Source organism: Streptomyces macrosporus, assembly GCF_039533145.1.
Classification (GTDB): domain Bacteria; phylum Actinomycetota; class Actinomycetes; order Streptomycetales; family Streptomycetaceae; genus Streptomyces; species Streptomyces macrosporus.
Window position 1 is genome coordinate 115,344 of the sequence record NZ_BAAASZ010000026.1, and the last position, 55,903, is coordinate 171,246.

55 protein-coding genes and 2 pseudogenes (2 of these 57 only partly in view) are annotated in these 55,903 nt (G+C 73.5%); 34 read left to right on the top strand and 23 right to left on the bottom strand.

Translation table 11 applies throughout. The features are described from left to right. Positions 1-785, bottom strand: partial view of a VOC family protein gene (locus ABD335_RS17535; RefSeq protein WP_344323946.1) — the 5' portion only. It extends 31 nt beyond the left edge of the window; 785 of the gene's 816 nt are visible here — the first part of the coding sequence; it begins with the start codon at positions 783-785; its stop codon lies off the left edge, out of view. Between the two features lie 180 nt (positions 786-965). Between ABD335_RS17535 and ABD335_RS17540 the strand changes: the two genes are divergently transcribed. Continuing rightward, complete coding sequence (locus ABD335_RS17540) at positions 966-1,799, top strand: sulfurtransferase (RefSeq protein WP_344323948.1); 834 nt, start codon at positions 966-968, stop codon at positions 1,797-1,799. A 59-nt stretch (positions 1,800-1,858) separates the two neighbouring features. Here the strand turns inward: ABD335_RS17540 and sepH are convergent, their stop codons facing one another. Beyond that, a complete protein-coding gene (gene sepH / locus ABD335_RS17545) occupies positions 1,859-2,920 on the bottom strand; it encodes a septation protein SepH (protein ID WP_344323950.1) in 1,062 nt (353 codons plus the stop codon). Positions 2,921-3,396: 476 nt separating this feature from the next. Further along, the gene (locus ABD335_RS17550) at positions 3,397-4,731 is read right to left on the bottom strand and encodes a D-arabinono-1,4-lactone oxidase (RefSeq protein ID WP_344323952.1); all 1,335 of its coding nucleotides are present in this window, start codon (positions 4,729-4,731) and stop codon (positions 3,397-3,399) included. Between the two features lie 155 nt (positions 4,732-4,886). Here ABD335_RS17550 and ABD335_RS17555 point away from each other — a divergent pair, with 155 nt between their 5' ends. Together ABD335_RS17555 and ABD335_RS17560 are read left to right on the top strand one after the other, a co-directional pair. Further along, entirely contained in the window at positions 4,887-5,999 is a 1,113-nt protein-coding gene (locus ABD335_RS17555) for a ferrochelatase (RefSeq protein ID WP_344323954.1), read from the top strand. An 83-nt stretch (positions 6,000-6,082) separates the two neighbouring features. Beyond that, positions 6,083-6,886, top strand: coding sequence for an inositol monophosphatase family protein (locus ABD335_RS17560; protein WP_344323956.1), 804 nt, complete (start codon positions 6,083-6,085; stop codon positions 6,884-6,886). A gap of 75 nt (positions 6,887-6,961) precedes the next feature. Here the strand turns inward: ABD335_RS17560 and ABD335_RS17565 are convergent, their stop codons facing one another. After that, entirely contained in the window at positions 6,962-7,141 is a 180-nt protein-coding gene (locus ABD335_RS17565; RefSeq protein WP_031508807.1) for a hypothetical protein, read from the bottom strand. Between the two features lie 359 nt (positions 7,142-7,500). Here ABD335_RS17565 and ABD335_RS17570 point away from each other — a divergent pair, with 359 nt between their 5' ends. From ABD335_RS17570 to ABD335_RS17585, 4 genes are all read left to right on the top strand, one after another. After that, positions 7,501-8,154 carry a response regulator transcription factor gene (locus tag ABD335_RS17570; RefSeq protein WP_344323959.1) on the top strand — a complete coding sequence of 218 codons (654 nt, stop codon included), beginning with the start codon at positions 7,501-7,503 and terminating at the stop codon, positions 8,152-8,154. Between the two features lie 7 nt (positions 8,155-8,161). Further along, entirely contained in the window at positions 8,162-9,439 is a 1,278-nt protein-coding gene (locus tag ABD335_RS17575; protein ID WP_344323961.1) for a sensor histidine kinase, read from the top strand. 416 nt (positions 9,440-9,855) lie between these two features. Beyond that, positions 9,856-10,155, top strand: coding sequence for a DUF4193 domain-containing protein (locus tag ABD335_RS17580; RefSeq protein ID WP_324923248.1), 300 nt, complete (start codon positions 9,856-9,858; stop codon positions 10,153-10,155). 16 nt (positions 10,156-10,171) lie between these two features. Then, on the top strand, positions 10,172-10,987 hold the full coding sequence (locus tag ABD335_RS17585; protein ID WP_344323965.1) for a hypothetical protein: 816 nt from the start codon (positions 10,172-10,174) through the stop codon (positions 10,985-10,987). Positions 10,988-11,095: 108 nt separating this feature from the next. Here ABD335_RS17585 and ABD335_RS17590 read toward each other — a convergent pair whose 3' ends face one another. After that, positions 11,096-11,551: a DUF3093 domain-containing protein gene (locus ABD335_RS17590; RefSeq protein WP_344323967.1), complete on the bottom strand. Its 456-nt coding sequence runs from the start codon at positions 11,549-11,551 to the stop codon at positions 11,096-11,098. A 58-nt stretch (positions 11,552-11,609) separates the two neighbouring features. On the opposite strand from ABD335_RS17590, the gene ABD335_RS17595 reads away from it, so the two are divergent. The 8 genes from ABD335_RS17595 (at position 11,610) to ABD335_RS17630 (ending at position 16,579) form a co-directional block, all read left to right on the top strand. Beyond that, a complete protein-coding gene (locus ABD335_RS17595) occupies positions 11,610-12,194 on the top strand; it encodes a PaaI family thioesterase (protein ID WP_344323969.1) in 585 nt (194 codons plus the stop codon). Then, a complete protein-coding gene (dut, locus tag ABD335_RS17600; protein ID WP_344323971.1) occupies positions 12,191-12,718 on the top strand; it encodes a dUTP diphosphatase in 528 nt (175 codons plus the stop codon). Before ABD335_RS17595 ends, dut begins: the two co-directional genes overlap by 4 nt. Before the next feature lies 1 nt (position 12,719). Next, positions 12,720-13,493, top strand: coding sequence for a DUF3710 domain-containing protein (locus tag ABD335_RS17605; RefSeq protein ID WP_344323973.1), 774 nt, complete (start codon positions 12,720-12,722; stop codon positions 13,491-13,493). A 174-nt stretch (positions 13,494-13,667) separates the two neighbouring features. After that, positions 13,668-13,868: a hypothetical protein gene (locus ABD335_RS17610; protein ID WP_344323975.1), complete on the top strand. Its 201-nt coding sequence runs from the start codon at positions 13,668-13,670 to the stop codon at positions 13,866-13,868. A 49-nt stretch (positions 13,869-13,917) separates the two neighbouring features. After that, entirely contained in the window at positions 13,918-14,517 is a 600-nt protein-coding gene (locus ABD335_RS17615) for a hypothetical protein (RefSeq protein WP_344323977.1), read from the top strand. Further along, positions 14,499-15,317, top strand: coding sequence for an ABC transporter ATP-binding protein (locus tag ABD335_RS17620; RefSeq protein WP_425583675.1), 819 nt, complete (start codon positions 14,499-14,501; stop codon positions 15,315-15,317). The genes ABD335_RS17615 and ABD335_RS17620 overlap by 19 nt, the downstream gene beginning before the upstream one ends. Before the next feature lie 89 nt (positions 15,318-15,406). Beyond that, positions 15,407-15,817, top strand: coding sequence for an OB-fold nucleic acid binding domain-containing protein (locus ABD335_RS17625; RefSeq protein WP_344323981.1), 411 nt, complete (start codon positions 15,407-15,409; stop codon positions 15,815-15,817). A gap of 3 nt (positions 15,818-15,820) precedes the next feature. Next, positions 15,821-16,579, top strand: a complete 759-nt coding sequence (locus ABD335_RS17630; protein WP_344323983.1) for a DUF3159 domain-containing protein — start codon at positions 15,821-15,823, stop codon at positions 16,577-16,579. Positions 16,580-16,638: 59 nt separating this feature from the next. On the opposite strand, the gene ABD335_RS17635 is transcribed toward ABD335_RS17630, so the two are convergent. The 3 genes from ABD335_RS17635 to ABD335_RS17645 all read right to left on the bottom strand — a co-directional run bounded on the left by ABD335_RS17635 (position 16,639) and on the right by ABD335_RS17645 (position 20,280). After that, positions 16,639-17,355: a potassium channel family protein gene (locus ABD335_RS17635; protein ID WP_344323985.1), complete on the bottom strand. Its 717-nt coding sequence runs from the start codon at positions 17,353-17,355 to the stop codon at positions 16,639-16,641. Further along, entirely contained in the window at positions 17,352-18,020 is a 669-nt protein-coding gene (locus tag ABD335_RS17640; protein WP_344323987.1) for a potassium channel family protein, read from the bottom strand. The genes ABD335_RS17635 and ABD335_RS17640 overlap by 4 nt, the downstream gene beginning before the upstream one ends. A 109-nt stretch (positions 18,021-18,129) precedes the next feature. After that, positions 18,130-20,280 (bottom strand): MMPL family transporter, encoded by a 2,151-nt coding sequence (locus ABD335_RS17645; protein ID WP_344323988.1) that lies wholly within the window; start codon positions 20,278-20,280, stop codon positions 18,130-18,132. Positions 20,281-20,433: 153 nt separating this feature from the next. On the opposite strand from ABD335_RS17645, the pseudogene ABD335_RS17650 reads away from it, so the two are divergent. Next, positions 20,434-20,820: pseudogene (locus ABD335_RS17650) on the top strand (MarR family winged helix-turn-helix transcriptional regulator); the annotation flags it as partial. On the opposite strand, the gene ABD335_RS17655 reads toward ABD335_RS17650, so the two are convergent. Beyond that, positions 20,759-22,528 (bottom strand): SDR family oxidoreductase, encoded by a 1,770-nt coding sequence (locus ABD335_RS17655; protein WP_344323990.1) that lies wholly within the window; start codon positions 22,526-22,528, stop codon positions 20,759-20,761. The pseudogene ABD335_RS17650 and the gene ABD335_RS17655 sit on opposite strands and share 62 nt — an antisense overlap. 121 nt (positions 22,529-22,649) lie before the next feature. Here ABD335_RS17655 and ABD335_RS17660 point away from each other — a divergent pair, with 121 nt between their 5' ends. The 3 genes from ABD335_RS17660 to ABD335_RS17670 all read left to right on the top strand — a co-directional run bounded on the left by ABD335_RS17660 (position 22,650) and on the right by ABD335_RS17670 (position 27,602). After that, positions 22,650-24,692, top strand: a complete 2,043-nt coding sequence (locus ABD335_RS17660; RefSeq protein WP_344323992.1) for an APC family permease — start codon at positions 22,650-22,652, stop codon at positions 24,690-24,692. Between the two features lie 79 nt (positions 24,693-24,771). After that, the gene (locus tag ABD335_RS17665) at positions 24,772-26,202 is read left to right on the top strand and encodes a class I SAM-dependent RNA methyltransferase (protein WP_344323993.1); all 1,431 of its coding nucleotides are present in this window, start codon (positions 24,772-24,774) and stop codon (positions 26,200-26,202) included. A gap of 329 nt (positions 26,203-26,531) precedes the next feature. Beyond that, the gene (locus ABD335_RS17670) at positions 26,532-27,602 is read left to right on the top strand and encodes a glycoside hydrolase family 43 protein (RefSeq protein ID WP_344323996.1); all 1,071 of its coding nucleotides are present in this window, start codon (positions 26,532-26,534) and stop codon (positions 27,600-27,602) included. Positions 27,603-27,666: 64 nt separating this feature from the next. Here the strand turns inward: ABD335_RS17670 and ABD335_RS17675 are convergent, their stop codons facing one another. Further along, positions 27,667-27,936, bottom strand: a complete 270-nt coding sequence (locus ABD335_RS17675) for a DUF4357 domain-containing protein (RefSeq protein WP_344323998.1) — start codon at positions 27,934-27,936, stop codon at positions 27,667-27,669. 433 nt (positions 27,937-28,369) lie between these two features. Here ABD335_RS17675 and ABD335_RS17680 point away from each other — a divergent pair, with 433 nt between their 5' ends. The 6 genes from ABD335_RS17680 (at position 28,370) to ABD335_RS17705 (ending at position 33,596) form a co-directional block, all read left to right on the top strand. After that, a complete protein-coding gene (locus ABD335_RS17680) occupies positions 28,370-30,085 on the top strand; it encodes a YwqJ-related putative deaminase (RefSeq protein WP_344324000.1) in 1,716 nt (571 codons plus the stop codon). Positions 30,086-30,101: 16 nt separating this feature from the next. Then, a complete protein-coding gene (locus ABD335_RS17685) occupies positions 30,102-30,575 on the top strand; it encodes an SUKH-3 domain-containing protein (protein WP_344324002.1) in 474 nt (157 codons plus the stop codon). Continuing rightward, positions 30,568-30,957, top strand: coding sequence for a YwqJ-related putative deaminase (locus ABD335_RS17690; protein WP_344324004.1), 390 nt, complete (start codon positions 30,568-30,570; stop codon positions 30,955-30,957). The genes ABD335_RS17685 and ABD335_RS17690 overlap by 8 nt, the downstream gene beginning before the upstream one ends. Next, positions 30,954-31,904: an SUKH-3 domain-containing protein gene (locus ABD335_RS17695; protein ID WP_344324006.1), complete on the top strand. Its 951-nt coding sequence runs from the start codon at positions 30,954-30,956 to the stop codon at positions 31,902-31,904. Before ABD335_RS17690 ends, ABD335_RS17695 begins: the two co-directional genes overlap by 4 nt. A gap of 128 nt (positions 31,905-32,032) precedes the next feature. Then, on the top strand, positions 32,033-32,335 hold the full coding sequence (locus ABD335_RS17700) for a DUF6881 domain-containing protein (RefSeq protein ID WP_344324009.1): 303 nt from the start codon (positions 32,033-32,035) through the stop codon (positions 32,333-32,335). Between the two features lie 157 nt (positions 32,336-32,492). Further along, entirely contained in the window at positions 32,493-33,596 is a 1,104-nt protein-coding gene (locus tag ABD335_RS17705) for a hypothetical protein (protein WP_344324011.1), read from the top strand. Positions 33,597-33,622: 26 nt separating this feature from the next. Here ABD335_RS17705 and ABD335_RS17710 read toward each other — a convergent pair whose 3' ends face one another. Next, positions 33,623-34,066 (bottom strand): ATP-binding protein, encoded by a 444-nt coding sequence (locus ABD335_RS17710; protein WP_344324014.1) that lies wholly within the window; start codon positions 34,064-34,066, stop codon positions 33,623-33,625. A gap of 156 nt (positions 34,067-34,222) precedes the next feature. Between ABD335_RS17710 and ABD335_RS17715 the strand changes: the two genes are divergently transcribed. Further along, positions 34,223-34,846, top strand: a complete 624-nt coding sequence (locus ABD335_RS17715) for an NUDIX hydrolase (RefSeq protein ID WP_344324016.1) — start codon at positions 34,223-34,225, stop codon at positions 34,844-34,846. A gap of 37 nt (positions 34,847-34,883) precedes the next feature. Here the strand turns inward: ABD335_RS17715 and ABD335_RS17720 are convergent, their stop codons facing one another. Further along, positions 34,884-35,405, bottom strand: coding sequence for a hypothetical protein (locus ABD335_RS17720; protein ID WP_344324019.1), 522 nt, complete (start codon positions 35,403-35,405; stop codon positions 34,884-34,886). Positions 35,406-35,599: 194 nt separating this feature from the next. Between ABD335_RS17720 and ABD335_RS17725 the strand changes: the two genes are divergently transcribed. Both ABD335_RS17725 and ABD335_RS17730 read left to right on the top strand, forming a co-directional pair. After that, positions 35,600-36,457: a helix-turn-helix domain-containing protein gene (locus ABD335_RS17725; RefSeq protein ID WP_344324021.1), complete on the top strand. Its 858-nt coding sequence runs from the start codon at positions 35,600-35,602 to the stop codon at positions 36,455-36,457. Further along, positions 36,454-36,639 (top strand): DUF397 domain-containing protein, encoded by a 186-nt coding sequence (locus ABD335_RS17730; RefSeq protein WP_344324023.1) that lies wholly within the window; start codon positions 36,454-36,456, stop codon positions 36,637-36,639. Before ABD335_RS17725 ends, ABD335_RS17730 begins: the two co-directional genes overlap by 4 nt. Before the next feature lie 128 nt (positions 36,640-36,767). Here ABD335_RS17730 and ABD335_RS30830 read toward each other — a convergent pair. The 3 genes and pseudogenes from ABD335_RS30830 to ABD335_RS17740 all read right to left on the bottom strand — a co-directional run. Next, positions 36,768-37,019 (bottom strand): annotated as a pseudogene (locus ABD335_RS30830) (transposase domain-containing protein); the annotation flags it as partial. Positions 37,020-37,029: 10 nt separating this feature from the next. Then, entirely contained in the window at positions 37,030-38,337 is a 1,308-nt protein-coding gene (locus ABD335_RS17735; RefSeq protein WP_344324025.1) for a ScoMcrA-related endonuclease, read from the bottom strand. A 366-nt stretch (positions 38,338-38,703) separates the two neighbouring features. Further along, positions 38,704-39,030 (bottom strand): hypothetical protein, encoded by a 327-nt coding sequence (locus ABD335_RS17740; RefSeq protein ID WP_344324026.1) that lies wholly within the window; start codon positions 39,028-39,030, stop codon positions 38,704-38,706. A gap of 369 nt (positions 39,031-39,399) precedes the next feature. Here ABD335_RS17740 and ABD335_RS17745 point away from each other — a divergent pair, with 369 nt between their 5' ends. The 3 genes from ABD335_RS17745 to ABD335_RS17755 all read left to right on the top strand — a co-directional run bounded on the left by ABD335_RS17745 (position 39,400) and on the right by ABD335_RS17755 (position 43,813). Further along, a complete protein-coding gene (locus tag ABD335_RS17745; protein WP_344324028.1) occupies positions 39,400-41,589 on the top strand; it encodes an outer membrane protein assembly factor BamB family protein in 2,190 nt (729 codons plus the stop codon). Beyond that, positions 41,576-42,955 (top strand): serine/threonine-protein kinase, encoded by a 1,380-nt coding sequence (locus ABD335_RS17750; RefSeq protein ID WP_344324029.1) that lies wholly within the window; start codon positions 41,576-41,578, stop codon positions 42,953-42,955. Before ABD335_RS17745 ends, ABD335_RS17750 begins: the two co-directional genes overlap by 14 nt. Before the next feature lie 66 nt (positions 42,956-43,021). Continuing rightward, positions 43,022-43,813 carry an FHA domain-containing protein gene (locus ABD335_RS17755; RefSeq protein WP_344324030.1) on the top strand — a complete coding sequence of 264 codons (792 nt, stop codon included), beginning with the start codon at positions 43,022-43,024 and terminating at the stop codon, positions 43,811-43,813. A 40-nt stretch (positions 43,814-43,853) separates the two neighbouring features. Here ABD335_RS17755 and ABD335_RS17760 read toward each other — a convergent pair whose 3' ends face one another. From ABD335_RS17760 to ABD335_RS17775, 4 genes are all read right to left on the bottom strand, one after another. Beyond that, positions 43,854-44,705, bottom strand: a complete 852-nt coding sequence (locus ABD335_RS17760) for a DUF7192 family protein (RefSeq protein WP_344324031.1) — start codon at positions 44,703-44,705, stop codon at positions 43,854-43,856. Continuing rightward, positions 44,702-45,799 (bottom strand): AAA family ATPase, encoded by a 1,098-nt coding sequence (locus tag ABD335_RS17765; RefSeq protein ID WP_344324032.1) that lies wholly within the window; start codon positions 45,797-45,799, stop codon positions 44,702-44,704. Before ABD335_RS17765 ends, ABD335_RS17760 begins: the two co-directional genes overlap by 4 nt. 356 nt (positions 45,800-46,155) lie before the next feature. Further along, positions 46,156-47,274, bottom strand: coding sequence for a hypothetical protein (locus ABD335_RS17770; protein ID WP_344324034.1), 1,119 nt, complete (start codon positions 47,272-47,274; stop codon positions 46,156-46,158). A gap of 16 nt (positions 47,275-47,290) precedes the next feature. Next, positions 47,291-48,262 carry a hypothetical protein gene (locus ABD335_RS17775; RefSeq protein ID WP_344324037.1) on the bottom strand — a complete coding sequence of 324 codons (972 nt, stop codon included), beginning with the start codon at positions 48,260-48,262 and terminating at the stop codon, positions 47,291-47,293. Between the two features lie 317 nt (positions 48,263-48,579). On the opposite strand from ABD335_RS17775, the gene ABD335_RS17780 reads away from it, so the two are divergent. Together ABD335_RS17780 and ABD335_RS17785 are read left to right on the top strand one after the other, a co-directional pair. Next, positions 48,580-48,837, top strand: coding sequence for an acyl carrier protein (locus ABD335_RS17780; protein ID WP_344324038.1), 258 nt, complete (start codon positions 48,580-48,582; stop codon positions 48,835-48,837). Then, positions 48,834-50,057, top strand: a complete 1,224-nt coding sequence (locus ABD335_RS17785) for a beta-ketoacyl-[acyl-carrier-protein] synthase family protein (RefSeq protein WP_344324040.1) — start codon at positions 48,834-48,836, stop codon at positions 50,055-50,057. Before ABD335_RS17780 ends, ABD335_RS17785 begins: the two co-directional genes overlap by 4 nt. Before the next feature lie 273 nt (positions 50,058-50,330). Here ABD335_RS17785 and ABD335_RS17790 read toward each other — a convergent pair whose 3' ends face one another. The 3 genes from ABD335_RS17790 to ABD335_RS17800 are packed head-to-tail and all read right to left on the bottom strand — an operon-like array spanning position 50,331 to position 53,793. Continuing rightward, the gene (locus ABD335_RS17790) at positions 50,331-51,338 is read right to left on the bottom strand and encodes an NAD-dependent epimerase/dehydratase family protein (RefSeq protein WP_344324042.1); all 1,008 of its coding nucleotides are present in this window, start codon (positions 51,336-51,338) and stop codon (positions 50,331-50,333) included. Further along, positions 51,335-52,570 carry a GNAT family N-acetyltransferase gene (locus tag ABD335_RS17795; RefSeq protein ID WP_344324044.1) on the bottom strand — a complete coding sequence of 412 codons (1,236 nt, stop codon included), beginning with the start codon at positions 52,568-52,570 and terminating at the stop codon, positions 51,335-51,337. The genes ABD335_RS17790 and ABD335_RS17795 overlap by 4 nt, the downstream gene beginning before the upstream one ends. Continuing rightward, positions 52,567-53,793, bottom strand: coding sequence for an aminotransferase class I/II-fold pyridoxal phosphate-dependent enzyme (locus ABD335_RS17800; protein WP_344324046.1), 1,227 nt, complete (start codon positions 53,791-53,793; stop codon positions 52,567-52,569). The genes ABD335_RS17795 and ABD335_RS17800 overlap by 4 nt, the downstream gene beginning before the upstream one ends. 461 nt (positions 53,794-54,254) lie before the next feature. On the opposite strand from ABD335_RS17800, the gene ABD335_RS17805 reads away from it, so the two are divergent. Next, entirely contained in the window at positions 54,255-55,568 is a 1,314-nt protein-coding gene (locus tag ABD335_RS17805) for a wax ester/triacylglycerol synthase domain-containing protein (RefSeq protein WP_344324048.1), read from the top strand. On the opposite strand, the gene ABD335_RS17810 is transcribed toward ABD335_RS17805, so the two are convergent. Further along, positions 55,549-55,903: the 3' portion of a cytochrome P450 gene (locus tag ABD335_RS17810; protein WP_344324050.1), read on the bottom strand. Its footprint extends 1,001 nt past the window's final position; the window shows 355 of its 1,356 coding nt (coding positions 1,002-1,356); the start codon falls outside the window, past its right edge — the gene reads right to left on this strand; it ends in the stop codon at positions 55,549-55,551. The genes ABD335_RS17805 and ABD335_RS17810 overlap by 20 nt on opposite strands.

Genomic DNA, 55,903 nt, shown 5'->3' on the forward strand with positions numbered 1-55,903 from the left:
GCGCCCTCGCGGTCGGCGAGTCGCGCCAGCCGCCCGTGGGGCGAGTCCTGCGGGGGAGTCAGCACCCGTCCGCCCAGCTCGGTCACCCGACGCGCCACCGTGTCGGTGTCCTCCACCTCGACGTACATCAGCCAGTGCGAGCCGCGGTCGCGCGGCATCGAGGCCCCCATGCCGTTGATGCCCCCGACGACCCGATCGCCCGCCGTCACGGTGAGGTAGCCGAACTCCCCTCCCGCGCCCGCCGCTCGACCGGGCGCCGACGCGTCCTCCTCGACGGGCTCGGTCTCCAGGCCGAAGACCGTCCGGTAGAACTTCTCGACGTCCGACGTCCGACGGGTGATCAGCTCGTTCCACACCACCGTGCCCGGACCGCCGCTCATGTGCGCCGCGGGACGCGTGTTCGTCTGCCGGATCCCGAAGGAGGCTCCGGCCGGGTCCGCCGCGATCGCCACGCGCATGGTCCCGTCCATGTCCAACGGCCCGACCCCGACCGTTCCGCCGCACATGCGGACCAGATCCGCCGCCGCGTCGGTGTCGTCGGCGGCCAGGTAGGGCAGCCAGGCGGCCTGGCACTGCCGGCCGGGCGGCATCTGACCGATGCACGCGACCTCGTGCCCGCCGAGCACGGCACGGGCGTGCGGACCGGTCCCTCCCGGCCCCGGACCCGGCCGGTACTCCCAGCCGAACAACTCGTGGTAGAACTCCTGGCTCGCGGCCGGGTCCTCGGCCAGCAGGCTCACCCAGCAGGGGGTTCCCGGAGCGCACCGGGTCGCAGCCTCGGTCATCTGTTCACTTCTCTCCTCGTGACCGTCGTCGATGCGGTCGTTCGGTGACGTTCCGCGCACTGTCGGTACCCATGGTCTCATCCGCCGTCCCCGTCCGTTCCGTGCGGTCCGGGCACCGGCGGGGGGCCACGCCGTGCGGAGAGCGGGACGCGGAGGGCACGGCCGCGCGAAGATACGGCCATGGCAGTCATCGTCTCCCCTACCCAACTCGCGCGGGAACTCACCGATCCGTCCACCCGACCGGTGCTGCTCGACGTCCGCTGGGACCTGGGCGGCCCGCCCGGCCGCCCCGCGTACGAGGCGGGCCACCTGCCCGGCGCCGTCTACGTCGACCTCGACACCGAGCTGGCCGGAGAAGCAGAGGAGGGGAGGGGCCGCCACCCGCTCCCCGACCCCGAGGTCTTCGGCGCGGCGATGCGCCGGGCCGGGGTGTCCCACGACCGCCCGGTGGTGACCTACGACAGCGGCCACGGCTGGGCCGCGGCCCGCGCCTGGTGGCTGTTGCGCTGGGCCGGCCACGAGGACGTGCGGGTGCTGGACGGCGGCCTGGCGGCCTGGGACGGCCCGCTGACCCGCGAGGTCCCCGACCCGCCCGAGGGCGACTTCGTCCCCCGACCGGGGTCGGTGCCGGTGCTCGACGCGGACGGCGCGGCGGCCCTGGCCCGCACCGGCGTGCTGCTCGACGCCCGCGCGGCCGAGCGCTACCGGGGCGAGGTGGAACCGATCGACAAGGTCGCCGGCCACATCCCCGGGGCGCTCTCGGCCCCGACCGTCGAGAACACCGTCGAAGGGGGCGCCTTCCGACCTCCCGCCGAACTGGCCGCCCGTTTCGCCGGGTTGGGCATCGACGCGGACACCGAGGTCGGCGTCTACTGCGGCTCGGGCGTCTCCGCGGCCCACGAGGTCCTCGCGCTGGCCGTCGCGGGCATCGACGCGGCGCTGTACGTGGGCTCCTGGTCGCAGTGGAGCGCCGACCCCTCCCGTCCGGTGGCGACGGGCCCCCAGCCGGGCTGAGACGCGTCGGGGCCCCGCGGGCGGCCGCACGGCCGGCCCGCGGGGCCCCGACGCGGTGCTCACTCCTTCTTCTTGCGGCGCGTGCCGAAGACGATCTCGTCCCAACTGGGCACCGCCGCACGACGGCCCGGACGGACGCCGTCCGCCTCGGCCTGGCGGTCGGTGCTGCCCGTGAGGCGGTCGCGGTGGCCCGACACCGAGCGCGGCATGAGGACGTCGGCGTACGCGCTTCCCGCGCTCGCGGCGGGGGCCGGGGGCTCCACCGCCTCCGCCTCCTCGTCCGGCTCGTCGGGCCTGCCGCCGGGGGAGACCCCCTGCTCCGGCACGACCAGATCGCCCCGGAAGCTGGGCACCGCCTCCAGGAGGCTGGTCAGCGAGTCCCGCTCGCCCCTGCCGTCCTGGCCCACGGCCTCCGGCGGCTCGGACGAGGAGATCTCGGAGCGGTCCGTCCGGTCGAAGCGGTCGCGCGGCAGCCGGGCGATGCGCGGCACGAACGGGAAACTGGGCTCGGGCGTGTCGTCGCTCTCCCCGATGAGGGCCCGCGCCTCGTCGTCCACGGCCTGCACCAACCGGCGCGGCGGGTCGTACGTCCAACTCGCCGAGTGCGGCTCGCCGGCCACCCGGTAGACGAGCAGCACCTCCCAGGTGCCGTCGTCCCGGCGCCAGGAGTCCCACTGCACCGTCTCCTTCTCGGCGCCGCGCCGCGCCAGGCGCTCGGAGACGATCTCGCCGAGCTGCGGACCGGTGCTCTCGCCGGGACGGCGCACGGGGGTCTTGCGGGCCCGCTCGGCCATGAACGCGCGCTCGGCCAACACCGGCCCCTCGAACCGCCGTACGCGGTCGACGGGGATGCCGGCGAGCTGGGCGACCTCCTCGGCCGAGGCCCCGGCCCTTATCCGGGCCTGGATGTCGCGGGGGCGGAGGTGGCTCTCGACCTCGATCTCGATCTGCCCCAGCCGGGCACGGTCGTTGCGGACGGCGGCGCGCAGCCGCTCGTCGATCGGAAGGGTGTACTCCGTGTTGTCGGCAGCCTTGAGCACCAGCCGTGTGCCGTCGTTGCTGACGGCCACGACACGCAGTTCGGGCATGGGAACCTCCCGGGTGGTGCCTGCCGACGTCACGTGCGTCGCTGCTCCCGCTAGACGAGTGTGGCGTGCCCGGGTGCAGCCTGCCACAACCTTGCCGACTTGCCCGGCGTGTCGGGTCCGCGCCCGGGTCCGCCGATGTGGCACGGTTGCCTGTTGGCCACGCACAGTGACCGAGGGGGTCACTCTGTGTGGTACTGGCCGACCGGGACCAAGGCCAGGGCTCGCCACACTACTCCATTGGGACCATGCCAGTGGATCGGCACGCCGCCCAAGTTCTCACAGCCAGGGGGAGTTGGCCACCACGGCGGGGGTAAAAAGCGGGTGACGGATGTGCGGTTCCGCACGGAATCCACCGATAGCTCACCGATGTCGAACCACCGTTCCGGCCGGAAAACGCCCCCCGAGGGGGGAGAGGAAGATCTGTGCGATCCGGCCCGGGAGGGGGACGAACGGGGAGGGAGGGTGACGGCAGCGGAGTGGAAGCCCCCGGGGCCCGCCCGGACGTCCCGTCAGTCCCCCAGCACGCGCCGCAGGTGGTCGTTGCCGAACCTCCGTTCCGGGTCCAGCCGGTCGCGCAGCGCGATGAACTCCCCGAAACGGGGGTGGACGTCCGTGAGGTGTTCCGCGTCGCGGCTGTGCAGCTTCCCCCAGTGGGGACGGCCCCGGTGCGCGACCATGATCCGCTCGGCCGCCGTGAAGTACCGCTCGTACGGGGTGCCCCGGTACATGTGCACCGCGATGTAGGCCGTATCGCGGCCCGACGCCGTGGAGAGCGTGATGTCGTCGGCGGGCGTCACCCGCACCTCCACGGGGAAGTTCACCCGCAGGTCCGAGCGGTCGATCACGGCCCGCAGCTCGCGCAGCGCCTCCACCGCGGCCGCCCGGGGGAGGGCGTACTCCATCTCCACGAAGCGGACCCGGCGCGGGGAGGTGAAGACCCGGTGGGGGATGTCGGTGTAGGTGCGGGACGACAGCGCCCGGCCGGCGACCCGGGCGATGCCCGGCACGGCCGCCGGCACGGCCCGCCCCAGCGAACAGGCGGCCTGGAAGACGCCGTTGGAGAGGAACTCGTCCGTCAGCCAGCCGGCCACGCGCGGCAGCGGGTCGGCCGGACCCGCGCTGCGGTTGTTGCGCTTGGTGACGCAGCGGTCGGTGTGGGGGAACCAGTAGAACTCGAAGTGCTCGTTGTCGCGCACCAGGTGGTCGAAGTCCGCCAGTACCGCGTCGAAGGCCATCGGCTCCTCGCGCGCGGTCAGCAGGAACAGCGGCTCCACGGCGAAGGTGACCTCGGAGACCACCCCGAGCGCGCCCAGTCCGATCCGGGCCGCGGCGAAGACGTCCGCGTTCTCCTCCGGCGAGCACCGCAGCACCGAGCCGTCCGCCAGGACCATCTCCAGCTCGCGGACCTGGGCGGCGAGCGAACCGGAGTCGCGACCGGTGCCGTGGGTTCCGGTGCCGATCGCCCCGGCGACGGTCTGCTCCATGATGTCGCCCATGTTGGTCAGGGACAGCCCCTCGGCCGCCAGCGCCTCGTTGAGCCGCCACAGCGGCGTCCCGGCGGCGACGGTCACCGTCCCGGCCTCGCGGTCGATCCGGCGTATGCCGGTGAGGTGGTCGGGGCGTATCAGCACCCCGTCGGTGACGGCCACGGCGGTGAACGAGTGCCCGGTTCCGGCCGCCTTGACGGTCAACCCGTCCTCGGCGGCCCGGCGGACCGCCTCGGCGAGGGCCTCGGTGGTGGAGGGGGCCACGGTCCGCAGCGGTCGGGCGTCGGCGGTGCCCGCCCAGTTGCGCCACGTCGGCGGTGCGGGACGGCGACCGCGCCGGGCGGTGTGGGTGCTCATCCGTGTCGGCCCTCCCCATGGCTCCACGCGCCTCGCGTCCCGGCGCGGGAGGGCGGACCCGGCCGGTCGGTGGGGGGATCATACTCACGCGACCGCCGGATGTCCGGCGGTGGGTCCCGACCGGCCGGAAGGAGACCGGATGGCAGGATCGACACATGCCCGATGCGCTTGATGTCCGTCCCTACGACGCCCTGCTGCTGCTGTCCTTCGGAGGACCGGAGGGGCCCGACGACGTGGTCCCCTTCCTGGAGAACGTCACCCGCGGGCGGGGGATCCCGCGGGAGAGGCTGGAGGAGGTCGGGCAGCACTACTACCTCTTCGGCGGAGTCAGCCCGATCAACGACCAGAACCGCGAGCTGCTGGCCGTCCTGCGCGAGGACTTCGCCGCCCACGGTCTGGACCTGCCGGTGTACTGGGGCAACCGCAACTGGGCCCCGTACCTGACCGACACCCTGCGCGAGATGGTCCGCGACGGACGGCGCCGCATCCTGGTGCTGGCCACCAGCGCCTACGCCTCGTACTCCGGCTGCCGCCAGTACCGGGAGAACCTGGCCGACGCGCTGGCCACCCTGGAGGAGGAGGGGCTGGAGTTGCCGCGCGTGGACAAGCTGCGGCACTACTTCAACCACCCCGGTTTCGTCCGCCCCGTGATCGACGGGGTGCTGGCCTCCCTCGCCGAGCTGCCCGAGGAGGTGCGCGAGGGGGCGCATCTGGTCTTCACCACCCACTCCATCCCCGTCTCGCAGGCCGAGACCTCCGGCCCCGAGGGCGGCGCGTACGTCGCCCAGCACCTGGACGTGGCCCGGGTGATCGCCGACGCGGTGCGCGAGGAGACCGGCGTGGACCGTCCCTGGGAGCTCGTCTACCAGTCCCGCAGCGGCGCCCCGCACATCCCCTGGCTGGAGCCGGACATCTGCGACCACCTCCAGGCCCTGAGCGAGAGCGGGGCGCCGGCCGCGGTGATGATCCCGATCGGGTTCGTCTCGGACCACATGGAGGTCCTGTACGACCTGGACACCGAGGCGAAGGCCAAGGCGGAGGAGCTGGGTCTGCCCGTGGTGCGGTCCGCCACCGTCGGCGCGGACCCGCGCTTCGCCGCGGCCGTGCGGGAACTGGTGGTGGAGCGCGCCGCCGCCGAGCGGGGCGAGAGCCCGCGCCGCTGCGCGCTGGGCGCGCTGGGCCCCAGCCACGACGTGTGCCCCGTGAGGTGCTGCCCGGGCCGCACGCCCCGGCCCGCCGCCGCGGGCGCCGACAGCCCGTACGCCTGACCCCGTACGCCTGACCCCGTCCCGTCCCGCGCGGACGGGGGCGCGAGGGACGGGACGGGGACGCGGAGAACCCGAGGAGAGACGTGACCGACGACCGGCTCAGGACCGAACTGCTCGACCTCGCCCTGGAGGCCGCCCGCCGGGCGGGCGAGCTGCTGCGCGACGGCCGCCCCGCCGACCTGGGGGTGGCGGGGACCAAGAGCAGCCCCGTCGACGTCGTCACCGAGATGGACCTCGCCGCCGAGAGGCTGATCACCGGCTTCCTCTCCGAACGCCGCCCCGAGGACGGCTTCCTGGGGGAGGAGGGGGCGTCGGTCGAGGGCACCAGCGGGGTGCGCTGGATCGTCGACCCGATCGACGGCACGGTGAACTACCTCTACGGGCTGCCCGCCTGGGCCGTCTCCATCGCCGCCGAGTACCGGGGCGAGACGGTCGTCGGCGTGGTCGAGATCCCGCCGCGCGGCGAGACGTACCACGCCGTGCTGGGGCGGGGCGCCTGGCGCAACGGGGAACGCGTGCGCTGCCGTCCCTCGCCGCCGCTGGCGGAGGCGCTGATCGGCACCGGCTTCAACTACGTCGCCGAGCGCCGCGTCGCGCAGGCCGAGGTGGCCCGGAAGCTGCTGCCGGAGGTCCGCGACATCCGCCGGTCCGGTTCGGCCGCCATCGACCTGTGCGACGTCGGCGGCGGCCGGCTGGACGGCTTCTACGAGCGCGGGCTGCACCCGTGGGACGTGGCCGCGGGCGACCTGGTCGCCCGCGAGGCGGGCGCGCTCACCGGCGGCCGGCCCGGCGGGGTACCCGGCTTCGACCTGACGGTGGCCGCCTCGCCGGGGATCTTCGCCGTGCTGCAACCGCTGCTGGACGAGCTGGGCGCCTGGCACGACTGAACCGCCGAACGCGCGACGGCGCCCCGGGCCTCGCCCGGGGCGCCGCGCGCACGGCTCGTACGGCTCCGTGACGGGTCAGGCGCCGGCGGCGCCGACCTCCACCTCCACTCCGTACTCGGCGGCCAGACGGCGCAGGTCGTCGAGCTCCGCCTGCTCGACGTCCACCAGGAAGTCGTCGCCCGACTCGCGAGCGCGGATCAGGTCGGACTCGGTGTTCCGTATGCGCTGCAGAATGCCTGCGGTGAACGCGTCCATGGTGCGCCCCCTCGTCATGGTCGTTGGCACGGGGGTGTGCCGAGGGTGGGACGATCACGGTGCGGTCCCCGGAACGGTCGACCGACGGATCCCTCCGGCTGCTGCGGGAAAGGGGGTCGTGACCTGCCGTCTACAGGGCGTGATCGCGGGTGTGCAGTCGTCCTCCCCACCTCAAACCTCAGAGAAACCTCAATCGGGACGAAAATTCGGTGAACGGCTGCGACGGGAGTCGCTTACGGCCCGTTTATCGACGTCGGAGGCAGGATGGAGAGTGTCCCCCGACTCCGACGGCCGGGGGACGTGTCCGGGACCGCCCCCGTGCCACCCCCGCTCCGCCGCGACCGAAGGAAGGACACTCCGTGCGCGTACTCGTCGTCGAGGACGAGCAGCTGCTGGCCGATGCCGTGGCCACCGGACTGCGTCGGGAGGCCATGGCCGTCGACGTGGTGTACGACGGCGCCGCCGCCCTCGAACGGGTCGAGGTCAACGACTACGACGTGGTGGTCCTCGACCGGGACCTGCCGCTGGTCCACGGCGACGACGTCTGCCGCAGGATCGTCGAGCTGGGCCTGTCCACCCGGGTGCTGATGCTCACCGCCTCCGGCGACGTCAGCGACCGCGTGGAGGGCCTGGAGCTGGGCGCGGACGACTACCTGCCCAAGCCCTTCGCCTTCAAGGAACTGGTCGCCCGGGTGCGGGCGCTCGGCCGCCGCGCGACCGCGCCCCTGCCGCCCGTGCTGGAGCGCGCCGGGATCCGGCTGGACCCCAACCGCCGCGAGGTCTTCCGCGACGGCCGCCAGATACAGCTGGCGCCCAAGGAGTTCGCGGTGCTGGAGGTGCTCATGCGCAGCGAGGGGACGGTGGTCTCGGCCGAACAGCTCCTGGAGAAGGCGTGGGACGAGAACGCCGACCCGTTCACCAACGTCGTGCGGGTCACCGTGATGACCCTGCGCCGCAAGCTCGGCGAGCCGCCGGTGATCGTCACCGTGCCCGGCTCCGGATACCGCATCTGAGCCCCCCATGACGACCAGCGCATCCGACACCCCCGCCACACCGCCCCCGCCCCCCTCGACGCCGCCCAAGCCCACCTGGGACCCCTTCCAGCCCCGGCGCTCCCACCCCTGGCTGCGGCCCACCATCCGCATACGGCTCACCCTGCTGTACGGCGGGATGTTCCTCATCGCCGGGATGGTGCTGCTGACGATCATCTACCTGCTGGCGGCCCAGGCGCTGAAGGACGGCAGTCACCTGCCCTTCCAGATCATCGGCGTGCGGGACCAGACCACCGACGCCGTCTGCCGGCTCCCGAGCCAGGCGGACGGCGGGGGCCTGACCACCTCGGAGCTGACCGCCGCCGTCCAGCAGTGCATGGAGCGCCAGCGGCAGATCGCCCTGGACGTCCTGTTGCAGCGCTCCCTGCTGGCGCTGCTGGGCCTGGCGGTGGCCGCCTTCGCCTTCGGCTACGTGATGGCGGGCCGGGTGCTCTCGCCGCTGGAGCGCATCACGCGCACCGCCCAGCAGGTCGCGGGCTCCGACCTGCACCGTCGGATCGAGCTGGACGGACCGGACGACGAGCTGAAGGAGCTGGCCGACACCTTCGACCGGATGCTGGACCGGCTGGACCGGGCGTTCACCGCCCAGCAGCGGTTCGTCGCCAACGCCTCCCACGAGCTGCGCACCCCGCTGGCGATCAACCGCACGCTGCTGGAGGTCCAGCTCTCCGACCCCGACGCCTCGCCGGAACTGGTCCAGCTCGGCAAGACCCTGCTGGCCACGAACGAGCGCAGCGAGCAGTTGGTGGAAGGGCTCCTGCTGCTCGCCCGCAGCGAGAACGAGATCGTCGACCGCAAGCCCGTGGACCTGGCCGAGGTCGCCTCCCAGGCCGTGGACCAGGCGCGCGGCGAGGCCCGGGACAAGGGCGTGGAGCTGCGCGGCGCGCGGCAGCCCGTGTACGTGCAGGGCAACGGGGTGCTGCTGGAACGCGTCGCGCTCAACCTGGTGCAGAACGCCGTGCGGTACAACCTGCCGGAGGGCGGATGGGTCTCGGTGACCACCCGGGTCCGGCCGGGGCAGGCGGTGCTGGAGGTGGAGAACACCGGCCCGATGGTCCCGGCGTACGAGATCGACAACCTCTTCGAACCCTTCCGGCGGCTGCGCACCGAGCGCACCGGCAGCGACAAGGGCGTGGGTTTGGGGCTGTCGATCGTGCGGTCCGTGGTGCGCGCCCACGGCGGCATGGTGCTCGCCAGACCGCGCGAGGACGGCGGTCTGCTGGTGCGGGTCACCCTGCCGGTCTGACCGTCCGGAGAGGGCCGGAGGGCCGCGGATCGGCCCCTTCGCAGGAGGTGGATATGGGGCTGATGTGGGTGAAGTGTCCCTCTTGTTTCATCGTTGTGATCGATCACACACACGATTTTTTGGTCACGTGCGAACCGCGGTCGAGAGCCTGCCGAAAAATGCCGGAAAATCCATGTTTCCGCAGGTCGTGATCGTGGAAAGCAGGGGGAACGGTGTGCGTGAAGTGCACCTTTCGGGCCGTTCTCGGTCCCGGTCGACGGCCGGCTTCATCACCCCATCAGGGGCGCGGTTGGGTGTCGATTGAGTAACAGGGCTTGATGTGAGGCAAAATCTGCGCCTCGGGTCGGGCACAAGTCCGGCCTCTCGCGCGTTACGTGCGCTGGAGACACCGCAGACACCCAGAGGGGGAGAGCGACATGGCAACCGATTACGACACTCCACGCAAAACCGACGACGACGTCAACGAGGACAGCATCGAGGAGCTGAAGGCCCGCCGGAACGACAAGGCCGCCTCGACCGTCGACGTCGACGAGTTCGAGCAGGCCGAGGGCCTGGAACTGCCCGGCGCGGACCTCTCCAACGAGGAGCTGTCCGTCCGGGTGCTGCCTCGCCAGGCCGACGAGTTCACCTGCATGAGCTGCTTCCTGGTGCACCACCGTTCGCAGCTCGCCGCGGAGAAGAACGGCCAGCCCATCTGCCGCGACTGCGCGGCCTGAGCCGGAGCGCCGGCTGATGGCGGTCGACGACGCGCGTGACGGCGAGCGGGGCCCGGACCGAAAGGACCCCGAGGCCCCGCTCGCACCCGTACCCGCACCCGGGTCCGCAGCCACCCGTGTCCGGGGGCTGCGGCGCCTCGGGGAGGCGCGGGCACACGACAGGCACGAGCGGGGACCGCGCGGGCGCGGCACGGTCAGAGCGTTCCTGGGCGTGGTGGCCGACCGGATCGTCGACATCGCGCCCAGGATCCCCGTCCGCGACCTGGCCACGCTCCGCCGGCAGTTCCCGGGCCTGGGGCCCGAGGAGATGGCCGACAGGCTCATATCCGGAGCCATGAAGGGCACCGCCACCGTCGGCGCCGGCGTGGGCGCCTCGGCGATGCTGCCGGTGCCCCCGGCGATGCCCGCGGAACTGGCCGCCGAGGTCGCCGGGGTGGCCGCCGTGGAACTCAAGCTCATCGCCGAGCTGCACGAGGTCTACGGTCTGCGTCCGCCCGGCAACGCCCGGCAGAGGGCGGCGGTGTACCTCACCGAGTGGACCGAGGAGCGCGGCATAGAGCTGTCCAGGCCCGCGTCGTTCGGCGCCGCCTTCGGCGGTCACATGAGGCGCAGCCTGCGCCAAAGACTTCTCAGGCGCACGGTGCGCAACCTCCCCAACCTCACGCCGTTCATGATCGGCGCGGCCGTGGGGGCGCTGATGAACCGGCGCGACACCGGCAGACTGGCGGAGCGGATCCGCCGCGACCTGCGCGAGCGGCGGGTCCCCTGGGACGCCCTCCCCGCCGGCGGAGGGGTCGACGAGGACCGGCGCGCGGTGGAGGCCGGCGACTGAAGGCGTGCCTCTCCCCCTCGGCCGTCCCCTTCGTCGCCCCCGCCCCTCCGTCGCACGCGGCACCGGCGCACGGGCCGCACCACCGCCCGGCGGGCGCCGGGCGGTCGCTCACGCGCGGGCCTTCTCCAGGGCGTCGGCCAGGGCCCGCGGCCTACGGGTGGACAGGTAGAGATACGGGGTGGGGTCCTCGGGGTCGACGACCTCGATGCGGACGGCCGTGGGGATGTAGCTGCGCAGCAGCATGTACGCGCGGGGATCGGCGCGGTGGGTGCGCCAGGCCCGGGCCTCCTCGGCGTCCAGGACGTGCGTCTCGCCCAGCGCCGACACCGGAACGCGGGCTTCCCCCGCCACCAGGGCGTCCCCGATCACACGGACGCGGGCCGAGCCGTAGGCACTGACCCCGACGGCGGCCAGGGCCGTGCCCACCACCAGGCCGCCCAGCGCGGCCAGGAGGCCGTAGGGGAACAGGGCCAGACCGACGGAGATCCCCGTCAGAACCGTGATCGACCACCAGGAGCGAGGCGCGGTCAGCCGCTCGTCGTACAACACGCCGGAAGAGAGCATGGCTCCAGCTTGGCACGCCCGAGACCGGGCCCCTGACCCGGCGGTAAGGTCAGCATCCGTGAGTGACACCAAGACATCCCTGACACCCCCGGAGGACGCCGAGGCCCCGGTGCGTCACCCCGACGCCCCCGCGCCCGGCGAACCGCTGGGCGCGCACTACGCCCAGTGCTTCGGCTGCGGCGCCGAACAGCCGCACGGACTGCACCTGGAGGCGCGGGCGGGTGAGGGCGTCGGCGTCACCGCGGAGTTCACCGTCCGGCCGGCCCACCAGGGGGCGCCCGGCCTCGCCCACGGCGGGCTGCTGGCCACGGCCATGGACGAGATCCTGGGCTCTCTCAACTGGCTGATGCAGACCATCTCGGTCACCGGGCGGCTGGAGACCGACTTCCTGCGGCCCGTGCCCGTGGACTCCGTGCTGTACCTGGAGGCGCGGGCCGTCGCCCGCCACGGGCGCAAGATCTACTGCACCGCCACGGGCCGTATCGGCGGCCCCGACGGTCCCCTCGCGGTCCGCGCCGACGCGCTCTTCGTCGAGGTGAAGGTCGAGCACTTCGTGGAGAACGGACGCAAGGAGGAGATCGAGGCGGCCATGGCCGACCCCGACACCGTCCGACGCGCCCGGGCCTTCGAGGTGAACCCGTGAGCCGACCGCCCCTCGACGTGCTGATCCGCCGCCTCGACCCCGAGGTGCCGATCCCCTCCTACGCCCACCCCGGCGACGCGGGCTGCGATCTGGTCACCACCGAGCCCGCCGAACTGGCCCCCGGAGAGCGGGCCGTGCTGCCCACGGGGGTTTCCATCGCCCTGCCCGAGGGGTACGCCGCCTTCGTGCATCCACGATCGGGCCTGGCCGCTCGCTGCGGGGTCTGCCTCGTGAATGCCCCCGGAACCATCGATGCCGGGTACCGTGGGGAGATCAGGGTGATCGTGGCCAACCTGGATCCGCGCGAGAGCGTGCGGTTCGAGCGGTTCGACCGCATCGCCCAGCTCGTCGTCCAGCAGGTCGAGAAGGTGCGCTTCCACGAGGTGGGGGAACTGCCCGACTCGGCGCGAGCGGCGGGGGGCTTCGGCTCCACGGGCGGCCACGCCGCACAGGACCATGCTGCACAGCACAACCATTACGCTGCGGTCGCGGCCGACGAGGCCGCGGACCTGAAGGGACAGTGACGTGTTCGGACGTCGTCGCAAGAAGAAGGTAGAGCCCGAGGGCGCCTCGGACGAGTTCGAGACGGAACGATCCGACGAGAGCGCCGACGCGTCGGACGGGTCCGCCGCACAGTCCCGGGTGAAGCTGCCCCCGGCGCCCCGGCCGGACGGCCCCTGGGACGTGAGCGAACTGCACGCGCCGGGGGAGGGCCGAGTCGACCTGGGCGGTCTGTTCGTGCCCGGCGTGCCGGGCATGGAACTGCGGGTGGAGGTCGCCGGCGACGCGATCGTCGCCGCGACGATCGTGCTGAAGGACAGCGCCATCCAGCTCCAGGCGTTCGCCGCCCCCAAGCGCGAGGGCATCTGGGACGAGGTGCGCGAGGAGATCGCCGGCGGCATCACCAAGCAGGGCGGGATCGTCGACGAGGTCGAGGGTCCGCTGGGCTGGGAGCTGCGCGCCCAGGTGCCGGTCCAGCTCCCCGACGGCAAGAGCGGCATGCAGGTCGTGCGCTTCGTCGGCGTGGACGGCCCCCGCTGGTTCCTGCGCGGTGTCATCTCCGGCCAGGGCGCGGTGCAGCCGCAGGCCGCCGGACTGCTGGAGCAGATCTTCCGCGACACGGTCGTGGTGCGCGGCGACGGCCCGATGGCCCCGCGCGACCCGATCGTCCTGAAGCTGCCGAGCGACGCCCAGATGGTGCCCGACGGGGTCCAGCAGGAGCCGGCCGAGGCGGGCTCCCGCTTCGCCGGGGGCATCGACAAGCTCCAGCGCGGCCCGGAGATCACCGAGGTCCGCTGAACCGGTCCCCGACGGGAGCCCCGCCGTGGAAACGGCGGGGCTCCCGTCGTCCCCCCGTCCTTCCACGGGCTCTCCGCGCTCGATCCCCTGACGCGGGAATGCGTGTCATGTCACCATGAGCCCACTTCGAAGGGATCCATGGGGGGCCATGGGGAAGTGGGGGATGCCGTGTCCATGAGCGGACCGGATCGTCGGAGGGTGTGGATCTACGTCGTCGGGGCCGTCGCGGCGGTGGCCCTGGCGGTCGTCGGGATCTTCACCGTCCAGCAGACCGTCGGCCGGAGCGACAACGACTGCCACAGCGGGGCCGTCTGCGGCGACGGCAACCAGGACAACACGGTGAACGCGCCGAGCGCGTCGGAATCCGATGGGTGAGCGGTTCCGGGGCGGCCTCCGGGCGCGGGGCGGGAGGACCGCGTCCGCCGTGGCCGCGGTCCTCGCGGTGCCGCTCTGTCTGGCCGCGGTGACCGGCTGCGGGAGCATGATCTGCAAGGACTCGGCCATCTGCGGGGACGGCAACAAGGGCAACGACCTGCGGAGCGGAGGCGGCGGAAACGCCGGCGGGCGCGAGCCCCGGCCCGGCGCGGAGAGCCCCTCCGACGGACTCGAACCCGGAGACGACCTGGGGAGGGAGCCCAGGACGACGCCCGGGACGGTCAGGTTCTCGGGAGAGGTCCTGATCACCGCCGAGATCGACCTCGACTCCGATCCGCCGGGGCACTCCGACGCGTCGAACCCCCTCGTGTCCGGCGGCACGGACCTGTACTACTTCCCCCTGTCGATGACCGGGATCTCGTCGATGGTGACCACGGCGGAGTGGAAGGACGACCGCACGCCCACCCGGGCGGAGTGCGACGACTCCCTGGTCAGGTACGCCGTCACGGGGGCGGTCGACATGTGGAGCGAGGTCGGGACGTCCCTGTGCGTGCGGACGAGCGAGGGACGGACCGCCTTCGTCCACCTGAGGGAGAGGGCCGAGACGGGGTACATGCTCGACGTCGTCACCTGGGAGAAGGACCGCTAGCGGGCGGCGGCGGAGGCCGTTCGCCGACGGCGGCGACGGACGGGGCGCTAGGCTCGGCACCGTCCGGGGGTCCGGAAGGGGGAGGCCGTGTGAGCACCGTGGTCGAGGTCGAGGATCTGCACCACTCCTACGGTCGGGAGCCCACCGTCACCCATGTCCTGCGCGGTGTGTCGCTCACCGTCCGGCAGGGGGAGTTCGTCGTGGTCACCGGACGCCCCGGCGCCGGTCGGAGCACCCTCCTCGGTCTCGTCGGCGGGCTCGACAGCCCCGTCTCCGGCCGGATCACCGTCGACGGCGTGCGGCTGGACGAGCTGGGCGAGCAGGAGCGGCTCAGGCTGCGCCGCGACCGCATCGGCTTCGTCTTCCCCTCCTCGGGCCTGCTGCCCGTCCTCACCGCCGCCGAGAACGTCGGCGTACCGCTGCGGCTGCGCCACGTACCGCCGCACGAGCGCGACGAGAGGGTCGCCCGGCTGCTCTCCGAGGTCGGCCTCGCCGACCGGGCCGGGCAGCGGCCCGACGAGCTGAGCGGCGGCCAGCGGCAGCGCGTCGCGCTCGCCCGCGCCCTGGCGAACCGTCCCGCGCTGCTCGTCGCCGACGAGCCCGACGCACAGCTCGACGACGCGTGCGGGCCCGCCGTCCTGGAGCTGCTCTACACCCTGGTGCGCCGCCGGGAGGGCACCGCCCTGGTTGCCACCCACGACCCCCGGCTGCTCTCCCGCGCCGACCGCGTCCTGGAGCTGCGGGACGGCCTGCTGAGGGAGGCGGGCCCGGAGCTCCGGCCGGTCCCCACCCGGCCCTGAGACACGGCCACGACGCGACGCTCGACACATCCGGCCTCCGGGCCCCCGACGGAGTTACCCCCGGTGAGGGGCGCGGGTACGCTGGCCGCATGAGTGGCGTTACCCGACTCGAGAAGCAGGGCGGCCGGCTGCGGCGCCTGCTCGGCCGGCTGTCGTCCTCGCCCGAGGACCTGCTCTCCGCCGAGCTGCGTCAGGACACCGAGGCCAACGGCTGCACCCGCATCTGCGACTGCGGCGACCGGCAGATCGTCAAGGTGGCCGGTACGCTGCGCACGGTGACGCAGCGTCCCCGGGCCGGAGTGCCCGCGCTGGAGGCGGAGCTGTTCGACGGGTCCGCGCCCCTGGATCTGGTGTGGCTGGGGCGGCGGTCCATCGCGGGCATAGAACCGGGCCGCAGGCTGATCGCCTCCGGCCGGATCGCGATGAACCGCGGCCGTCCGGTGCTGTTCAACCCCAAGTACGAGCTGCGCCCCATCGGACAGGACAGCGGACAGGAGTAGCGGGTGACCTCTCTCGACAAGCCGGCCGCCGGCACGGAGGAGGCCGGGGCCGACGCGTCCGGCCCGACGGTGACGGACAAGGCCCTGTTGGAGGCGTTCGGAGGAGTACGGGGCATGGTGGACACCACCGTGCCCGGTCTGGTCTTCGTGCTGATCTACACGATCGAGCGGGACATGCACCTCGCGGCCGTCGCCGCCCTGGGCCTGAGCGTGGTGCTCGCCCTGGCCCGCCTGGTGCGGCGCGAGACCCTCAAGCACGCCTTCAGCGGGGTCTTCGGGGTCGCCATCGGCGCGGTCTTCGCGATGATCTCGGACGACGCGAAGAACTTCTACCTGCCCGGCATGCTCTACACCCTGGGCCTGGCGATCGCGTACTGCCTCTCGGCGATGTTCCGCTTCCCGCTGATCGGCGTGCTGCTCGGGCCGCTCATGCGCGAGAACCTCTCCTGGCGCACCCGCAACCCCGGCCGGCTGAAGGCGTACACCAAGGCGACCTGGGCCTGGGGCCTGATCCTGCTGGGCAAGTCGGCGATCCTCTTCCCCATCTACTTCTGGGGCGACGTCACCCAGCTCGGCTGGGTGAAGGTGGCGCTCGGCATCCCGCCGATGCTGCTGTGCGTCTACCTCACCTACGTCTTCCTGGCCAAGGCCCCGCCGCCGATCGACGTGATCGCCGAGATGGAGGCGGAGGAGGCCGCGGAGCGGGAACGCGAGCGGCTCCGGTCCGAGTACCGGACGGACGAGGCGCGGACGGACTCCTGAGCCCGCCCCGACCGACCCCGGCCGTCCGGGGTCGGTCCGGGTCGGTCGGAAGAGGGCCCCTAGAGTTCCTCGCCCGACTCCTCCGGGTGGTCCTCACGGCGCGGGCGCTCCGGCTCGCGCCGCGCCGACAGCAGCTCCTCCAACTGGCCCTCGCGGGCCTGCGCGGCGACGAACAGCAGCTCGTCGCCCTCCTCCAGGGAGTCCTCGGCGGTGGGGGTCAGCACCCGGCTGCCGCGGATTATCGTCACCAGCGAGGTGTCCTCCGGCCACCGCACATCGCCCACCCGGGTGCCGGCCAGCGCCGACTCCGGGGGCAGGGTCAGCTCCACCAGGTTGGCGTCGCCCTGGCTGAACCGCAGCAGCCGGACCAGATCGCCGACGCTGACCGCCTCCTCGACCAGCGCGGACATCAGCCGCGGGGTCGAGACGGCCACGTCGACGCCCCAGGACTCGTTGAACAGCCACTCGTTCTTGGGGTTGTTCACCCGCGCCACGACGCGCGGCACCCCGTACTCGGTCTTGCCCAGCAGCGAGACCACGAGGTTGACCTTGTCGTCGCCCGTCGCGGCGATCACGACGTTGCAGCGCTGGAGCGCCGCCTCGTCCAGCGAGGTGATCTCGCAGGCGTCGGCCAGCAGCCACTCGGCCTGCGGCACCTGCTCCACCGCGATGGCGGCGGGCGACTTGTCGATCAGCAGCACCTCGTGGCCGTTCTCCAGCAGTTCCGCGGCGATGGAGCGGCCCACCGCCCCGGCCCCGGCGATCGCCACCCTCACCGTGTCCCTCCTTCCGGTCCCCTGGAGAACGCCGCCTCCACGTCGCCGACCTGGTCGCAGCGCATCATCACGTGGATCAGGTCGCCCTCCTGGATCACCGTGTCGGACGTGGGCAGCATCGCCTCCCCCAGACGGGTGATGAAGGCGACCCGGGTGCCCGTCTCCTGCTGGAGCCGGCTGACCCGGTGCCCGACCCACGCCGTGGAGGCGTGGACCTCGGCGAGCTGGACGCCGCCGGTGGGGTCCAGCCACAGCGGCTCCGCGCCGGACGGCAGCAGCCGCCGCAGCATCTGGTCGGCCGTCCAGCGGACCGTGGCGACGGTGGGGATGCCCAGCCGCTGGTAGACCTCGGCGCGACGGGGGTCGTAGATGCGGGCCGCCACGTTCTCCACGCCGAACATCTCGCGCGCCACCCGGGCCGCGATGATGTTGGAGTTGTCGCCGCTGCTGACCGCGGCGAACGCCCCGGCCTCCTCTATCCCCGCCTCGCGCAGGACGTCCCGGTCGAAGCCGACCCCCTCCACACGGCGTCCGCCGAAGGCCGGGCCCAGCCGGCGGAAGGCCGTGGGATCCCGGTCGATGATCGCGACCGTGTGCCCTTGGTGCTCCAGGGTCTGCGCGAGCGCGGCGCCCACGCGCCCGCACCCCATGATGACGATGTGCATAAGGCCGCTACCCCGTACCTTCTCCTGTCGTGACGACCCTGGCCGGCATCGCTCATCATCCTTCCCGCCCCGTCGGGGGCACCCGCTGAAGGGTTGTCCGGCCGTAACGCTACCCGGCGTCCGACGGGCGGGGCTCCTCCCGGTCCTCCCGGACCCCGTCGCGTCGCGGCGCGTCGGCGCGGTGCCGCAGCGCGCTCGGCCACCACACGGCGGGGCCGATGTCCCGGGTGAGGGCGGGGACCAACAGGGAGCGGACGACGACGGTGTCCAGCAGGACGCCGAACGCGACGATGAAGGCGATCTGCACCATGAAGGAGAGCGGGATCACCACCAGCGCGGCGAAGGTGGCCGCCAGCACCACCCCGGCCGAGGTGATCACCCCGCCCGTGGCGGTCAGCCCCTTGAGCACGCCCAGCCGGGTGCCGTGGCGCAGCGCCTCCTCGCGGACGCGGGTCATCAGGAAGATGTTGTAGTCCACGCCCAGCGCGACCAGGAACACGAAGCCGTAGAGCGGGATGGAGGGGTCCGTTCCGCTGAAGCCGAGGAGGTGTTCGAAGACCAGGGCGGCGATGCCGAGGGTGGCCAGGAAGTTCAGGGCCACGGTCGCCACCAGGAGCACCGGCAGCACCAGGGAGCGCAACAGCCCCATCAGGATCACCAGGATGACGACCAGGACGACGGGGATGATGACCGCGCGGTCCTCCCGCGCGGTGTCCTGGGCGTCGAGCTGCTGGGCGGTGTAGCCGCCGACCAGCGCGTCCGCGCCGTCCACCGCGTGCACCGACTCGCGCAGCCGCTCCACGGTCCGCAGGGCCTCCTCGGAGTCGCTCGCGCCCGACAGCGTCGCCTGGACGCTCACCCGGCCGTCGACGACCAGGGGCTCGCCTCCGCCGGGGCGGCCGGAGGAGGCGACCGGCGCGGCCGAGGCCACGCCCTCGGTGCCCCGCGCGGCGGCGGTGACCTCCCGTGCGCGGTCGGCGTTCGCGATGATCACCGCGGGGTTGCCGGAGCCGCCGGGGAAGTGCTCGGTCAGCTTCTCCTGGGCGGTGACGGACTGCGCCTCGCCCACGAAGGTCTCGCTCAGCGGCACGGTCCTGGACGAGAGCGTCGGGAAGAACGCGGCGGCGACCGCCAGGCACACCAGCGAGACGGCCCACACCCGGCGCGGGGAGCGGTCCACCAGGGAGGCGACCCTGCCCCACACCCCGGTCGCGGACCCCGGCTCGGCCGGATCGGCGGGCGGCTTGGGGCGGGCGGGCCAGTACGCGGCCCGGCCCAGGGCGACGAGCACGGCGGGCAGGAAGGTCAGGGCGCCGAGCATCGCGCAGGCGATGCCGATGGCGCCCACGGGGCCGAGGGCCCGGTTGTTGCGCAGGTCGCTCAGGAGCAGCGCGAGCAGGGCCAGGGCGACGGTGGCCCCGCTGGCGGTGATGGCGCCCAGGGAGCGGCGCAGCGCGGCCCGGCCGGCCGCGAGCCGGTCGCCGCGCAGGGCGAACTCCTCGCGGAAGCGGGCGGACAGCAGCAGCCCGTAGTCGGTGGCGGCGCCGATGACGAGGATGAACAGGATGCCCTGCACCTGGCCGTCCACCCGGACCAGGTCCTCCTTGGCCAGGAAGTAGACGATCGCGCAGGCCAGGGAGAGGGCGAAGACGGAGCCGAGGATGATGGCCAGCGGCAGCAGCACGCTGCGGTAGACCAGCAGCAGGATCAGCAGCACCACGATCAGCGCGACGGCCAGCAGCAGCCCGTCGATCCCGGCGAACGCCTCGGAGAGGTCGGCCTGGGTGGCGGCCGGCCCGGCGACGTGGACGGAGGTGCCCTCGACCTTCCCCGCGGCCTCGCGGAGGGAGTCGATCACGTCGGGGAGCCCCTCGTCGAGGTCGGGGGAGAGCTGCACCACGCCCTGGAGCGCCTCGCCGTCCTCCGACGGCACCGCGGGGGAGGGGCGGCCCTCCACGCCGGGGGCGTCGGCCAGCCCGGCCAGGACGCGGCCGGCCTGCTCGCGCTGCCCCACGTCGAGCCGTCCGTCCTCGGCCTCCCAGACGACGACGGCGGGTACGGTCTCGGCGGTCCGGAACGCCTTCTGCTCCTCGATCACCTGTGTCGACTCGGCGCTCTCGGGCAGGAAGGACGCCTGGTCGTTGACGGCCACCTCGCCGATCTTCCCCGCGTAGGGCCCGAAGACGCCCCCGATCGCCAGCCAGACGACGATCAGCGCCGAGGGCACCAGCCACCGGAGGGCGCGCGGTGTGGGTTTCATGGACTCCCCTGACCTGAAGGATGCGAGCTCCGCCGCCACGGGCGGATATCTTTATGGTTGAGAAACTTGACGACCAAGACTTTATATCGTGGGGGAGTGAGCGAATCGGACGACCCCACCAGCCTCCAGGCGTTCGCCGTGCTGCTGCGCCGCATGAACGGCGAGTTCAGTCGGATGGCACACGACTTCGCCCGGTCCCAGGGGCTCCACCCCACCGACGTGCAGGCCCTGGTGGAGATCCTGGACGGCGAGGAGGAGGGGCCCGTCACCCCCGGCCTGCTGCGCGAGCGGCTCCAGCTCACCTCCGGCGCGGTCACCGCGTGCCTGGACCGGCTGGAGCGCGCGGGCCACATCCGGCGCGTCCGGGACTCGGCCGACCGCAGGATCGTCCACCTCCACTACGCCCCTCGGGGCCGGGAGGTGGCCCGCGAGTACTTCCGTCCCCTCGCGCGGGCCACCGACGCCGTCCGGCAGCGGTTCAGCGACGCCGAGCTCCGCGTCGTCGTGCGGTTCCTGGCCGCCATGAACGCCTCAATGAGTTCCGCCATGAACGCCTCAATGAACGCCGCCACGAGCGAGGAGCCGGCCGCGCCGCGTCGCCCCGACGAGGCCCCGACCCGCCCCTGAACGACGGCCACCGGCGTCGTTCGGCGCCGATGGTGCCCGTCTTCCCGGTACCGGCCGCCGCCACTCCTGCCCCCGGGCCCTTCCCCACGCCCGTTTCCGCGGCCTCCGCCTCGGCCGCCGCGGCGATGTTGCGCGCCATGCCGCCGAACACCACGGCGTGGAACGGCGCGACGCCCCACCAGTACGCGTGGCCGGCCAACCCGCGGGGGTGGAACAGCGCGCGCTGCCGGTAGACCGTCCGCCCCGACGGATCGCGGTCCACCCTCAGCTCCAGCCAGGCCAGGCCGGGCAGCCGCATCTCCGCCCGCAGGCGCAGCAGCCGCCCCCGTTCGATCTCCTCCACACGCCAGAAGTCCAGCGAGTCCCCCGCCCGCAGCCGTGCCGCGTCCCGCCGTCCCCGGGCCAGCCCCACCCCGCCGACCAGCCGGTCCAGCCAACCCCGTGCCGCCCAGGCCAGAGGGAAGGAGTACCAGCCGTTCTCGCCGCCGATGCCCTCCACCACGCGCCACAGCGTCTCGGGCGGGGCGGCGACCACCCGCTCCCGTCGATCGGTGTAGAGGCTGCCGCCCGCCCAGCTCGGGTCGGTGGGCAGCGGATCGCTGGGGGCGCCGGGCACGGACGCGGAGGACCAGCGGGTGGCGACCTGCGCCTCCTTCACCCGCCGCAGGGCCAGGCGCAGCGCCTCCTCCAGGCTCAGCAGGCCGCCCGGCGGGTCCGGCACGTACCGCGCGATGTCGTGCTCGGCGCAGACCACCTCGTGCCGCAACGACTCCGCCAGCGGCCGGGCGAGCGCGGGGGGCACCGGGGTGACCAGGCCGATCCAGAGGCTGGACAGCCGGGGGGAGAGCACCGGCACCGGCAGGATGACGCGCCGGGGGAGCCCGGCCACCCGGGCGTAGAGCCGCATCATCCCGTGGTACGTCAGGACGTCCGGACCGCCGATGTCGAAGGTCCGGTTCACCGAGGGCGGCAGGGCGGCGCAGCCGACCAGGTAGCGCAGCACGTCGCGGACGGCGATCGGCTGGAGCCGGGTGCGCACCCAGCTCGGGGTGACCATCACCGGCAGCCGCTCGGTCAGGTGGCGCAGCATCTCGAACGACGCCGAGCCCGAGCCGATCACCACCGCCGCCCGCAGCACGGCCGTCGGCACGCCGGAGTCCAGCAGCAGACGGCCCACCTCGGCCCGGGAGCGCAGGTGGGGCGAGAGCCGCTCCTCGGGAACGCCGCGCGGGGTCAGTCCGCCGAGGTAGACGATCCGGCGCACCCCCGCCGCCCGGGCCCGCTCGCCGAAGATCCGGGCCGCCTCGCGGTCGGCCGCCTCGAAGTCGGGGCCGCCGCCGAGGGAGTGCACCAGGTAGTAGGCGACGTCCACGCCCTCCAGCGCCGCGCCCACCGAGTCGGCGTCCGACACGTCGCCGCGGACGGTCTCGACCTCCTCGGCCCAGGGGTGGTCGCGGAGCTTGCCGGGGGTGCGGGCCAGGCAGCGGACCGCGTACCCGGCCGCCAGCAGCTCGGGCACGAGCCGTCCGCCCAGGTAGCCGGTGGCCCCGGTGACCAGGCAGCGCGGCGGCCGGCCGGCGTGCGCGGCCGGCGTCCCGTCGCGGCTCTCGTGATCGCCCATACGGCCATGTTTGGCTCCGCCGGCACGCCCCGCAACCGGGCGACCGCGGATCGCGTACCGCCGCCGACCTCCCGGGACGGCGGTTGGTCCGTCCGGACGGACACGGCATACGATCCCATGCGTGTCCAAGCTGACCGACGTGTCCAAACGGATTCTGATCGGCAGTGCGCTGCGGAGCGACCGGCTCACCGAGACGCTCCTGCCCAAGCGCATCGCCCTGCCCGTCTTCGCCTCCGACCCCCTGTCGTCGGTCGCCTACGCTCCGGGCGAAGTCCTGATGGTGCTCTCCATCGCGGGATTCTCCGCCTACCACTACGGTCCGTGGATCACGCTGGCCATTGTCGTGCTCATGTTCACGGTGGTGGCGTCCTACCGGCAGAACGTCCACGCCTACCCCTCCGGCGGCGGCGACTACGAGGTCGTCACCGTCAACCTCGGCCCCCGCGCCGGACGCACCGTCGCCAGCGCCCTCCTCGTGGACTACGTGCTGACGGTGGCCGTGTCGGTCACCGCGGGCGTGGACAACCTCAGCTCGGCCGTGCCGTTCGTCGCCGAGAACAAGGTCGGGGTGGCCCTGGCGATCATCGCGCTGCTGACCATGATGAACCTGCGCGGCGTGCGCGAGTCCGGCACGATCTTCGCCATCCCCACCTACGTCTTCGTCGCCGGCGTCCTGATCATGATCGCCTGGGGCGCCTTCCGCTGGTTCGTCCTGGACGACACCATGAGGGCGCCCAGCGCCGACTACCAGGTCCTGGCCGAACAGAGCGACCTGGCCGGGTTCGCGCTGCTGTTCCTGCTGCTGCGGGCCTTCTCCTCCGGCTGCGCCGCCCTCACCGGCGTCGAGGCCATCAGCAACGGCGTCCCCGCCTTCCGCCGCCCCAAGAGCCGCAACGCCGCCACCACCCTGGCCCTCATGGGCGGCCTGGCCGTCACCATGTTCTGCGGCATCATCGCCCTGGCCCTGGCCACGAACGTGAAGATGTCCGAGACCCCGGCCCGGGACATCCTCATCGACGGCGTTCCCGCCGGCCCCGACTACCACCAGGACCCGGTCATCGCCCAGGTCTCCGCCGCCGTCTTCGGCGACGGCTCGCCGCCGTTCCTGCTGCTGGCCGCGGCCACCGCGCTGGTGCTGTTCCTGGCCGCCAACACCGCCTACAACGGCTTCCCCGTCCTCGGCTCGATCCTCGCCCAGGACCGCCTCATGCCCCGCCAGCTCCACACCCGCGGCGACCGGCTGGCGTTCTCCAACGGCATCGTGCTGCTCGCCGTCGCCGCGGGCGCCCTGGTCTACGCCTACGACGCGGACTCCACCCGGCTGATCCAGCTCTACATCGTCGGCGTCTTCGTCTCCTTCACCTTCAGCCAGGTCGGCATGGTCCGGCACTGGAACCGCCGGCTGGCCGACGAGGCCGACCCCGCCGCCCGCCGCCGGATGATGCGCTCGCGCGCCATCAACGCCTTCGGCGCCTTCTTCACCGGACTGGTCCTGGTCGTGGTGCTGGTCACCAAGTTCGGCCACGGCGCCTGGGTCGCCCTCCTCGGCATGGCGTTCTTCTACGCGCTGATGACCGGCATCCGACGGCACTACGACCAGGTGGCCGAGGAACTGGCACTGGCGGAGGACGAGGGCCGCGACGAGATGACCCGCCCCTCGCGGGTCCACTCCATCGTCCTCGTCTCCAAGATCCACAAGCCGACGCTGCGGGCCATCGCCTACGCCAAGCTGGTGCGCTCCGACGTCCTGGAGGCCCTCAGCGTCAACGTCGACCCCGAGGAGACCCGCGCCCTGCGCGCGGAGTGGAACCGGCGCGGCATCGACGTCCCCCTCAAGACCCTCGACTCGCCCTACCGCGAGGTCACCCGGCCCGTCGTGGAGTACGTCAAGAGCCTGCGCCGCAGCAGCCCGCGCGACGTGATCAGCGTCTACATCCCCGAGTACGTCGTCGGCCGCTGGTACGAGCAGTTGCTGCACAACCAGAGCGCCCTGCGCCTGAAGGGACGCCTGCTGTTCACCCCCGGCGTGATGGTGACCTCCGTGCCCTACCAGCTGGAGTCCTCCGAACGCGCCCGCCTGCGCGCCCGCCGGCGCGCGGAGTGGAGCGCGCCCGGCGCGGTGCGGCGCGGCCCGGTCGGCTCGACGGACCGGCACGAACCGTAGCCGGCGGGGCACTCCCGCGCGGGCGGTAGGCTGGACGACTGCCGTCCTTGGCGCACCCCACTTTCTGGAGCGACACCCCATGTCCCCCGCAACACCCCCTGCCACGCCCTCCACCGCGCGGTCCGAAGCACGGTCCGACGCTCGGTCCGGAGCACGGTCCGGCGCCGACGAGACCGCCGCCCCCGCGTCGCTGGTCGGCCGGGAGTACGAGGTCGAGGTCGGCCCCGTCGCGCACGGCGGCCACTGCGTCGCCCGCACCGAGGAGGGCCGGGTCCTGTTCGTCCGCCACGCCCTGCCCGGCGAGCGGGTCGTGGCGCGGGTGACCGAGGGCCGGGAGGACTCCCGTTTCCTGCGCGCCGACGCCGTGGAGATCCTCGACGCCTCCAAGGACCGCGTCGAGGCCCCCTGTCCCTTCGCCGGCCCCGGCCTGTGCGGCGGCTGCGACTGGCAGCACGCCGCCCCCGGAGCCCAGCGCCGGCTGAAGGCGTCCGTCATCGCCGAACAGCTGCAGCGGCTGGCCGGCCTGACGGCCGAGGACGTCGGCTGGGACGGCACCGTCGAGCCCGCCCCCGGCGACAAGGTCCCCAAGGGCGAGGTGCCCGCCTGGCGCACCCGCGTGCAGTACGCCGTCGACGACGACGGGCGGATCGGCCTGCGCCGCCACCGCTCCCACGAGGTCCAGCCGATCGACCGCTGTTTGATCGCCGCGCCCGGCGTGAGCGAACTGGGCGTCGAGAAGCGCGCCTGGCCGCAGACCGCCGCCGTCGAGGCCGTCGCCGCCACCGGCTCCAACGACCGTCAGGTCCTGGTCACCCCCCGCCCCGGCGGACGGCTGCCCCTGGTGGAGCTGGACCGCCCGGTGTCGGTGATGCGGGTGGAGGAGCCCCGCGGCCGGAACGGCGAGCGCGGTGTCCACCGCGTCCACGGCCGCCCCTACGTCCGCGAACGCGCCGCCGACCGCACCTGGCGGATCAGCGCGGGCGGCTTCTGGCAGGTCCACCCCAAGGCCGCCGACCTCCTGGTGCAGGCCGTGATGACCGGCCTCACCCCGCACAAGGGCGACATGGCGCTCGACCTGTACTGCGGCGCGGGCCTCTTCGCCGGAGCCCTGGCCGAACGCGTCGGACCCAAGGGCGCGGTGCTCGGCATCGAGGCCTCCAAGCGCGCCGTGGAGGACGCCCGCCACAACCTCGCCGACCTCGACCGGGTCCGCGTCGAGCGCGGCACGGTCGAGAAGGTCCTGCCGCGCACCGGCATCACCGAGGCCGACATCGTCGTCCTGGACCCGCCCCGCTCCGGTGCCGGGCGGAAGACGGTCGAGCAGGTGGCCGCCCTCGGACCGCGCCGCATCGCCTACGTCGCCTGCGACCCGGCGGCCCTCGCCCGCGACCTGGCCTACTTCGGCGCGGCGGGCTACGTCCCCCACTTCATGCGGGCCTTCGACCTGTTCCCGATGACCCACCACGTGGAGTGCGTCGCGATCCTCAAGCCGGCGGAGAAGAAGTCCTGACCTGTGGTTTCCGGCAGGTGGCGGTCTCCGCGGGCCTGTGACGCCGTTCCGACCGGGGGCACGCAAGGCCCGTGCCCCCGGGAAACCGCCGGTCGCGCCACCGAGGACGCGCCGACCGGCGCGGTCCGTCGATGCATTGACATGTTCGCTGCAATAAAAGATGCTGTGAAAGCGCTCTCATCGATGTGACACGGCGTGGAAACGCAGGTGCTCAACGGTCAGGCTCGCCCCCGCAGCCCCCTCCGACGCGGTCCTGGCCGGACGCCGTCCCCGTGCCGCCTTCCTCGTCGGCCCGGCGTCGAAGCGGAGGCCGACCAGGGAACGGGACCATGAGACTCTCTCGCCGTCTTTCCGGCGCGGCGGCCTTCGTGCTGTCCGGCGTCCTCGCCGCCGTGATGTCCCTGACGTCCGCCGAGCCTGCCCGGGCGGGACAGACCGGTCTGCGGGCCGCGGACCCGAGCGTCATCCGGGTCGGCGGCACCTACATCGCGGTGCAGTCGACCGGCGGCGGCATCGCCGTGCGGCAGGCCGCGTCGACGGCCGGTCTGGCCTCGGCTCCGGCCCGGCAGGTCTGGTCGGACACCCGCGACCTCGGTGAGGTCTGGGCCCCCGAGATCGTCAGGGACGGCGGCCGCTACTACATCTACTTCTCGGCCGGCCGCGGACCGGCCCACCGGATGTACGTGATCAGCTCCGCCAGTCCGGACAGCGGATACACCGCCGAGACGAAGCTGGCCCTGCCCGACGACAAGTGGGCCATCGACGGGACCCTGTTCACCTTCAACGGGCAGCGCTGGTTCGTCTGGTCGGGCTGGGCCGGCGACACCAACGTCGAGCAGAACCTCTACATCGCCCGGATGAGCAGCCCCACCACACCGACCGGCGCGCGGTACGTCATCTCGCAGCCGCGGGAGAGCTGGGAGCGGGTGGTCGGCCATCCGTTCATCAACGAGGCACCCGAGGCGATCAAGGACCCGAACGGGCAGTTGCACATCGTGTACTCGGCCAACGGCAGCTGGAGCGACCAGTACTGTCTGGCCGACCTGAGGCTGCGGGCCGGCGGCGACCCGACGTACGTGTGGGACTGGTACAAGTCGAACGGCTGCCTGTTCGGCTCCAACCGCGCGACCATGATGCGCGGTTGGGACCCGACGCTGTACGTCGACGGCCCCGGCCACCACAGCTTCGTCCTGCTCGACGGCGACATCAACACGAGCCCGCCCGCCGGACCGACGTTCCCCCTGATGTTCCACGCGGTTCCGAAGGGAACGCCGTACGCGTGGGAGAACCGGTACTGGTACACCGGCACGTTCTGCTGGTGGGGCAACACCACCTACAGCCGCGCCAACGTCCCCGGTCCGAACACCGACACGGGCTGGGGTCTGAAGTTCTTCGAGTAGCGGTGACGGGCGCCGCGACCCGGCCGTGCGAGCGGTGTCCGCGCCGGAGACCCCCGGCGGCCGGTCACGGGGGTGCCCCGGCGCACATCCGCCGGGATACGGACTCGACCTCCGCGAGCAGCCCGGCGGGCGGCCGGTCGAGGTCCGGGCCGGTCACGTTGGAACCACGCACCAGCCGGGCACGGTTGGGACCCCACCAGGCATGGTCGAGATAGTCGGCCAGCGGGTGCCCGTCGGGGCTCGTCCAGTCCGTCCATCCGTTGGCGCTGCGCCCCTCGAGGATCTCGGCCGCGGCCGACGGGGAGTCGCACTCGACGTCTCGAACGGTCTCCAACCATCCCTGCCACCGCTCCGACTCGCGGATCACCCCCTCCGCGACCAGTTGCCGCCTCAGCCGGTACGAGGACGGCTTCCGGGAGGCGAACGAGGGCGGCCTCCTCGCGTCGGGCCGGGGAACCGGCCGGCACCACGAATCCCTGGCTCCCGTTCGTCCCCTTCTCCCTCGGCAGTCGCCCTCTGGCCTCCGGTCCGCCGTTCGGCAGGCGCAGCCGAAACTCCGGATATCCGTCGGCCATGGGGAAAGCCCCTTCGCACCACTGGACCGATCCCGCTCGCAGCGTACCGGGAGCCGCCGACGGACCCTCCCCGGGCGGTCCGGGCGACGGTGACGAGAGTGTGACGTTCTCGGGGGCCTCCGCGGACCCCTGTGTGGCACAGTGTTCGAATGTCCACATGCGAACTCGCATGCGAACGGGGGGAGTTGGGGCATGGGCTACGTGTTGCCCGACGGCGCGGACGCGATGCTCGACATCATCGGCGTCGGCTGGCCCAACGTCGACGAGGACGCCTACCGCGACATGGCGACCGAGCTGCGGAACTTCGCCGACGACGTGGACGAGGACGCCGGTGCGGCCCACAAGGGCGTGGAGCGGCTGATCTCCTCCGGGGAGAGCGAGGCGTTGGACGCCCTCTCCCGCTACTGGGGCAAGGTCAAGGGCAAGCACCTGAAGGACCTCGCGGACGCGGCGCGGATCTTCGCGGGCGCACTGGACGCCGCCGCCGGCCTGGTCGAGGGCCGCAAGGCGGTCGCGGTGGGCGAACTCGTCGCCTTGGCCGCCTCCATCGGCATCGGCCTGGCCGCCGCCCCGTTCACCGCCGGCCTGTCCACCCTGCTGAGCGCCGGCGCGATCCAGGCGTGCCGGATCGCGGTGAAGCGGGCCCTGAAGGAGGCCGCGGACCTGGCGGTGGAGCAGATCGTCACCGCCATGTCCGAACCGGCGGTGGCCGCGCTGGAGAGCATGGCCGCCGAACTGGTGGTCCAGCTCGCCGCGAACGGGCTCGGCGTCCAGGACGGCGTCGACATGGACAAGGTGGGCGACGCCGGCAAGGAGGGACTGAAGGACGGCCTGACCCTCGCCTCCGCCGACGGTGTGCCGCACCTGGGCGGGCTGATCGGCACGCTCGACATCGACCCCGACGAGCACGACCGCGCCGCGACCAAGCTCAACGGCGTCAGCACCTCGATGAAGGGCCGTACCTCGGGCAGACTGTCCACCGCCCGTGGCCACCAGAACCGCACCCGCGGCAAGGACGACCTCGCCAACCTCGTCAACGAGGTCGCCGACCGGGGCATGGACGCCCTGGAGAAGGCCACCAAACAGCTCGGCGACCACCTCGGCGGCGCGCTCCCCAAGGGCGTGCGGAACATCTCCACCGCCCACACCACCAACGACAAGAACACCAAGGACAGGTTCGACGCCCTCACCACCCCCGACACCACCGACGGCCGGAAGGGCGGCGGCCCGGGCGGAGGCGGCCCGAACGACCCGCCCAACGGCGGAGGCGGAGGCGACGACGGTCGGCCCGAGCGCCGCCCCATGAACCCGCAGCCGGGCTGGCACGGACGTACCGCGGGCAACATGCGGCACCATCGCCGCGACGCCCTCCAAGTGGATCACCTGGACGAAACGCAGCGGCTCCGCCTCCTCGAAACCGAGGCCAGGGAACTGGCGGACAACGCCCGGGACACCAGGGGGCAGCAGCCGACGGGCCGGGACAGGCTCACGCAGGGGTGCTCGGGAGTGCTTCTGCACAATGACGTGGTCACCCCGCACACCAGCATGCAGGGCAAGGGGCCGCAGAAGGATCCCATGCGGCATGCCGTCGTCGACGACATCATGGCGGACATCGAGCGACGCGACGCGAACGGTGAACTGGTCAAAGGGCGAGGGCACGGAAAATGCGCCGAGGTGGCCCTGATCTCGGACCGGCTGTACCAGCTGGACCCGACCGGCCAGTCGATCCGCACGGTGGACGACGCGCGGCGTGCGCTGGAGGGCAGCGTCATGCATACCGTGGCCATCGGCGACATGCGTGCTCCCGATGGGAGCATCACCGAACACGGATCGTTCCTGCCTCCGTGCAGGAGTTGCGAGCCGATGTTGGAGGCGCTGAACATTACTGTTCACGGGCGAAAGCCGTAACGACACGAGGGTGGAGATGAAGCCCCAGGCATCCCGAGAGGCGATCGAGGACTGGCTGCGCGCGGGCGGCTGGTTTCCGGAGAGGGACGAGGCGGCCGAGGCGGACCGCCTCATCCGGTGGCGCGTGGACGACTCCACACGCCAGGGGTTCCCCCTGGAGCCGTTCGAGCAGGCGGTGCGTTTCCTGCGCGAGTTCGTGCTGCTCGAATTCCCCGTTCCCTTGGCTCCGGAGAGGAAGTTCGTCGCCAACCCGGCCGTGGGGTACGAGGGCGACGCGGAACGGATCGCGGAACTCGCCGGCGATCTGGGGCAGAAGCTCTTCCCCGTGGGGTACGAGACCGTCGAGAACGGGCTGGTGCTCGTCGACGAACTCGGCCGGTTCTTCTATCTGCACTTCACGGGGCCGTACTTCCTGGGCGCCGACCGGACGCAGGCGCTGTCGAGTCTCATGACCGGTGACCAGGGCCCGGCGGAGGACCACTATGTCTAGACGAATCCCCGGTGTCGCCTCCTCTCTCCTGGTACAGGGCACCGTCGTCAGCCAGACGAATCTGTCCGGGGACGGGAAGCCGAATCTGCACCCGGCGGTGCGGGAGTTCTTCGACTCGCTCCCCGTCGAGTCGCGGGAGCCGTTCATCGGGTACTGCGCCGAATCCGCGCTGATCTCGGATCAAATGTGGCTTTTGGATGAGAAACGCGACGACGGGCGGTGGACCGGCCTCGACGAAGCGCGCCCGCATTTCGCTCAATCGGCGATCGTCTCCAAGAGGATTCGCGAGCACGGAGATCCCGAGCACGGTCTGCCCGCGCCCGTGTGCCGGTCCTGCACAGCGCTGCTGAATCGGCTCGGTGTGAGAATCCTGGGCGGATGAACACCGAACGCCGAGTGCTGCTCGCCGCAGGATGGAGACCCGGCCGTGACGCCGGCACGGAGGCGATGCTCCGCATCACGGAGACCGTCGGCATCGTGTCCCCGGTGGTCGGCTCCGAGGGCGATCCGGCACAGTGGCGTGTCTTCCCCGCGGCGGAGCGGGCCCTCCGGGAATTCCATGGACTGCGCATACCGCCCACCGGACCGGGGAGGGACTGTGTGGCCACGGGAGCCGTCATCGATCCTGCCCTGGCCCGGCACGCCCACCGCACGTTCGGTGAACTGTCGGAGGCGATCGGCGTACGGCTCTTCCCCTTCGGCCGCACGGACGGCGACTCGCTGCTCGCCGTGGACGAGACGAGCCGTCTCTTCGCCGTCGACCACGGCGGATGGTGGCTGCTGGGCGACTCGCCGGCGGCCGGGCTCGAATCGCTGGCGCGGGGGCACGCACCGACCCGGCTGGAGGGTCGCCGGTGGCAGTGGCGCCTTCCCCAGGGCGGGGACGGACCGGTGGGCGACGCGCTGCGGGCGGCGATGGTCGCCGTCTACGTCCTGCACCACCACGGCGTCCACAGTGCCAGGGCGCTGCGCGTCCTGGTCACGACGCTGCGCGGCTTCGGGGCCGTGGCGTTCGACGAGCGGTTCGACCTGCACTCCGCCTCACTGGAGGAGAACGCCGGCCTCCTGGCCCGGGAGGTGTCCGCAGCCCTGGAGAAGGCCGGTGCCGTCCTGCACGGTGCGGAACTCACCGTCTCGGTGCTCCCCCCGCCGGACACGGCCATGCCGTTGGCGTCGGTCGACTGCCGGGTCTCCGTGGACGGCTCGGCACCCGCCGCGCCTCTCGCCCTTGTCCTGGCCGCCGGTCCCGGAGCGTCCGTCGGCCCGGCCGGGGAGTCGGTGACGGCCGCCGCCCGCGCTCTCGACGCCCACGCCTCCGGTGCGCGGTGACCACGACCGGCCGTGCCACGGCGTGGTGGCGACCGTCACCGGCCCGGCCGGCTCGGCCGCCCCTCACCGTCGCCGCCGAGGGCTGGACGGAGAACGGACGGGATTTCGCGGCACGGAAAGAATCGGAAATGGAGCACCGGAGAGTCGAATGGCACCACGACCACGCCGAGGAACCGGTCGTGCTCTACAGCGAGCTCGGTGCCGACAGGTACGAGACGCGAAAGGTCCAGAGGTACCGCGACGGCCGTCTCCTGAGGGCCGACGCCGAACACGAGACGGGGGAGATCGGGCTCGGCGAGATTCCGCTGGGGCCCATCGAGGATGTGGCGGCGCAAGCGGAGTTCTCCGCGTCTCTGATTTCTCGGGACGAGTTCGAAGAGGTCTGGCGGGAGGCCCGGTGGTCGAAAAAGCGCGGAGCGACACGTCCGTGAGGTGACCACGCTGTGGTCACCTCACGGACGGATCATCCCGGACGCACCCGCGCCGGTGACGCCCCGTCGCCCGGGCCGGGGGTGGAGGGAGCCGGAGCAGAACGCGGGGAGGACGACCGGATGCGACCGTGGGGACGGTCGGGAGGGGGCGGTGGGGATGACGGACCTGACGGGCCGGGGAGCAGGAGCGTCCGGCACGTGGGGGCCGATGCTGTCCGTCGGTTTCGGCCTGCTCCTTGTGCTGGTCTCCGCGGGACTGTTCGCCGCCGTGCCGGGCGAGTTGGCGGACATCCGCGCGTACGCCGCCGCGCCCGCCTGCCCGGCCGGCACGCGAGCGGACACGTGCGCGACGAGGGTCCCGGCGATCGTCGAGGACACGGAGAGGGAGCCCGATGGCAGAGGCGCCCGGTACTGGCTCCTCCTCACCGAACAGGGCTCGGACACCGTGCTGCGGGTGCACATGGACGGGTCGGAGCCGGTGTACGACACCGTGCGCGCCGGCGACGAGGTGACGCTGGTGTACTGGCGGGGCGACGTCCGCACCGTGGAGTTCGGCGCCGTCACCCAGGAGACCCGTGCGTCACCGGCCGGCGACTGGCGGCTTCCCCTGGGCCTCGGTCTCCTGCTGCTGCCCTTCGGGATCGGTGCGCTGTCGACCGGTTGGTGGTACCGCTACCGCTACTCCTCCACAGCGCCGTCCTACCCGTGGGGGCTTGCCGTGCTCTGGGGGACGGCCGGCATCGTGGGCTGCGTGGGCTTCTTCGCCGGTTCGGCGGACAGCGTGCCGGACACGCTCCTGATCACGGCGGCCGGTGTGCCCCCCGCCGCGGGGCTGGGCTGCCTGCTGGCCTGGTGGCTGCGGCGGCGTATGAAGAAGGCCGAGGACACCGGCGACATCGTCGCGATTCCCGTCAAGGGGAAGCGGTGCCTGCGCGCGACCGTGTACGGGGACGTCCCCTACAGCGTGGACGGCTTCGGCCACCTGGTGGTGGGGGACGGGCGTCCGGCGGCCACACCGGACCCCACCGGGGTCGTCGCCCGCAGGGAGCTTCCGGAGACGCTGACCGTGGAGCGCGTCCGGGCGTTCCGGCCCGACGATCCCCAACACTGGGCGCCGGCCTACGAGTACGACGGCGTCGCCATCGAATGCCGCGACGGCGACCGAACGGTCCTCATCGCCACCGGGCGGCGCGACGCTCCCCTGATCCTGGGCGCACTGACCGACGCACCCACCATCCGGACCGGCCCCGGAGCCGAGTAGACCGCCCCGGACCCGGACGGATGCCGTCACGAGTGCCGTGACGGAGGGGCGAACTCGGCCCAGACCGTCTTGCCGCTGGGCGGGTACGGCTCGGTGCCCCAGCGGTCGGCGAGCGCGTCCACCAGAAGCAGCCCACGACCGGACTCGTCGTCCGGGTCCGGCGCCGGGTTGGGGTCGGGCGCCTTGTCGCCCCGGGTGTCGGTGACCTCGACCAGGAGGACGCCCGTCACGCCGTCGAGGGCGAGGGCGATTCGGAAGTCGCGGCCCCGCACGCGTCCGTGCAGCGCGGCGTTCGCGGCCAACTCCGCCACGACCTGCTCGGCGCGCTCGGCCACGGACGGCGACAGGGGCCAGGCGCGGAGCTGCCCGGCGGCGAGCAGCCGGGCGAGCCGTGCCCCACGGCGCGTGGAGGACAGCTGCTGGGCGAACGTGCGGACGCTGCTGGTCTCTTGGGGTGTTGCCAGGTGCATGCGACCACGGTGGCGGACGCCGGATGCTCCTCGCCGGCGGCGAGCCCCGTACCGCGCGTCAGCGTACGGAGACGCCGAGTGGGCCACTCGGCCGGCTCGGTGACGACGCCGCCGAAGGCGGCCCGGCACCGGGCCGCGCCCGCCAGGATGGGGCGGGTGACCACCACCGCAGACCTCTGGCACCACTACGGTCGCATCCGCGCCGAGCGCGACCGCGTCGTCCCCGAGACCTTCCACTGGATCTGGAGCCAGGACGGCGGCCCCGGCCCGGAACTCCTGGGCGACCTCTCCGGGCGGATCGTCTGCGATCTCGGTGCCGGGGCCGCCCGGCACGCCGCACACCTCGCGACCCGTCACGCACCCGCCCGGGTCGTCGCCGCCGACGGCATCGCCAGACACGTGGTCGGAGCCGTCATCACCGACGCGGAGGGTCGCGTCCTGCTGCTGCACCGCCCCGCCGACGACCACCTCGGCGGGCTGTGGGAGCTGCCCAGCGGCGGTGTCGACGACGGCGAGACGCTCGTCGAGGCCCTGCGCCGCGAGGTGGGGGAGGAGACCGGCCTGGAGGTCACCGCCGTCGGCGCCTACCTCGGTCACTTCGACTACCGCTCCAGGAGCGGCCGGCCCACCCGGCAGTTCACCTTCACCGCAGCCACCACCGGCGGGCCCGTCGTGCCCACCGAGCACGACGCGTACGCGTGGGCCGACCGTGCCGAGCAGGAGAGGGTGAGCGACGAGGTCCGGGGCATCCTGGCCGCCTGGTGGGACCGGGCCGCCTGACGCGCCCACCGTCTCGTTCCGCACCGGGGCGCGTTCCTCAGGGCCCGGCCTCCTCGTGCGTCCTCCGCAGTTCTCTCAGGCTCTCGGCCCCGCGCTCGGCAGCCGCGCGGTAGCCGAGGTCGAGGGCCATCGTGGCGCGCCCGTAGAGGTAGAAGGCGTCCTCACGCGTGCGCGGGGCCGGCGTCCGCATCCCGCGCAGCGCGAGGAAGTTCACCTCCAGGGCGAGTTCGGTCCTCGACATCCAGTCGCGGGCCCTGGAGGACAGCTCGTCGCGCAGGACGTCCTTGAGGAAGTCGCGCACTTGGCGGTCGGCCTCGTCGGGCCGGGGCTCGTCGGGGCGGTGGGGGTGGTCCGCCAGTTCCTCGGCCCACTCGGTCAGCGTCTCGACGATTCCCTCGACCGCCTCCAGGTCCGCGGGGTCGGCGGCGAACACCCGCGCCCCCAGCTCCCTGGCCTCCCGCGCACGCTCCTCGCCGTCGGCGCACGCCGCGACGAACGCGGACAGCACGCTGCCCTGCCGGAGCAGTTCGGCGAACCGCCACGCCCGTTCCCTGTCCATCCCCACCCCGTCTCGCTTCCGGCACCCGTCTCGGCCGGCGCGGCACGCTACCGGACACCGCAGCGGCGGCGCGGCCCGTACGGGGAGTCAGAGTACGGACACTCTGGGTGGACGGTGTGTAGGTCATTCGGTCACGCTGGGTGAGTTCGGTCGCGGGGAGGCCGCGTACAGCACAGCACCGGGAGGGGCCGCACATGACCATGGACGACGCCTGCGCCACGACGGGCGGGGACGTGGGGCGGGAGCCCGACGCGTCGGACAGTCTGCGCACCTTCGGGGCCGTCGTCCAGGCCCTGCGCGAGCACGCCGGACTCAGCCGCGCGGACCTCGGGGAGCGGGTGCGGTACTCCAAACACACCGTGGAATCGGTGGAGTTGGGCCGCCGGATGCCCGACGAGTCGTTCGTGGAACTGGCCGAGGAGGCCCTGGGCAACACCGGCGCCCTGCGGAAGGCCGCCAAGTACCTGACGCGCGGTGAACCGGGCCTGGCGGCATGGTTCCGGCGCTGGGCCCACCTGGAGCGGCTGGCGGTGAGCCTGTGCACGTACGAGTGCAGGCTGGTGCCGGGGCTGTTGCAGTCGGAGGGGTACGCGCGCGCCGTGTTCGGCAACAGCATCCCGCTGCTGACGGACGAGCAGATGGAGGCTCAGGTCACGGCCCGTCTCGATCGACAGAAGATGCTGTACGAGCGCCCGGACGTACCGTTCGGCTTCATCGTCGAGGAGTCCGTGTTCCGGCGGAAGCTCGGTGGTGCGGAGGTCATGCGGGGTCTCTACGACCACGTACTGGACCTCACCGCACGGCGCAACGTGATGCTGCAAGTCGTACCGATGGATATCGAGTTCCATGCCTGCTTGGACGGCCCGGTGCAGTTGCTGGAGACTCCCGACGGACGACGTCTGGGCTACTCCGAGGGGCAGCAGAACGGACGGTTGATCGCCGACCCGAAAGAGGTGCGCCTCCTCCACCAGCGCTATGACACACTGCGCTCGCAGGCTCTGAACCCCAAGGACTCGCGGGGCCTGCTGGAGCGGATGCGAGGAGAGCTGTGAACACGACGGAACTCGCCTGGTTCAAGTCCAGTTACAGCGGCACCCAGGGTGACAGCTGCGTGGAGGTCGCCGTCACCGAACAGGCCGTCCACGTGCGGGACTCCAAGGACGTGACCCGTCCGGCCTTCGCGGTCGACCGCGAAGGCTGGGGCCGGTTCGTGCGGTACGTGGCGGGGGAGTAACCGGGGCACCCCCAACAGAAGAAGCGGTCACGCGGTGGGCAGGATCCACGGGATCCTGCCCACCGCGTGTGTCGAGGCGTCAGCCGTGCGCCGGACACCGCGCCGAGCGCCCCGGTCGGCTTCTCGGCCATCTCCTCGTAGTCGTCGTTGGAGAACAGGTACAGCGCGATCAACAGGTGGATCACCAACTGGGAGAGGAACTCGCGGACTCGCTCCTCCCGACAACCGAGGGCTTCGATCACCTCGTCCAGTACGTCGCGTGGCACCAACGACGCCAACACCCTCGGCGAATCGGATCCGTCAGGTGGCCCCGGAACCGTCGCAGCCTCCATCAAAATGCACGGAGGTTGCCTACCAACTCCCGCCCCTTCAAATGGCATTGACACGGTGTCAATGACTCCCGAACCCGACGAGATCCCGAATGAACCGGCGTCGGGACTCGGGAGCGGGGAGACGCTCGAAGGTCCCCTCGGCTGTCCGGTGGATGCTGTCGATGCCGTAGTGGTGCAGAAAGCCGAGCGCGTTCGATGCCAACGGCTCTGGAAAGAGGGCGGAAAGCCGGTCGACCGGCGCGGGGGCGTAGCGCGCGTAGTCGAGCAGCTGCGCAAGCGCGGCACGTACGTGGGGCCGTTCGGCACGACTCTTGGCCTCGATCAGTTCGCGACCGTCGGGACCGTCGAGGTACAGGTCGCAGATTCCGGCCGCTGTGGCGAAACGATTGACCTGTACTTCAGTGAGTGTGTCGCGGTAAGCGTTCACCAACTCCGCCTCGGTGCGGTTGAACAGGAGCCGGCGTGCGGATTGCTCAACGGTAACGGTGCGAGTGTGCTGTTGCTCCACCTGCATCATGCGCACATCGCCGGGCGACGGCATCGCACCGGCCCTCTCGAGTGCGGTGCGTGTGGTGATGAGCAGTCCATTGATACCCGCTGCTGCTCGCTCTCCCGAAAGCACCAATTGACCGGGGTATTTGAAGTTGGGCTTGTACCCGAGGAGAGCATTCAGCATTGTGTAGGGGAGCTCAGTGGTTTGGAACTCCCGCAGGCTGTATACCGTGTGCCAACTCTCACCCCCCTGCTGGGGTGGCCACAGTGCGTCCGCGAACTTGCGGTTGCGGAAGATCACCCCGACTTCGCCGATGGCTCGGACGTGATTCCTGCCGGTGAAGAGGACCACATCCCCGGTGGCGACGGCCGCCATCTTGCTGTCGTGTCCTGGTGTGGCACCCCAGAACCGGGAGCGCCCTTCCGGATGCAAGGCCAAAAGCTGCCGATACTGGCTCTTGGTCAGGTGACGACTGTATTTCTCGTCGGCGAACGGGACGCTTTGCTCAAGCGTGTCCTTCCAGTGCTGCCGAGACTCCGCACCGCCGTAGGACGGCGAAATCAGCAGGCGGGGCGCAGTGGCGATCGGGTGGGCGCCCTGAGGACGCCGCACTTCGAAGCCGAGCTGCATCAGTACACGGATCACGCTCGCGTACTCGTCGGTGAGCGTGTCCTGGGGGAGGAGTTGGCCGGACGCATACCGATGGGCGACAGTGACGATCGCGTCGAGTCCATACCGTCGTCCCCCGTGTACGAGCAACGAGCTGTGTGCGGACTCGAAGCCGTAGCGAAGGAGGAACGATTCCTCACCGAGGTCGTCGTGCTCCTCCATCGCCTTGAGTACGCTCTCGCGAGTGACATCAGCAAGCCCCATTGCCCGATCGTATGATCATCAGGATTGGCGTACGGGCGAGTTGAAGACAACTATTCGGTAACGCGGATCGGTTGGCAGCGACTGACCCGCGACAGCGGAACAGGAACGGGGACGGCCCGGCGTCGCCTTCTCGTCGACCGGTGCACACATCCGCAGCTTCGACCACGAGCCGGGGCGTGGTGGCGGTCCGGTCCAGGAGGGTGGCTCCGCGGACGAGGGCGTCGCCGTACCTGTTCGGGAACTCGGTGGTAGTCGCGCCCGTCAACTCCTCGCGGCGAGGGGCCACGGCACCCGGAGGCCGTGATCCCCGGCCGTGGCCCCCGTGCGGGACCGTCGCGGAGCGCGGTCGGCGGCGGTCCCGGACGGTCAGCGGACCTCGATCACCGGGGAGAAGGCCGCGCACTTCGGAGCCCCCTGGCAGCTCACCGCCGAGCGCACCGGGACGTCGGGCGCGGGACGCAGCCACGGGCCGTAGACCGTGCCGTGTCCGGCGATGCCGCCGGACTGCGCCACCACGCGGAACTCGAAGTCCCCGGCGCTGGCCGGGCACTCGGCGTAGGCGACGGTGCCGCCGACCACCCCGGTCGTGCAGTCGACGGGACCGGTCGCCGCCGAGGACGCCGGTGCCACACCGGTGACCGCCGTCAGCGACAGCGCGCCGATGGACACCGCGGCCCGCAGAGTGCGCCTCATGTGTTCTCCCCCTTCGCTCGTTCCCCGTCGGGACCACTCCGCTCGACAGCGTGCGGACCGCCGGCGCGGTGGGGAAGCGCCCGGGCGGTCTCCGGCCGGAAAGCGCACCCGGAACCGTGTCGAACTCGCCGTTCGACACGGCCGCACCCGGCGGTCCCGGGGGAAGGAGGGGCCGGACGCAGCTTCTCCGGGACCCTGTCGTTCACACGTGCGGGTGGTTGACACCGTAACGGTCTTGTGCAACTTGACCGTGGCGGCTTCGATCGGCCGGGAGGGGGCGGGGACGAGCGGCCCCGACCGCCGCTCGGCAGTGTCACGGCACGGGGGAGGAGGGCTGTGGAGCCGTTGCAGCCAGGGGATCCGGAACGGGTGGGCGACCACCGACTGCTGGCCCGGCTGGGCGCGGGCGGGATGGGCGTCGTCTACCTCGGGCGGTCGCCCGGCGGCCGGGCGGTCGCGGTCAAGGTCGTACGGGAACGGTTCGCCGGCGACGCCGTCTACCGCGCCCGGTTCCGGCGCGAGGTGGCCGCCGCCCGCAGGGTGACCGGCACGTTCACCGCGCCGGTTTTGGACGCCGATCCGGAGGCCGCCGCACCGTGGCTGGTCACCGCGTACCTGCCGGGGCCGACGCTGTGGGAGGCGGTCGACGCCTTCGGGAGTCTCCCGCCGACCGCGGTGCGCGTGCTGGCCGCGGCCCTGGCCGAGGCGCTCGCCGACATCCACCGGGCCGGCCTGGCGCACCGCGATCTGAAACCGGGGAACATCGTGCTCACCGCCGGCGGCCCCCGAGTGATCGACTTCGGCATCACCCGGCCGGAGGACGCCACCGCGATCACCCGGGTCGGCTCCGTCGTCGGCACCCCGGGGTTCATGGCCCCGGAACAGCTCTCCGGCGGCGCGACCGGACCGGCCGGCGACGTCTTCTCGCTCGGCGCGGTCCTGGTGTTCGCGGCGACCGGGGAGGCACCGTTCGGCGCCGCGGAGGTCGTGCCGCGCCGGGCACGGGCGGAACTCGACGGCGTCACGGACCCCGACCTGCGCGCACTCGTCGCGGCCTGCCTGAGCCGGGAACCCCGGCGGCGGCCGACGGCGGCCGACCTGCTGGAGCGGCTGGGCGACGGGACGGTGTCGGTGCAGGGCACCGGATGGCTGCCGGCCCCCCTCGCACAGGAGATCGACCGCCGCACCGCGCGGGCCCGGCACCTCCCCGACCCCCCGGCGGACCGTCCGGTGCCGGCGCTCTCGGGTCCTGCGGCGGCGGACCCCGCGCTGATGGGCGAGGCGACCGTGGATCCGGCCGCGGCGGCCCCGCCCGACGGCACCGGCCCGGAAGGGAGGGGGGAGGACACCGCGCCGACCGGCTCCCGAGGACCGACCCGGCGACGAGTGATCGCCGCCGGTGCCGCCGCGCTCGCGGCGGCCGGCGGAGCGGTGGCGCTGTGGAGGGGGCGAGGACCGGACCGGGCGGTGGCGAAGGACGCGTCCGGGCCCTCGCGTCCGCCCTCGCGCGCACCGAGCACGCCACCCGCGCCGGCGCGGGCCGTCCCGCGGTGGAAGGTGCGGGTGGGCGACTACTACCCGGACCTGTTCGCCGCGGGCGGGCTCGTGCTCGCCAGGAGCGAGGAGGACCTCCGCGCCCTGGACCCACGGACCGGGAAGGTCCGCTGGACGCGCTCCACGGCCCTCGACGGCACGTCCATCGCCCGCTCCCACGGTGGCCCCGCCGCCGGCGACGCGACCGCCGGCGACACGGCGTACGTGGCCGACTCCCGGAACGGGAAGTGGCGGCTGTCGGCGGTCCACGCCGCCTCCGGCGCCACCCGGTGGACGTACCGACTGCCGTTCGGCGAACTGCCGTTGTGGACGGTGGCCACCGGACCGGTGGTCTGCTTCGGCCACGGTCGGATCAGGGCGTTGGGCGCGGCCGACGGACAGCCGCGCTGGACCGCCGACGTGGGCGCGGAGGGCGGTCTCGCCGCCGTCGACGGCACCGTGGCGGCGGTGAACGACGCCGAGCTGGTCGGTCTGGACGCCGACAGCGGACGGACCGGCTGGACCTACCGGCTCGACCAGGGACTTCCCCCGCGCACCGGCAACGGACTGGTCTTCCTCTGCGACCGCCACGGCACCCTCCACGCGGTGCGCGCGGACAGCGGGGAAGGCGTCTGGAGGAGATCGGTCGGCGGCGTCAACTTCGGGTCCGGGCTCCAGCCGGGGGACGGAATGCTGTACGTCGGCGGAGGCGGCGGCGACGTCCTGGCCCTGGAGGCCGAGACCGGCGAGATCGTCTGGTCGCGCCGCCTGGGGCGGAACGAGGGCGCCCCGTACGGCCACTCCAACGCGCTCGGCCTGTCCGGCGACACGCTGTACGTCGGCTGCACCGACCGGACGGCGTACGCCCTGGACGCGGCCGACGGACGCGTTCTGTGGACCCATCCGGCGGACGTGACGCTCACCTCCGGGCCGGTGGCCGCCGCCGGGCTGGTGTTCGTCGGCACCAGGGACGGACACGTCCAGGCCCTCGAAGCGCCGAACGGAGGCCCGCGTGCGGGCACTTGAGCACAGCGACCCCCGTACGGTCGGGCGGTACCGGCTCCTGGCGCGCATCGGCGCCGGTGGCATGGCGGTGATCTACCTGGGACGGTCCGCGGGCGGTCGGGCGGTGGCGGTCAAGGTGGTGCACGCCGAGTTCGCCCGTGATCCGGAGTTCCGGGACCGCTTCCGGCGCGAGGTGGCGGCCACCGGGGCGGTCGGCGGACTGTACGGTCCGTCCCTCCTCGACGCGGACCCCGACGCCGAGAACCCCTGGCTGGCGACCGAGTTCCTGCCGTCGGTGTCGCTGCGCGAGGCGGTGGGCGACGTCGGCGCGCTGCCCGCCGACGCGGTGTGGCCACTGGCCGCCGGTCTCGCCGAGGCGCTCGCCTCGATCCACCGCGCGGGCGTCGTGCACCTGGACCTGAAGCCGGCGAACGTGCTGCTCACCGCCGACGGGCCGAGGGTGATCGACTTCGGCATCGCCGACCGGGTGCGCGAGGGCCCGGTCGTCCCGCGCGGGGTCCCGGCCGGTTCCCCGGGATTCATGTCGCCGGAGCAGGCGGCCGGCGCCGAGGTCGGCACGCCGAGCGACGTGTTCTCCTTCGGGGCGACCCTGGCCTACGCCTGCACCGGCACCCGGCCGGGCGGCGAGGGGACGGTCCGGGTCGCCGGGATCGCCGACGGCGCGCTGCGCGGAATGATCGAGGACTGCCTCCGCTCCGACCCCGCGGCCCGCCCGACCGTGCCCGACCTGATCGACCGACTGGCCCCCGTGACGCGGCACCACCCGCCGTCCGGCACCGCCTGGCTGCCTCCGGCCGTGGTGGCCGAGATCGACCGGCGGGCCGCCGAGGCGGAGAACCCGCCCACCGCCCCGGCCGCCGTCCCGTCCACCGTGCCGGTCGGGCGGGTGCCGTCCGGCCGGCGCCCGGTGAACCGGCGGACGCTGCTGGCCTGGGGCGGTGCCGTCGCGGCGACCGGGGCCGCCGGCGTGGCGGCGCTGCTCCCGGACGGCACCCGGCCGGAGGCGGGAGGAGGCCGGCCGGAGCCGAGCACCACGGCCACCCCGGCCCCGGCGGCGTCGTCGGCCACCCCCACACCGGCGGCGGAGACCCGGACTCTGGAATTTCTCTTCCGGGGGAACGTCGCGCTCACCTCGCTGACCTACACCGTGAACGGCCGGTCCACCACGCTGGAAGACGTGGAGCTGCCCTGGCGGAGGACGATCGAGATCCCTCCTCTGCCGCGGCTCGGCGAATGGCGGATCGCCTACCGCCATCCGCCGGGCGAGGTCGACTACCGCGTCCTGGTGGACGGGTTCCAGGTCGCGAGCGGAGGAGGCGCCGGCACGCACGAACCCGGCAAGGGAGAGGCGGACGGTGCCCACTGAACCGGGACCCCTCCCGAGCGTGGACGGCTAGCGTGACGACGGTGGACGCGTGAGAGGGGACACACCATGACGATGTCGGTATCCGGACCGTCGAGCAAGGTCAACCTCCTGCCGAAGGAGACCGGCAGCCTCGCCCGCGGGCTTCCGCCGGCCCGGCCGGACACGCTGTTCGTCCTGGGCGCCAACGGCGGCATGAGCGTCGCGCCGGACGCCCGGCTGTCGCTGATGTTCGGGCGCAACGAACCCGACGTCCACGTCTGCGTCGGCGCGGACGATCCGCACGTCAGCCGGCGGCACGGATACATCACGCGCGAGTACTCGCGCTGGGTGCTGGGCAACACCGGCCGCCTGCCCATCCGGCTGCCCGGGTCGAGGCTGCTGCTCGGCGGGGACCGGACGGAACTGCCGACGGGGTACACACCGCTGTTCATCGTCGCCCCGCGCCAGGAACACCTCCTGGAGGTGCGGATCGCCGTCCCCGAGCCGGCGCCGAACCCCGGCGACCGGCACGAGGCCGAGACGCGCGAGCGCGGCACGTGGCCGCTGAGCCCCGTCGAGAAGCTGGTACTGGTCTGTCTCGGCCAGAGGTACCTGCGGAACGAACCGCGGCCGCAACCGTTGACGTGGGACCAGGTCGCCGCCGAACTGGGCGAGTTGCGGCCGGGGGAACGCTGGAGCCGGCGCCGGGCCGCCCACATCGTCACCAAGGTGCGCAAGCGGCTCGGCACGACGGTCCCCGGACTCCTGGAGGAGGAGGTCCCGCCGCCGGTGGGCAACACGCTCAACCACAACCTGATCATGGAACTGCTGGTCACCACGACGCTCCGGACGTCGGACCTCCTCCTGCTGGAGGAGTGACCGCGGGGGTGGGGGCGGCCCGGCCACCCCCACCCCCGCGTCACCCCACGACCAGGCCGAGTTCGACGAACGTGCTCCGGCACCAGGCCATCGCCGAGTCGAAGGTCGCCCACCGCTCGTCGGCCGGCTCCAGGTACGGGAGGACACAGGCGCCCTCGACGCCGTCGGGCAGGTCCTCCGGATGGCAGGTGTAGGGCGCGCTGCCGTAGGCGTTGTTCCTCAGCAGGCGGGCCAACGGCTCGGGGGCGCTGTCCCACACGGCCAGCCAGAGGCGGCGGAGCATGGCCGGATGGGCCAGGGAGAAGACCAGACGTCCCAGGTCCAAGGGCTCCGCCGCCGAGACCACCCTGGCCACCGCGGCACAGCGGCCCTCGTCCAGACGCGCGCAGAACCCCGACCAGATCTCCACACTGTGGCCCGCCGTGACGATCGCCGAGCACAGCGCGGCCAGGGCCAGCCCCCGGTTGCGGACGAACGCGTGCGGGGTGGTGTTGACGTAGGCCGCCGGAACCAGGAACGTCACCACCCGGCCCCGGGTGGAGATCCGCTGCGGCACGGCGTCGACCATGCACTCCGGTTCGCCGGCCAGGTACGCGCCGACGTCGACCTCGCTGCCGGTGACGTCCCGAGTGGGCACCAGGGACGTGGTCAGGACCTCGTCCCGGACGTGCTCGCGCAGCGCGGCGACGCTCACATCGGCCTCGGGGACCACCTGGGTCCAGCCGTCGGTGGCCAGCCGCAGCGCCTCCTCCCACCCCGCCCCGGCCCACTCGGTGCTCGCGTGGCGGCCGTCGCCGTCCGGGATGCTGTCCGGGGCGCGGGCCCGGTCGACGAACTCCTGCCAGGACCACAGGGGAGGCAGCCGGTACGCGGTCGGCGGTCGCGCGGTCACGCGTCGATCCCCAGCGCCGAGCGGTGCGCCTCGGACATGCCGCGGACCAGCCGCCACCGGATCGCCTGCTCCACGGTGGCCCCGGCCTCCAGGAGCCTGGCCGCGTCGATGCCGGCACGCGGCGAGAACATCACCGGCAGCCGCTTCTCCGCCGCCGCGGCCCGCAACCGCCGCACCTCGTCGAGGACGCGCCGCGCCTCCTCCCGCCGGGACGGCGCGTGGGCCAGGACGAGACGCTCCTCCAGCCGTTCGTCGACCGGCACGTCGACGACGACGAAACGGTCCAGGGTCGCCGCGTCCAGGGCCTGACGGCCGACGTACTGCCGGTCGCCGCCCGTTCCGTAGGTGTTGGCCGTGGCGACCAGGCGGAAGTCGGGGTGCGCGGTGACCATGCCGTCGGCGAAGGCGCAGACCCGGATGGCCAGGGCCTGGTTGAGCTCGGCCAGCAGCCCCGGATGCCCGCTGTCCAGCTCGTCCAGCAGCATCAGCCCGCCGTGCTCGAAGGCCCGGCGGAAGGGGGTGTCGTGGTAGTGGCCGTGCGCGTCGTAGTAGCCGAAGATCTTGCTCATCGGGGTCGTCGGCCCCAGCGAGAGCGCCTGGAACTCCAGCCCGAGCGCCTCGGCCGCCTGCTTGGCCAACATGGACTTGCCGGTGCCGGCCGGCCCCACCAGCAACACGTGGCAGCGGGCCTTGAGCACCGTCAGCACATCCGGCAGCACCCGATGAGTGTGGCCCTCCACCCGGATCGGCTCGGCGTCGGACACGTTCACCTGGACGACCGGCGGCACCAGATCGGCGAAGACCTTCTCCACCTCGTCGCGCACGGACTCCAGGAACGACGGTTTGACGTCCTCCAGCGTCTTCCGCGCACTGACGGCCGCCACCTCGGACGCGCACGCCTCCGCGATCGCGCGCACCCGCTCCCCGTCCACGCGGTGGTTCGCGAGCCGCTCCTCGACCGTCTCGCGCGCCACGGCCGCCACGGTCCGCTGGGCCGCGCGGCTGATCGCCGTCCTGGAGGAGGCGAGCCACACGACCTCCTTGGCCGTCTCCCGCGCGATCCGCCGCACTTCCTCACGGGTGCTCTCACGCATGCCCGCAGTCCCCCGTCTCCTCGACGAACACCATGGCGACCCATTGTGGGAAGGGAGTTCGGGACCCCTCCCGAACCGTGGGCGAGGAAGAGAGGAGCGGGCGTGACGCTCCGCCGGAGGCGATGCGGGCGCCTGGAGCCGTGCGCTCTGTCGATTATCGGTTCATAAGAAAAGTGTGCCAAGCGGCCCGAGCGATGCGGCCGTCGCCGAAGCGTTCACCGCCCACGATGGTGGTGGCCGGGCGGACCGCGTCGGCCGGGACGAGCGGCGTCCCGTCGCCGGGCGCCTCGGGCGGGCGGCTGCCGGCGGCGACACCGGCGGAGGAGCCCGTCCCGTTCACGGGGACGGGATCTCCCTCAGCCCGACAGTGCCCACACGTGGAGGGCGTCCCCGGTCTCGGAGAGGGTGTACCAGGTGCCGTCGCCGAGCGGCCGGGGCGGGCCGAACACCCGGATTGGGTAGGCGACGTGGCCGGTCACGCGCAGGTGCGCGAGGTCGACCAGCCAGTGGCGGGCGGCGCCGGACTCGTCGTCGGTCCAGGACGTTCCCGCGATGGCGGTGTCCTCGTCGAGGAAGCCGCCCTCGTAGTCCCAGCCCGGCTCGTGCTCGTCGTGCCCGTCGCCCTCCGACTCGGCGTCGGGGTGCCGGGGGACGGCGGAGTCGGCGTCCAGTTCGGCGACGACCGAGTAGTCCTCGGTCCGGTGCAGGGCGAGGGTCTCCTGGTAGTGGGTGACGGTCAGGAAGCGGTCGCCGGACGGGCCGACGTCGAGCAGGACGCGATCGTCGTTCCCGACGCGGTCGGCGGTCAGCTTCTCGCCGTCCCAGCGCCCCCAGTACAGCGGCACCCCGTCCTGCCCCTCCCCGAGGGTCAGGCCCATCCGTCCGGGGTCCGGGTGGGGGACGTGCACCGAGCCGTGGACCGCGGTGCACGTGTCCACCCGGCCCAGGACGCGTCCGTCGGCGGCGTCGATCACCAGCCACTCCTCCGTCTCCTCCGCGTCCGGACCGTCCGCGGCGAGGGGGGTGCGGACGTGGGCCCACACCAGCGTCCCGTCCGCCGAGAAGACCGCCGAGCCGCGGTCGGGGTACCGGTGGTCGCCGCGGTCGACGTACTCCTCGACGGAGGAGTGCGATTCACGGCAGCCCGCGTCCCAGCAGCCGTGGCGGATCTCCCAGCGGGCACGGCCGTCGGCGTCCACCGCGCGCAGGGCGTGCGTTCCGGAGAAGACGGCGAGGTCCCGCTCCGGCGACACCGCGCAGGGGCCGAGGCGGCGCCGCCAAGGGGCGGGGAAGCGGACGGCCTCGGCTTTCTCCGTCCCGGCGATCAGTTCGTCCAGGTCGTACGCGACCGCCTCGGTGTCGCCGTGCTGGACGAACAGCCTCCGCCCCGGCGGGCGCAGCACGTACGGGGCGTCCGCCGTGGCGCGGCCCAGGGGCGCGTCGAGGGTGGTGACGAGGCGGGCGGGCAGGGACACGGGGCTCCTTCGGGGGTCACTGGAGGTCGAGGCGGAACGGGTGGGAGGCGTCCGCGGGGCAGGTGAAGACGCGGAGCTCGCCGAAGCGGCCCACGGTGACGTCCGGGCCGTCGTGGCTGCTCTCGACGGTGAGGAACAGCCGCATCCCGCTTCCGCAGGCCGGGCAGTCCAGGGGTACGGGGTCGGTCGGGTGCCGGCTCGGCCGGCCGCCGACCTTCCAGCCCGGCCGGCAGGCCGGGCGGCGGTGGTACTCGGTACCGTGCGCCCGGGCCCACGCCTCCACCCGCTCGACCAGTTCCGCCGGGAGTTCGTCCCGGTCCGGCAGGTCGACGACCCGGACCGGATCGATCACGCAGGGCGAGGGGAGGTAGAGGTCGAGGGCACGCTCGGGGCGGGGCGGGTCCGCCACGGTGCCCACGGCCGTCGAGGAGCGGTACCGCAGTTCGACCGCCGGGCCCGTGTAGTGGGGCTGACCGGGCAGGTCGGCGTGGTCGTTCGGGCACCACAGCATCTGGAGGACGTCGGTGCCGTCCGGACAGGCCAGGTCGGGGACGTCCCGGGCGTGGAGCTGCGTCACCGGCACCATCGGCACGTCCGGGCCGTCGGGGTCCGGCACGGTCCGCACCCGTTCCCAGGCGATCATGTCCAGCGAGTCGGCGCCGTCGAGGATCCGGTCCAGGGCCGCGCTCTCCTCGGCGGGCATCGGGCCCCTCCGGCCCGACCGTCGACGCTCGCGCCCGGCCTCCTTCAGACGCCGCAGCGTCCCGCGCTCCTCGTCCGTGAGCTTCTCCCGCACCTTCTTCCAGTGCGGTCCCGAGCAGTGCGGCCACGGTTCGTCGGCGGGCCACAACAGCGGGCCGCCGACGGAGCTGTCCCGCACGCCGGGCGAACCGGCCCTCGGGCGCAGGAGGGTGGCGGTGCGGACGTACTCCGCCAGGGTCGGCACCTCCGCCACCAGGGCTTCGACGGGCGGGACACGGGACGTCACGGGCGCGGCTCGCTCTCGTGGCTCGGGGACGGGAGGCGTGGTGCGCGCCACGGTAGCCGCCGGGTGTGACAGGGGTGGTGACGGTCCGCTCGTCGAGCCCTCCCGCCCGAGGGCCGCGCCGCTCCCCGGCGGCCGTGGCGGTGCGCCGGGCCCGGCAGGGTGTCGCTCTTCGGCCGGCGCGCCGGAGGCTTTCACAACTTCTGCCTCATACGGGTGAAATGACGTCGATGGTTCTCTTCCTCCCGCGGCCGAGACACAAGGATGGGGCGGCAGGGACCGGCCGCGGCCGGTCGGATTCGACCTCGCGAGGAGCACCGATGAGCAGGGCGTACGGCGTCGTTGTGGACATTCTGGTGGGCAAGTTCCAGTTCACCGAGGACGAGTTGTCGCCGGATGCCACGCTGGAGGACGTGGACCTGGACTCGCTCGGGCGGGTCGAGTTCGCCCTCACCCTCAAGGACCGCACCGGTGTGCCGTTCAGCGACGAGCAGGTCACCCTGGACACCACGCTGGGCCGGATCGCCGCCGTGATCGAGGAGGCGTGGGAGGCCGGCGCGGCGGTGGCGCACCGGTGAGCCGGCCGGATGTCGCGGTGACCGGTCTGGGGGCGGTCACCCCGGCCGGGGTCGGGGTGGAGGAGACCTGGCGCCGGGTCCGCGCCGGGGACTCCACGGCGCGCCGTGACGGGGAGTTGGCGGGGCTGGCCGTCGATTTCAGCTGCCGCGTCCCGGAGTTCGCCGTCACCGACCGCGCGCGCCGCCGGCAGCTGTGGCGGCAGGACCGGTTCACGCGCCTGGCGCTGGCGGCGGCCGACGAGGCGGTGCGGGACGCGGAGTTGGACCCGCGGGAGTGGGACGCGCCGCGCGTCGGGGTCGTCCTCGGCTGTGGTCTGGGCGGTGCCCGCACCTGGGAGGCGGAGTTCGCGCGGATGCGGCGGGAGGGGCCCGAGACGGTGTCGCCGGCGGTCATCCCGATGCTGCTGCCGAACATGGCGGCCGGGGAGGTCGCGCTCGCCCTCGCCGCCCGCGGTCCGAGCCTGTCCGCCTCGACCGCCTGCGCCTCCGGGGCCAGCGCGCTGGCCATCGCCCGCGACTGGCTGCTCGCCGGGCTGTGCGACGTCGTCCTGGCGGGTGGTACGGAGGCGGCGGTCACGCCGCTGGTGGTGGCCGGGTTCCAGCAGGCCGGGGCGCTGTCGAGGAGGCGGGACGAACCGGAGGCGGCCTCGCGGCCGTTCGCGGGGGACAGCGACGGGTTCGTCATGGCCGAGGCCGCCGCCGTGCTGGTGCTGGAGCGGGCGGAGCACGCGCGGGCGCGGGGCGTGCGCCCCCGGGCCCTGCTCGCCGGGTGCGGGGCGAGCACCGACGCGCTGCACCCCACCGCGCCGCACCCCGAGGGGCGGGTCGCCGAACTCGCGGTGGCCGCCGCGCTGGCGGACGCGGGCCTGGAGGCGGGGGACGTCGACCACGTCAACGCCCACGCCACCTCCACCCCGCAGGGCGACGCGGCCGAGGCGAGCATGATCGGCAGGGTGTTCGGGCACGGCCCGAGCGTGACGTCCGCCAAGGGGGCGCTGGGGCACTCCCTGGGCGCGGCGGGCGCGGTGGAGGCGGTGCTGACGGTCCTCACCATCCAGCGGTCGCTGGTCCCGCCGACGGCCAACGTCGACGCGCCCGACGCGCGGTTCGACATCGACCTGGTGACCAAGACCGCGCGGGAGCAGCGGGTCGCCGTCGCGGTCAGCAACTCCTTCGGGTTCGGCGGCCACAACGTCTCGGTCGTCCTCCGGGCCGCCTGAGGAAGCGCCGGGCACCTGATCGGGGCGGGGGCGGCGGCCCTCCGCGGCCGTACCCCGTCCGACGCGCCGTCGATTCGGTTCCACCGAACACCGTGCCAGGACGGCCGAGTTCACCAGTGAGCTCCCGTGGCCACGGGGACCGCGCGGTCCTTCCGCGCCGCCGGTGGTGTCGAGGGGCTCCCCTCTCGCGTCCCGCCCGCGGGGCGGCCGGCGGTCGACGGGGGTCCGTGGCCGGCCGCCCCGCGGACGGGACGCGAGGCCACCGGCGCGGGGTCACACGGTCGCCGGAGCGAGGCGGAGGGCGTCGGCGAGGGCGTCGGCGAGGCCGGCGGGCCAGACGGTCTCGGGGGTGAAGTCGAGCTCGCGTGCGGCCCGTTCGTGGCCGCACGTCCAGGCCGGGCAGCGGGCCTCGCGGACCTTGTCCCGGGTGAACATCGACGGCCTGCCCCGCGTCCGTGCCACCAGCTCCGCGCCCCAGGCGGCGGTCGCCGCCACCGCGGGGGGCACCGGGACGGTCCGGGGCGGGCGGCACCCGACCAGGGCCGCCACGTCCGCCGCCAGGTCCCGGTGGCGGTGCTCGACGCCGTCGCCGACGTGGTAGACGCCGCGCGCGGTGGGGGCGCGCTCCACGGTGGTGCCGCGGTCGGCCGCGGCGATCAGGGCGCGGCACAGGTCGTCGACGTGGATCAGCGAGTAGCGGCGCGGGCCGGTGCCGCACACGGGCAGCACGCCGCCGCGGACCGCGGCCAGCAGGGCGGGCAGGAACTCGGTGTCGCCGGGGCCGTGGACGATCGGCGGGCGGAGGACCATCCCCGGCACCCGGTCGGCCACCGCGCGCAGGGCCAGCTCCCCGGCGAGCTTGCTGCGTCCGTACGCCGACACCGGCTCCGGCGGATCCGTCTCGCGGCGCGGTCTGCCGGGCCGGGACGGGCCGGCGGCGGCCAGGGAGGAGCAGTACACCAGGCGCGGCGGCTCGGGCAGGCCGGCCAGGGCCTCGCACAGCCGGCGGGTGCCGTCGGCGTTGACGGGGGCGTAGCCGGACGGGCGGGTGGCCTTGACGGTGCCGGCCAGGTGGATCACGCGGTCGGCGCCGGCCTCGGCGACGGCCCGGCGCAGGCCGCGCCCGTCGGCCAGGTCTCCGTCCACCGTGTCCACCGCGGACGGCAGTCGGGCCCGCGCGCGGTCGCGGACCAGCGCGGTGACGGTGTGGCCGTCCAGGAGCAGGCGGCGGACCAGGCGGCGGCCGACGAACCCGGTCGCGCCGGTGACGAGGTACCTCACCGGGGAGCCCCCGCCGCGGGCGGGGGCGCGAGGTCGCGCCGGTAGAGGCGGTGGCGGCGGAAGAGGACGCCGCCGAACGCCTCGGCGTAGCGGTTGGCGTCGCGGTTGTCCTCCAGCAGCCAGGACAGCTCGCTCTCGGTGTAGCCGAGGCGGAACGCGGCCCGCTGGGCCTCGACCATCAGCGCCGCGCCCAGCCCGCGCGCGCGGTGGGGCTTCCTGATGCCGGTGACGATCACGCGGACCCGGTCGATGCGCCGGGCCGCCCTGGTGATCCGGAGCAGGCCGACGGGCACGCCGAGGGTGGTGAGCCGGCCGCGGGCCGCGCGCAGCGCCTGGTTGGCGTCGGGCAGCCAGAGGGTGAAGGCGACGGGTTCGCCGCGCACCTCGGCGAACCACAGCAGTTCGGGCCGGATCAGCGGGCGCAGCCTGCGCATGGTGTGGGCGAACTCGCGGCCGGTCATGGGGACGGAGGCGTAGTTCTCGGCCCAGGCGTCGGTGTAGATGTCCCGCACGACGGCCAGGTCGGCGTCCCGGCGGGCCGGGTCCAGGGGCCGCACCCGGACGTCCGGTGCGCTCAGGGCCCACTCGGCGGCGCGGGCGACGGCCTCGGGAGGCTCGCCGTCGGGCGGCATCGGGACCCGCCAGGACAGCAGGTCCTTGGCCTTGGTCAGACCGCAGGCGGTGTAGAGGGCGGGGTAGTGGGCGGGGTTGTACGGCATCAGCACGCTGGGCGGGCCGTCGAAGCCCTCCACCAGCACCCCGCACTCGTCGTTGGTGGAGAAGCCCATCGGGCCGAGCATGGTGCGCAGTCCGCGTTCGCGCAGCCAGGCGGCGGCCGCGTCGAAGAGCGCGCCGGCCGCGCCGGGGTCGTCGGCGCACTCGAAGAGTCCGAACAGGCCGCAGTGCGGGTCGTGGCGGGCCTGGAGGCGGCAGTCCACGGCGGCGGCGATCCGTCCCACCACCCGCCGTCCCCGCCGGGCCAGGAAGAACTCGGCCGCGCCGACCTCGAAGAAGGGGTTGCGCCGCCGGTCGACCAGGGCCCGCTGGTCCCGCTCCAGCGGGGCCACCCAGTGCGGGTCGTGCCGGTGCAGGAGGCGGGGCAGGGTGACGAAGGCGGTGGTGTCCGCGCGGCCTCGCACCGGACGGACGGTGACGCCGGCGGTCGTGCCGGCGGGGGGTTCGGTGGGGGCTTCGGCGGCGGTGCCGGCGGGGGTGGGGGCGGTGAGGGTCACGCCGGCACCTCCACCGGCCGGCGGGGCCGTTCGTTCGCCGGGGCGGCGGGGACGGGGCCCAGCCGGCGGGCCACCTCGGCGAAGGCGTCCAGGACGCGGGTGATGTGCCCGTCGGTGTGGACGGCCTGGGGGGTCACCCGGATCAGCGCCCGGTTCCTGGCCACGGCCGGTTCCACCACGGCGTTGGTGAACACCCCCGCGTCCAGCAGCTCCTGCCACACGCGCAGGCACAGCCTGGTGTCGCCCGTGTAGACCGGGACGATCGGGGTGGTCGAGTCGCCGGTGTCGTAGCCCAGGGACCGCAGGCCCTCCAGCAGCCGTCGGGCGTGGTCGAACACCCGCCGCCTGCGCTCGGGTTCGGCCTCCACGATGTCGAGCGCGGCCAGGGCGGCGGCGGCCGAGGCGGGCGGCATCGCGGCCGAGAAGAGCACCGATCGGGCGTTGTACCGCAGGTGTTCGACGACGGCGGCGGGGCCGACGAGCATCCCGCCGACCGAGCCGAAGCACTTCGACAGCGTCCCGGTGATCAGGTCGACCTCGCCCGCCAGGCCGAAGTGCTCGACCACGCCGCGCCCCCCGGGGCCCAGCAGACCGATGTCGTGGGCGCCGTCCACCACCAGGCGGGCGCCGTGGCGCCGGGCCAGCGCGACGAGCCCGGGGAGCCGGCACAGGTCGCCCTCCATGGAGAACAGGCCGTCGGTGACGACGATCCGGCCGGCCGCCGGATCGGAGGCGGCCAGCAGCCGGTCGAGGTGGGCGAGGTCGGAGTGGCGGTACCGGCGGTGGTCGGCGGAGCCCAGCCTGACGGCGTCCACCAGCGAGGCGTGGTTGGACATGTCGGCGAAGACGGTGTCGCCCTCGTCGAGCAGGGCCGCGAGCGCGAGGTTGGCCTGGAAGCCGGTGGTGGTCACCAGCGCCGCCTCGCCGCCGACGAACGCGGCCAGCCGCCCCTCCAGCTCCTCGTGGAGGGTGAGCGTGCCGTTGAGCACGCGCGAGCCCGAGCAGGAGGCGCCGAAGCGGCGCAGCGCCCGGGCGGCGGCCTCCGTCACCCGGGGGTCGGTCGACAGCCCCAGGTAGTCGTTGCAGCCGGCCATGATCACCGTGCGGCCGTCGATCTCGACCTCCGCGCCCCGGGCCGCGAGCGGGCGGTAGTAGGGCCGGGCCGGATCGTCCGCCAGCGCGCGCTGGACCGCCGAGCGTTTCTTTCCGAAGACGTCCGCCATGCTGTCCCCCCGAGGAGGTTCCGTCGGTTCTCTGTGTTCCGTGTGCGCATTCTCGTGTGCGCGTTTCCGTGTGCGCTTTCCGGTTGCGTTTTCCGTGTGCGCGGTCGTGGGGTTCACGGGCGCGGGCCCGCGGATATCACGGGCCTTTCCCTCCCGTGCGGACGCGTGGCGGGCGCGCGGAAAGAGGCGGGGCGGCGGGCGGGGGACCGGTGCCGGTGGAGTGCGGGCCGGCCCGTCGGGCGCCGCCGCGCCGGCCGGGTCCGTTCGGCGGTCGCCCGGCGGCGTACCGGGTCGAGCGCGGTGCCGTCCAGGACCGAAGGGGCCATGGGTCCTCTCTCCTCGTCGACCGGATCGGCAGAATACTCACACAGAAATCGGAGCAGGTGTGGAACGCGCAACCCGTGTGCTTTTCGGAAAAACCGCCGAATGGCCCGCGCGAGTGTGCGGGAAACGAGCGGAGAATGCGGAACGGAATTGCCCTGTCGCCCGTCGACGAACTCCTGTGCGCCGTGCGCGGGGTGCCCGAGACCATCGGGGTGGCGGCGCTGTTCGCCGGTGAGCCGCCGCGCGTGGAGGCGTTGCGCGCCCGGGTCGCCGAGCGGTGGGGCGGCCTGCCCCGGCTGTGCCGGGTGCTGCTGCGGCCGAGGGAACCCGCCTGGCTGCGCCCGCACCGCTGGCTGGCGCTGGAGCGCTTCGACCCCGCCCACCAGGTCGTCGACGCCGAGGACGGCCCCGACGGCGCCGGTGCCGCGGACTTCACCGGCCTGCTCGGCCGGCTCGTCGCCCGCCCCCTGCCCGACGGGCTGCCGCCCTGGCGGCTGCTCCTGGTGCGGCGAGCGGGGGAGGGGCGGTTCGCCCTGGTGCTGACGGCCCACCACGCCCTGCTGGACGGACGCTCCCTGGAGCGCCTGCTGAGCCGGCTCCTCGACGGCGGTTCGGGGCGCGGCGGCAGGACCGCCGGGGGCGTGCGGGCCGTGCGCGCGCTCCGGGACGCCCATCCGGACCACGCCGGTCCGCCCGTCCGACCGCCCCTCCCGCTGGGTCCCGGCCGGGCCCTCCCGCCGCCCGCCGGGGCGGACCCGCGTCCGGAGGCGGCCTGGACGGAGGTGGACGCGGGCGCGGTGCGGGCCGCCCGCCGGGCCCTGCCCGGCCTGGGCGCCACCCTCAACGAGGTGCTGCTGGCGGCGGCCACCGGCGCCCTGCGCGCCGTCCACGGCGAGCCGGACCGGTGGCCCGGCGCCCCCCGCCCGCTGTACGGGACGTTCCCGGTGGACCTGCGCGCCCCCGGGGAGGAGGACGCGCTCGGCAACGTCGTCTCGGTGGTGCGGGTGCCGCTCCCGGTGGACGAGGACGATCCCGTCGCGCGCCTGGCGGCCTGTCGGGGACTGCTCGCGGCCCACGGCCCGGTGCGGGGCGCGGACGCGGCGACGCGGCTGGTCGACGCCGCCGCGCGCCTGGGTCCCTGGGCGCTGCGCCTGCTCGCCGCGTGGGCCGGCACGCCCGGCCACGCCCCCGTGGCCTGCGTGGCCTTCCGGTGGCCGCGCGGCCCGTGGTCCCTGGACGGCGGACCGATGGAACGGGTGATCCCCCTGCCGCCCGTGCAGCCGCCGGGCACGGCCGGCCTGGCGCTGACGGACTGCGGAGGCGTGTTCACCCTGTGCGCGGTCACCCACACCCTTCCCGGCCACGCCCGGCTGCTGGCCGACGCCTTCGGACGCGAACTGGCCGCGTTCGCCCGGCCGGTGGGGGCGGCGCTCAGCGGTCCGACACGCTGACGGGCACCCCGTCCCGCACCACCAGCAGCGTCGACTCGCGCACCAGCGTCCCCGGCCGGTCGCGCAGCGGACGCAGCCGCACCCGCGCCAGCACCGCGGCGAGCACCGTCCGCACCACGAAGGGAGCGAAGGACGACCCCGGACACACCCGCCCGCCGCCGCCGAAGACGTGCCAGGACGACACCGCGCCGGTGCGCCGCCTGCCGTCCGCCGCCCGCGCCAGGTGCCTCTCGGGGCGGAAGGCGTCCGGCTCGGCGCCCAGGCCGGCCAGGGCGTCCGCCCGGCGGTGCATCGCCGGCACGTCGAAGGCCACCCACGCCCCGGCCGGCAGCCGC

Excerpts from the sequence above, each read along its gene's own strand:
- ABD335_RS17740 (WP_344324026.1), bottom strand. The coding sequence starts at position 39,030 with ATGAGGCGCACTCTGCGGGCCGCGGTGTCCATCGGCGCGCTGTCGCTG.
- ABD335_RS17705 (WP_344324011.1), top strand. The coding sequence starts at position 32,493 with ATGACGGACCTGACGGGCCGGGGAGCAGGAGCGTCCGGCACGTGGGGG.
- ABD335_RS17565 (WP_031508807.1), bottom strand. The coding sequence starts at position 7,141 with ATGGACGCGTTCACCGCAGGCATTCTGCAGCGCATACGGAACACCGAG.
- ABD335_RS17685 (WP_344324002.1), top strand. The coding sequence starts at position 30,102 with ATGAAGCCCCAGGCATCCCGAGAGGCGATCGAGGACTGGCTGCGCGCG.
- ABD335_RS17755 (WP_344324030.1), top strand. The coding sequence starts at position 43,022 with ATGACGATGTCGGTATCCGGACCGTCGAGCAAGGTCAACCTCCTGCCG.
- ABD335_RS17670 (WP_344323996.1), top strand. The coding sequence starts at position 26,532 with ATGAGACTCTCTCGCCGTCTTTCCGGCGCGGCGGCCTTCGTGCTGTCC.
- ABD335_RS17655 (WP_344323990.1), bottom strand. The coding sequence starts at position 22,528 with ATGGGCGATCACGAGAGCCGCGACGGGACGCCGGCCGCGCACGCCGGC.
- ABD335_RS17580 (WP_324923248.1), top strand. The coding sequence starts at position 9,856 with ATGGCAACCGATTACGACACTCCACGCAAAACCGACGACGACGTCAAC.
- ABD335_RS17625 (WP_344323981.1), top strand. The coding sequence starts at position 15,407 with ATGAGTGGCGTTACCCGACTCGAGAAGCAGGGCGGCCGGCTGCGGCGC.
- ABD335_RS17710 (WP_344324014.1), bottom strand. The coding sequence starts at position 34,066 with ATGCACCTGGCAACACCCCAAGAGACCAGCAGCGTCCGCACGTTCGCC.
- ABD335_RS17725 (WP_344324021.1), top strand. The coding sequence starts at position 35,600 with ATGACCATGGACGACGCCTGCGCCACGACGGGCGGGGACGTGGGGCGG.
- ABD335_RS17540 (WP_344323948.1), top strand. The coding sequence starts at position 966 with ATGGCAGTCATCGTCTCCCCTACCCAACTCGCGCGGGAACTCACCGAT.
- ABD335_RS17665 (WP_344323993.1), top strand. The coding sequence starts at position 24,772 with ATGTCCCCCGCAACACCCCCTGCCACGCCCTCCACCGCGCGGTCCGAA.
- ABD335_RS17610 (WP_344323975.1), top strand. The coding sequence starts at position 13,668 with ATGAGCGGACCGGATCGTCGGAGGGTGTGGATCTACGTCGTCGGGGCC.
- ABD335_RS17780 (WP_344324038.1), top strand. The coding sequence starts at position 48,580 with ATGAGCAGGGCGTACGGCGTCGTTGTGGACATTCTGGTGGGCAAGTTC.
- ABD335_RS17555 (WP_344323954.1), top strand. The coding sequence starts at position 4,887 with ATGCCCGATGCGCTTGATGTCCGTCCCTACGACGCCCTGCTGCTGCTG.
- ABD335_RS17735 (WP_344324025.1), bottom strand. The coding sequence starts at position 38,337 with ATGGGGCTTGCTGATGTCACTCGCGAGAGCGTACTCAAGGCGATGGAG.
- ABD335_RS17690 (WP_344324004.1), top strand. The coding sequence starts at position 30,568 with ATGTCTAGACGAATCCCCGGTGTCGCCTCCTCTCTCCTGGTACAGGGC.
- ABD335_RS17765 (WP_344324032.1), bottom strand. The coding sequence starts at position 45,799 with ATGCGTGAGAGCACCCGTGAGGAAGTGCGGCGGATCGCGCGGGAGACG.
- ABD335_RS17550 (WP_344323952.1), bottom strand. The coding sequence starts at position 4,731 with ATGAGCACCCACACCGCCCGGCGCGGTCGCCGTCCCGCACCGCCGACG.
- ABD335_RS17590 (WP_344323967.1), bottom strand. The coding sequence starts at position 11,551 with ATGCTCTCTTCCGGCGTGTTGTACGACGAGCGGCTGACCGCGCCTCGC.
- ABD335_RS17575 (WP_344323961.1), top strand. The coding sequence starts at position 8,162 with ATGACGACCAGCGCATCCGACACCCCCGCCACACCGCCCCCGCCCCCC.
- ABD335_RS17645 (WP_344323988.1), bottom strand. The coding sequence starts at position 20,280 with ATGAAACCCACACCGCGCGCCCTCCGGTGGCTGGTGCCCTCGGCGCTG.
- ABD335_RS17805 (WP_344324048.1), top strand. The coding sequence starts at position 54,255 with ATGCGGAACGGAATTGCCCTGTCGCCCGTCGACGAACTCCTGTGCGCC.
- ABD335_RS17695 (WP_344324006.1), top strand. The coding sequence starts at position 30,954 with ATGAACACCGAACGCCGAGTGCTGCTCGCCGCAGGATGGAGACCCGGC.
- ABD335_RS17700 (WP_344324009.1), top strand. The coding sequence starts at position 32,033 with ATGGAGCACCGGAGAGTCGAATGGCACCACGACCACGCCGAGGAACCG.
- ABD335_RS17585 (WP_344323965.1), top strand. The coding sequence starts at position 10,172 with ATGGCGGTCGACGACGCGCGTGACGGCGAGCGGGGCCCGGACCGAAAG.
- ABD335_RS17640 (WP_344323987.1), bottom strand. The coding sequence starts at position 18,020 with ATGCACATCGTCATCATGGGGTGCGGGCGCGTGGGCGCCGCGCTCGCG.
- ABD335_RS17800 (WP_344324046.1), bottom strand. The coding sequence starts at position 53,793 with ATGGCGGACGTCTTCGGAAAGAAACGCTCGGCGGTCCAGCGCGCGCTG.
- ABD335_RS17680 (WP_344324000.1), top strand. The coding sequence starts at position 28,370 with ATGGGCTACGTGTTGCCCGACGGCGCGGACGCGATGCTCGACATCATC.
- ABD335_RS17720 (WP_344324019.1), bottom strand. The coding sequence starts at position 35,405 with ATGGACAGGGAACGGGCGTGGCGGTTCGCCGAACTGCTCCGGCAGGGC.